Here is a 43,774-nt window from a genome sequence, read left to right as displayed (position 1 = left end):
AACCATTTAATCCGCTTACCCGATGAATTCATCCATGTCATCGTCAAAATCCGGGCACTCGGTTTCTTCCGGGTTTCCATAGTAGGCGTTGTGGTGCTGCCAGGCACGGTGATAGCGCTTGGCCGCGAGGGTATGGGCGCGCTTCTGGCGGATAAAGGCATCTTCAGCGGCCGTTCCATCCATGCCGTGCATGGCCGCAAGGCCTGCCAGCTCATGCTCCATGGCCTGCTCTTCGGCACAGCTGCCGGACGACAGATACAGCATCACCGCCAGCTGGTCCGGCTCGCTGGTCACCCGGCCGAACGACATCAGCAACGGCGCCGTGGCCTCGCTCATGGCACAGCCCATGGCCAGGTCTTCAGATTCCATCAGGTAGGGCACGGTGTGGTTCCGGGAAAACCCCTGCATTACATCGCCGGTGGTCTTGTAGATCATGTGGTTCACCACGCCACAGCCACTCAGGGCGACGCTGGCCGCAACCGCTGCAGCAAAGCCGCGCAGGCGTTTGCCACAGGCCAGGGAGGTCCGGAAGTCTTTCATAACATTCGTGTCCTTTTTTATTTTTTCGAACATATCGTTACACGCCGGGTTTGCACATTGGCCCCGAAGCCACTATAGATTGCTTCAACCGCCGGCACGGTCGGCGGTCTGGAGCAAAAAACAACAAACAGAACCAAGAACAGGAGTTTTCGATGCGTAAACCTGAACTAGCTGCCGCGATTGCCGACCAGACCGGCCTTACCCGCGAAAAAGCCAGCGACGTTATCAGCGCCTTTACCAGCCAGATTTCCGCCGCCGCAGCCAAGGGTGATGACGTTACCCTGATCGGCTTCGGCACTTTCAATGTCCGCAAGCGGGAAGCCCGCACCGGCCGCAACCCGCAGACCGGAGCCAGCATTGAAATTCCGGCCAGCAAGACCGTTGGCTTCAAGGCCGGCAAAGCCCTGAAAGACGCCATCCGCTGACCGGCAAGGCCCGCAGCTATGCGGGCCTGTTACCTTCCCTGCCCTGGCTGATCAGGACGCACATTCCGAACGGGCACCGTCTACCCGGCACCGGATCGCCTTCATCAACTTGATCGCACGCTCGTCATACACTCCGTCTTCCAGCAGCGATAAGCGAACCTGGCGCAGCATCTTGTCGTACTCGGCTACGTCTTTTGCCGGCGGGTGCATCCATACGTTATCCGGAATACCGGACTCGGCTTCGGCGATGATCGCGTAGGCTTCATCCAGCCGCTTGATGGCCTGGTCCCGCACCATCTGGCCCGCTTCATCCGGGAACCGGTCCCGGTGGATGATCACCTGGAAGTTCATATACGCCAGCGCATACTTGAACACGCCGCCCTTTTCACCCACGCCCTTGTACAGTTCCAGGGGCTGGTAAGCCACGGCCGGGGCATAGGCCAGGTCGACGCTGCCGTTATTGAATTTGCCGGCAAAGTTGGCGGAGTTCGAGCCCACCACGGAAGCACCTACGTGGCGCACCATGCGCACAGACGCGGAGTCATAGTCCAGGGTGGCGATTCGCTTGCCCTGCAGCTTCTCTACTGAATCGACGTTGCGGTCACGGGTGTGCAGGTAAATGGCACCACCGGGGAACACGCCAGCCACTTCGTAGGGACCATCCACCAGGAAGGGGCGCGCCTTGGGCTGGCTCAGGGTGTTGTACAGCAGGCGCATTTCCTCTTCGCCCGGCACGGCACCCATAGCTTCAAGGCTGCCGGTGAACTTGTTGAACTCCCGGGCGCGGGTGCCGGTGAGCAGCACGGCATCGCACTGGCCGGCCTTGAAATCCTCGGCCGCTACCTTTTCATCGGTGTAGGCGCGCAGGTCAAGCTTGATGCCCTGTTGCAGGGCAACCGGCTGAAACTCCTTGGTAATGGCAAACAGGGGGCCATTGGCACCCACCGGGTCAAACACACAGAAGCTGCGTTCGATAATCTCGGACTGGGCATGGGCAAGGGCGGGAACAACAAGGCTGGCGCTCAGGGCAGCAGCAGCCACCACCCGGCGGGAAAGACTGGATAACTTCACGGGTTCACTCCTGATTATTATTCTCTGGCGCGCGCTGCAGTCAGGCAGCCGCAGCTCGTGTCCTGGGACAACCATAAGGGGTCACCCCATAGGATACGTTGGCTCGGGTGCCTGTTATCAAGGGTTTTTCAGCAACAGGAAGGATTCTGTGACAGTGTCGACAGAGGCCGGACAACCTCTGCCGCACTTTCAGGACAGGCGGGTCAGGCAGGGGCAGCCCAGGCTGTTCTACCGGCCACCAGCGTGAGCCGGACCCGGCCAGGCAATTCGCGGTCCAGTACCGGCGCGTGCCGGCCGGCGGAGACCAGGGTCTGCACTGACGGCTGCCAGGACTGCTCCGGCGCGAACACGCACAGGTCTGCCGCCTCACCTTCCGCCAGCCGCGCGTTTCGACCCAGCACCGAGGCCGGGCCGGCGGTCAGTGCGTTCAGCAGCCGGGCGCGCTCCAGCTCGCCCCGAGCGACCAGTTCCAGGCCCAGCGACAGCACGCTTTCAATGCTGGACAGTCCCGGCTCGGTAGCCGGCAGCGGTGCCTGCTTGGCAGCGCTGTCGTGGGGCTGGTGCTGGCTGACAATGGCATCGATCACGCCATCCCGAACACCGGCCACCAGCGCCTGCCGGTCGGCTTCGGAGCGCAGCGGCGGGCGCACGTGGAAACGGCTGTCAAAACCGGCCAGGGCCTCTTCAGTGAAACACAGCTGGTGCATGGCCACGTCGGCCGTGACCTGAATCCCGCGCTTGCGGGCATCCGCCAGCATTTGCACACTCCGGCCCGAGGACATCTGGCTCAGGTGCAGTTTCACACCGGTTTCTTCCGCCAGCAGCAGCATTTCCATCACCGCCGCGGTTTCCGCCACTTCCGGAATACCCAACAGACCCAGGCGGGTAGCCACCTGGCCATCGTGGGAATAACCGTCAGCCGCCAGGGCCTGGTTTTCCGGGCTGAACATCACGGTCAGGCCGAAGGTCTGGGCATAGGCCATGCAACGGCGCAGGATCCGGGCATTGCGCACACCCCGGGAACCATTGCCCACCGCCACACAACCGGCATTCTTCAGGCCCGCCATGTCACTCAGCATTTCACCGTCGAGGCCCCGGGTGATGGCGCCCACCGGCAGTACCCGGACCGAGCCGCGGGAGTCAGCGCCTTCGCGGATCAGGTGGGTTACCGCACTGGAGTCGTTAACCGGCGAGGTTTCCGGCGAGGCACACACGGTGGTGAAGCCACCATGGGCCGCGGCCCGGGTTTCCGAGGCGATGTTGCCCTTCTGGCCATTGCCCGGCTCCCGCAGGTTGCAGCACAGATCAATAAAGCCCGGCGCGATTACGCAGCCACTGGCATCAAACTCCCGGTCCGCGCTGGCACTTACCGCAGCGCTGCCGAGGGCCTCGATCCTGCCATTGCGAACCAGCAGGCCGGGGTTGTCAGTTTCGGTGCCGGAACCGTCGAACAGGGTGCCACCGGTAATTTTCAGACTGTCATTCTGCTGGTGGCTCATGCCCGGGCTCCCTCGTGATCACTGTGTTTCTGCTGTCGTTCGGCCACCTGGCCGCCCATGGCCATGGACATCACCGCCATGCGGATGGCGATACCGTTGGTCACCTGGTTGAGGATGACCGATTGCGGGCCGTCGGCCACCGCTGATTCAATCTCGACGCCCCGGTTGATGGGCCCCGGGTGCATCACAATGCAGTCCGGCTTTGCCAGTGCAAGCTTGTCCTGGTTCAGTCCGTACAGCCGGTAGAACTCCCGCTCGCTGGGCAGCAGCGCCCCTTCCATACGTTCTTTCTGCAGCCGCAGCATGATCACCACGTCCAGGTCTTGCATGCCCCGGGCCATGTCGTATTCCACGGTGCAGCCCAGGTCTTCCACGTCTCTGGGCAGCAGGGTGCCCGGCGCAATCACCCGCACTTCCCCGGCGCCCAGTACGTTCAGGGCACGGATCTGGGAACGGGCCACCCGGGAGTGCAGCACATCGCCAACGATGGCCACTTTCAGGCCTTCGAAGCTGCCCTTGTGCTGGCGAATGGTCAGCATGTCGAGCATGGCCTGGGTCGGATGGGCATGGCGGCCGTCGCCGGCGTTGATGATGGCCACGCCCGGGGTCACGCTTTCGGCAATAAAGTGCGGCGCGCCGCTCTGGGAATGGCGCACCACAAACATGTCGCTGGCCATGGCTTCCAGGTTGAGCAGGGTGTCAGACAGGGACTCGCCCTTGGAGGTGGCAGAGGTATTGATATCCAGGTTCAGCACGTCGGCGGACAACCGCTTGGCCGCCAGCTCGAAGGTGCTGCGAGTGCGGGTACTGGATTCGAAAAACAGGTTAACCACCGTGCGGCCCCGCAGCAGGGGTACTTTCTTGATCCGCCGCTCGCCTACTTCGATGAACGAGTCGGCGGTGTCGAGGATGTCCGTAAGCAGTTCGCGGCCCAGGCCATCCAGGGTGAGGAAATGCCGCAACTGACCGTCCCGGGTCAGCTGCAAGTGGTTCGGGGAGGGGTCGTTCGCGGTCATGGCTCGCCTGTTGTCTGGTGGGGAGTATTACTGCCCGGTTTCCTGGAATTCAATGCGCAGCGGATCAGGGCCGCGCAGTTTTACTCGCTGATGGGCGTCCAGCGCAAGTGCCTTGCCGGTGACATCCGGCTGCACCGGCAATTCCCGGGCGCCCAGGTCAATCAGTGTGGCCAGTATGATACTTGCCGGACGGCCGTAATCGAAGATCTCGTTCATGGCTGCCCGTATGGTGCGGCCACTCATGATCACGTCATCAATCAGGATGATGTCGCGGCCTTCGGTATCGAACGGCAGGCTGGAAGGCGCTACCTTGGGGTTCAGGCCAATGCGGCTGAAATCGTCCCGGTAGAAGGAAATATCCAGCTCGCCGTAGGGATCGGCCAGGCCCAGGCGCTTGCTCATCACATCCGCCAGCCACACGCCGCCGGTACGGATGCCGATCAGCGCCGGGTTGTCGACGCCACGCTCTGCCAGAATCCGGCGCAGGCCGGTTTCCAGTTCATCCAGCAGCTGGTTGATATCAAGCAATGCGGTCATTGATGCCTCGTCAGTCAGGTTTGCCGGTCTGCTCCCGGCACCAGGTTTCCAGAATCAGTACGGCGGCCCGGTCGTCCACGCCGTGGCGACCGAAATCCCGGCTGCCGCCGGCGGCCATCACATCGCCCTTGGCTTCGAAACTGGTCAGCCGCTCATCGACCATCTCTACCGGCACATGGTAGCGGCCGTGTAGGCGCTTGCCGAACTTGCGGGCCCGGGCACACATGTCGTTCTCGGTGTCGTCCATATTCAAAGGCAGGCCCACCACCACGATATCCGGCTGCCATTCCGCCAGCAGTTTCTCGACCTGCTGCCAGTCCGGAATGCCGTCACGGGCCGGGATCATGGCCAGCGGCTGGCCGGTGCCAAGCAGCTCCTGGCCGCTTGCTACACCAATGCGACGGGTGCCGAAGTCGAACGCCAGGATTCTGCGGTTACCGGTCTCAGGCATGGCCCACCGAATCGCTGAGCTGGTTCAGGTCTATGCCGATCAGTTTCAACACCGCCTCGTAACGTTTTTCCACCGGGGTGCGGAACAGGATGTCGGTGCTGGCCGGGCAGGTCAGCCAGGCATTGCTGCCCAGCTCTTCCTCCAGCTGGCCTTCACCCCAGCCGGAATAACCCAGCGCCACCAGAAACTCTTCCGGCCCTTCGTTGCGGCCGATGCCTTCCAGGATGTCCCGGGAGGTGGTCAGCAGTACGTCGTCGGTTACCGTGGCGGTGTTCTGCCAGTGCTGCCCGGGAGAGTGCAGTACAAAGCCTCGCTCCGGCTGCACCGGGCCACCGGTAAATACCGGCAGGTCCAGCTCGCCACCGTGCATATCGAGCTGTTCAAGGATTTCACCCAGGTGAATGCCCAGAGGCTGGTTGATCATCAGCCCGAGCGCACCCTCGGAGGAATGCTCGCACAGGTAGATCACGCCCCCGTGAAAATTGGGATCGGCCAGCCACGGCGACGCCACCAGGAAATGGTGCCGCAAACTTGCCTTGGTTTCCGTGCCGGTTGTCATCCGGATGTCAGCCCCCGCCTCTGGAACGACCAGGTTCGTATGATTTCCAGTTCGTCGACCTGCTCGCGCATGTCTTCCGGGAAGGGCGCAAACGGCGCTGCCATGCGCACAATCCGGATGGCGGCATCATCGAGTACCGTGCTGCCGGACGACTGGAGAATCGCCACTTGCTTGATTGTGCCATCTTTGCGCAGAGAAACCAGCATCCTCAGGTCACCATACAGGCCGGAACGGCGCGCTTCGTTCGGATAGTTCATGTTGCCGACCCGGGTCACCTTGCTGACCCAGTTCTGCACGTACCAGGCGTTATCCGACTTGAGCGTGGACGCCGCCGTTACCCGCATGACCCTGGGGCGCCGCGCATAGGCCTGCTGCTGGGCGTCAAAGCGGGCTTCCAGGCTGGCAATTTCCAGGCTGCGCTCCATCAGGCTTTTGCGCTCGGCCCGGTGCAGCGGCTCCGGATCTTCCCGGGTTTCCGGCTGCCGGACCTGCTGGCGGGCCTTGCTTTCGGTCTGCACCACGGCCCGCTCTTCCTGCGGATTGGGCTCTGCCGTGGTTGCCGGCTCCGGCTGGATTTCGGCCACCTCGGGCTGGCTGACCTCCGCCGGCTGCGGCGAGGTCATTTCCATAGCCTCTTCTTCGGTACCACTGCCCTTCTGGCTGGTCTGGGCCAGGAAGTCGGCCTTGTCCGGCGCTTCCTCGTCGTCAAACTGCGACAGGGTGATTTCCATGGTCTGGGCAGAGCTGCGGGGCGGTTCCGGGGCGAAGGTAATGCCCAGCACGACGATGGCGTGAACCGCCAGCGCCATGAACAGGGTGAAGGAAAACCGGTCGAAATCGCTTACCTGAACTGCCATTACCTATCCTGATTCTGTGCCCGCATTACCGGTGCTGTTCAGCCCTGTGACAACCGGCGCTCCACGGCGTCCAGCAACATACCGGCAATATCGATGCCGAAGGCAGCGTCAAGTTCCCGGATGCAGGTGGGGCTGGTTACGTTGATTTCGGTGAGGTAGTCGCCAATCACATCCAGGCCCACAAACATCAGGCCCTTGGCCTTGATCACCGGTGCCACCCGGGTACAGATTTCACGATCCCTGGCGGTCAGTTCACGGCCCTCACCCCGGCCGCCGGCGGCCAGGTTGCCGCGATTCTCGCCTTGCGAAGGAATGCGCGCAAGGGCGTAGGGCACCGGCTCGCCGTCAATCAGCAGGATGCGCTTGTCACCGTCGGTGATTTCCGGAATGAATTTCTGGGCCATGGCCTGGTGCGCGCCATAGTTGGTCAGGGTTTCGATGATCACACCCAGGTTGGCGTCGTTTTCTTTAACGCGGAAGATCGAGCGACCACCCATGCCGTCTACCGGCTTCATGATGATGTCGCCGTGCTCGGCATAGAAATCCCGGAAACGCTGGGAGGAACGGGTCACGATCAGCGGCGGTGTCAGGTCTTCAAACTGGGTGGCAAACAGCTTCTCGTTGCAATCCCGCAACGTGGCGGCCGGATTGACCACCAGGGCACCCTGCTGTTCCGCCGCTTCCAGTATATAGGTGGCCATCAGGAACTCCCGGTCGACCGGGGGATCCTTGCGCATCAGGATCACATCCAGGTCGCCCAGTGCCGTGTCTTCAGCGGCACCGTAGCTGAACCAGTTTTCCGGATCGTTATGCACCGTCAGCTTGCGGGTATGGGCACGGGCCTGGCCACCGGCCAGATACATATCCGGCAATTCCATGTACTCGATTTCCCAGCCCCGTTTCTGGGCCGCCAGCAACATGGCCAGTGAGCTGTCTTTCTTGAAATGGATATCCTCGATCGGATCCATCACGATCCCGAGCCGGATTGTCATAGAGTCTCCTGGAAAGTCGGTTGGGGAGCGGGAAGTTGCTCCGTCAAAAACACGAACCGGTATACAGAGCAAACCGGTGCAAGGTGCTATGCTGAAACCCTAGATGGTATTGTACCCGAGCCATAAATGCATCCGGATAAATCGCCACATCAATCCGTGACGCAGCGGGCAGAAGTACATTTGGTCACAAACTAATGCTTTTTATCCGGCCATCGATATTCTATAAATGTGCGGGGTTTATAGATCAACCTTAATGTTTGTGTTAAAACCCCGTTCGAAAATAACGACAGTCGCTAGAGCGCAAGGCAGTTGGACAATGGATGACAACTTCGAGAACTTGAAGATCATGGTGATCGACGACAGCAAGACCATTCGTCGCACCGCAGAAACCCTTCTGAAGAAAGTCGGTTGTGAGGTCATCACTGCCACTGACGGCTTTGACGCTCTGGCCAAGATTGCCGATTCCCAGCCGGACATCATCTTTGTTGACATCATGATGCCCCGCCTGGACGGCTACCAGACCTGCGCACTGATCAAGAACAATTCCTCTTTCAAGAAGACGCCGGTAATCATGCTTTCGAGCAAGGACGGCCTGTTCGACAAGGCTAAAGGCCGCATCGTAGGCTCCGACCAGTATCTGACCAAACCCTTCAGCAAGGATGAGCTGCTCAACACCATCCGCCACTACATGCCGCAGGCGGAACAGTAAAACCTGCTGAACCCCCAGAACCATCGAGGAAACCATGGCCCGCATTCTGATTGTTGACGATTCGCCAACCGAAGTTAAGAAAATCTCCACCATCCTGGAAAAGCACAAGCACGAAGTGCTGACCGCCGACAACGGCGCCGACGGCGTAGCCAAGGCCCGCGCGGAAACTCCGGACCTGGTGCTGATGGACGTGGTCATGCCCGGCCTGAACGGCTTCCAGGCGACACGCCAGCTGACCCGCGCACCGGAAACCGCATCTATTCCTGTTGTGATCGTAACCACCAAGGATCAGGAAACTGACCGGGTGTGGGGAACCCGCCAGGGTGCCAAGGGTTACCTGGTCAAGCCAGTTAACGAAGACGACCTGATCAAGACAATCAACAGCCTGATTGCCTGATCCCTGACTTTGGAGTTCGCATGTCCGCCCAGGCCGCCCCTTTTGCTGTTCTGACGGATATCGCCCGGCGCAGCCGTTCCATGGCGGCCGGCCTGCCGGAGCAGGAAGAAGCCGTTGAACTGTGGAACGGTATCGGCTTCATCCTGGCCGGCGAGCACTACGTTGCCCCGATGGGGGAAGTCACAGAAATACTGCACGTGCCCCGGTTTACCCACATTCCGGGGGTCCGCCCGTTCCTGCTGGGTGCCGCCAACGTCCGGGGCCGGTTACTGCCGCTGGTTGACCTTGCCAACTTCTTCGACATCCCCCGCTCTTCACGGAATGCCCGTGAACGGCGGGTGCTGGTGGTTGAGCAGGGCGATGTGTTCAGTGGCCTGGTGGTCGACACCGTGCTGGGTATGCAGTATTTCGCAAAAGACAGTTTCAGGGCCAGCACCAACGGTGTGCCCGAAAATGTTCAGCCGTTTGTGAGCGGCGGCTACGAACGTAACGACGAAATCTGGAAAGTATTCTCTGCCGCCACCCTGGTGGAAGACGAACGCTTTCTTGATGTTGCACAGTGGTAAGGGTGATGGCACTGGCAGGCACATCACCCTGTCCATCTGAAGCCCGCTACACCAAAATTGCCATTTCCAGAAGAAAGAGGCCGGGAGCCAGAAAATGAAAAACAGAGCCGGAAGACTCAGTACCGGACAGGGCGGCAACAAACTCGTTGCCGGCCTGATCGCAGCGCTGATTGCACTTACCGGCCTGATCGCAGCGCTGATTGCACTTACCGTCCTGCTCGTTGTGGTGCTGTTCATCATCAACAAGGACAGCCAGAACGATCAGCAATACATTGCCAACACTGCAGAAATGCGGGTGCTTTCCCAGGAGATTGCGAAGAACGCGACCGAGGCTGCCGGTGGTACCGCCGAAGCGTTCGACCAGTTGCGTCGCTCCCGGGACGAGTTCCAGCAACTCTGGACCAGTGTTACCGAAGGCAATCCGGAAACCGGCCTTCCGGCCAGTGAACTGGCACAACAGAGCGGTGTACAGCAGCACTGGAACAGTGTTCGCGAAAACGCTGACAGCATCCTGTCTACCCGGGAAGCGGTACTGGGCCTGCACGAAGTAGCCCGCACCCTGAACGAAACCATCCCGCAGCTGCAGGTGGAATACGACGATATCGTTCAGATCCTGCTGGATAACGGCGCACCCGCCGAGCAGATCTCCCTGGCCCAGCGCCAGTCCCTGCTGGCCGAGCGTATTGTCCGCTCCGTTAACAACGTACTGTCCGGTGACGAAGACGCGGTTATCGCCGCCGACCGTTTCGGCCGCGACGCCAGCCTGTTCGGCCGGGTACTCGAAGGCCAGCTCAACGGTAACCCGGCCATGGGTATCAGCCGGGTAGCCGATGAAGACGCCATCTACGGCCTGGAAGCGGTTGACGAGCTGTTCGAATTCGTTTCCCAGAACGTTGACGCGATTCTTGAAGCCTCTCCCGACCTCTTCAAGGTTCGTACCGCTGCCAGCGACATCTTCCAGAACTCCGAAATCCTGCTGGCCGAGCTGTCGGTACTGGCTGACGGCTTTGGCTCCCAGTCCGGCTCCCGCCTGGTCAGCCCGACCCTGGCCTTCTTCATCCTGGCGGCCATGGTAGCGATTGTAGTGTTCATCGGCCTGGCCCTGTACCGCGATGCCCAGTCCCGACTGGCCACCACCCAGGAACAGAACGAGCAGAACCAGAACGCGATCCTGCGACTGCTGGACGAACTGGCCGACCTGGCCGATGGTGACCTGACCACCGAGGCCACGGTAACCGAGGACTTCACCGGTGCCATCGCCGACTCCATCAACTACGCGATCGACCAGATGCGCGGGCTGGTACAGGCCATCCGGGGCACCGCTGTACGGGTAGCCGGTGCGGCCCAGGAAACCCAGGCCACAGCCATGCACCTGGCAGATGCTTCCGAGCACCAGGCCCAGGAAATCGCCGGCGCCTCTGCCGCGGTTAACGAGATGGCGGTGTCCATCGACCAGGTATCTTCCAACGCCGCGGAATCCTCAGCGGTTGCGGAGCGGTCGGTTGCGATCGCGAAGAAAGGCGCGGAAGTGGTACAGAACACCATCCGCGGCATGGACAACATCCGGGAGCAGATCCAGGAGACCTCCAAGCGGATCAAGCGTCTGGGTGAATCCTCCCAGGAAATCGGTGACATCGTATCCCTGATCAACGACATCGCCGACCAGACCAACATCCTGTCCCTGAACGCAGCAATCCAGGCCTCCATGGCCGGTGATGCGGGCCGGGGCTTCGCGGTGGTTGCGGACGAAGTTCAGCGCCTTGCGGAACGTTCCTCTGCGGCAACCAAGCAGATTGAAGCGCTGGTTAAGACGATCCAGTCTGACACCAACGAAGCGGTTATCTCCATGGAACACACCACCGCCGAGGTGGTCCGTGGTGCCCGTCTGGCCCAGGACGCGGGTATCGCCCTCGAGGAAATCGAGAACGTATCCATGTCCCTGGCGGAGCTGATCCAGAACATCTCCAACGCGGCACGCCAGCAATCGTCCTCTGCGGCGCACATTTCCAACACGATGAACGTTATCCAGGAAATCACCTCGCAGACCTCCTCCGGTACCAACGCCACGGCGAAGTCTATCGGTAACCTGGCTGAAATGGCGTCCGAGCTGCGGTCCTCCGTTGCCGGCTTCACCCTGCCGGATGAAGACCAGGCCGACCAGGAACAAGAGCAGGACAACGATATCCCGGTGGTCAGCTGATCACCGGACCGGGGCAGATAACGGTTTATGGCTCAGATGCATAACCAGCTGTCAGCCGCCGAAGGGATCTGGGCACTGCGCCGGCTTCCGGATATGGACGAGGCGCAGTTCAACCAGTGGCAGACCCTGCTGGAACACCGTACCGGCATGACCCTGACGGCCGACCGCCGCTCCTTCCTGGAAACCAACCTGGGAATCCGGATGCGGGAAATCGGCTGCAGCAGCTACCAGGCCTACTACGAGAAAATCGTATCCGGCCCGGATGCCATCAGGGAATGGGCCACACTGGTGGACCGCCTGACCGTGCAGGAAACCCGGTTTTTCCGGGACGCCGATGCCTTCAGGCTGGTGGCCGATTACGTACTGACCCGGCCCCGGGAGCAACTGAGAAAGCGTGCACTGGAAGCCTGGAGTGTGGGCTGCTCCACCGGCGAGGAGCCCTACACCCTGGCGATGATTCTGAACGAATGCATGAACCAGCTGGCTCTGCAGCCCCTGTTCGGGGTAACCGGTTCGGACATCAGCCAGCCGGCCATCGAGAAGGCCAGGCAGGGCCAGTACAGCGCCCGCAAGTTGCTGGGTATGGATGAGGACCTGAAAGCCAGGTACTTCCGCCCTGCCGAAAGGAACACCGTAGAAATCGTGAACAGCATCCGTGAACGGGTGTGTTTTACCAGGCTCAACGTAATGGATCTGGGCAAGGCACCCATGCACGGCATGAACATTATCTTCTGCCAGAACCTGCTGATTTATTTCCGCCGCTGGCGTCGGCGGGACATTGTGAAAAGGCTAGCAGAGCGTCTGGCACCGGGGGGCTTACTGGTGCTTGGCCAGGGTGAACTGACCGATTGGCAGCCACCGGGCCTGCAGAGGGTTCCCTCGGAACATGTACTGGCGTGGATCAAGCGCCAGCCCGACGAAGAATAACCGGAGTGGTTATGGGCAATCACCATGACAGTATCGCCCTCGACTGGGTTCGGGGCGAAATACAGGACACGCTGACTCAAGGCCAGCATGCACTGGAAGCGTACGTCGAGAATCGCGACGACACCGCACGCCTGCGCTTCTGCCTGAACTACCTCCACCAGGTACACGGTACCCTGCAAATGGTGGAACTCTACGGTGCAGCCCTGCTCACCGAAGAGATGGAGAAACTGACCCAGGCCATTCTGAACGAATCCGTCACCAGCGTTGACGATGCCGTTGAAGTACTGATGCAGGCCATCCTGCAGCTGCCGCAATACCTGGAACACCTGGACAGCAGCCAGGACGATTTCCCGATGGTGCTGCTGCCCCTGCTGAACGACCTCCGGGCTGCCCGGGGCGATTCACTGCTGTCTGATACCTCACTGTTCAAGCCTGACCTGACCCCCTCACAGCTGCAGGTCAGCGCCGCTGATTCAGAACGCCTGCAAGATCCCAAGGTTCTCGGCCACCTGCGCAAACTGCGGCAGATGTACCAGTTTGCCCTGGCCGGCGTAGTGCGCGAGGAAAGCCTCTCAGCCCACTTCAACTACATGCAGAAGGTGCTCCAGCGCCTGATCCGCCTGTGCCAGAAAACCCCGAGGGGTGAACTCTACAAAGCCGCCAGCGGCTTTATCGAAACACTCCAGGGCGGTGCCAACCCGGTCAACACTGCGGTCAAATCCCTGTTGCGGGAGCTGGATGCGGAAATCCGCAGGCTCACCGACGAACACAGCAGCATCCTGCAACAGCCGGTGCCCGAAGCCCTGTTCAAGCACCTGCTGTACTACGTCGCCCGCGCCCGTGACCTGGACATGCCCCAGGTCAGCGCCCTGCGCCAGGCCTACCAGCTGGATGATGCCCTGCCCTCGGACAGCGATGTCGACGCCGCCCGCACCCGGGTTTCCGGCCCGGGCCGGGACGCCATCCATTCGGTGGTGAGTGCCCTGAACGAAGAACTGGCTCGCCTGAAAGACCAGCTGGACCTGTTTGTCCGGGCCGAGCTGCGCCAGAACGATGAACTGGAAGAACTGCTGCCGGGTATGCGCCAGGTAGCCAACACCCTGGCGGTGATTGGTCTGGGCATTCCGCGCAAAGTGGTTACTGACCAGATCGAACTGGTGGAAAAGCTCAGCACCCAGAGCGACACCGTCGACGACGGCACCCTGATGGATATCGCCGGCGCCCTGCTCTACGTCGAGGCCAGCCTGGCCGGACTGGACAGCGATCGCCACGAACCGGCAGCCACCGGCGACAACGAGTTCCACCTTGGCTCCCAGGAACTGGGCGAGGCTAACGAAGCGCTGATCCGGGAATCCCGCAACACCCTGGAACAGGTCAAATCCTCGATTGTGAACTTTATCGCTTCCCAGTGGGATACCCGGGAAGTAGAACACGTTCCTGAGTTGCTGCACAGCATCCGCGGCGGCCTGTCGCTGTTGCCGCTGGAGCGTGTAGCCGACATGCTGGCCTCCGCCGAACGCTACGTAACCGACGTTCTGCTCAACGGCAAACAGGTACCGGACTGGAAACAGCTCGACACCCTGGCCGATGCGGTAACCAGCATTGAATACTACCTGGAGCGCCTGGCCGACGGCATCACCGAGAACGACGCTATCCTGCGCGTTGCCGAAGACAGCCTGGCCAGCCTCGGCTTCCCGGTCGGCCAGGAACCCACCTGGCAGCAAGCCGAAGAGGAACTCCAGCCGGACGAACTGCCGGTACTGGATACCGGGGCGGCCGTCGAAGAGCCGGCCCAGGAAGCCAAGACCTCCGACCAGGACCTGGTTGACGACGAAATCCTCGGCATCTTCGTGGAAGAAGCCGAGGAAGTGCTGCAGACCATCCACGAGCATTACCCCCGTCTGCGCCAGAATTACGACGACCGCGATGCCCTGACCGAAGTACGCCGGGCGTTCCACACCCTCAAGGGCAGTGGCCGCATGGTGGGAGCCACCTCCATTGGCGAGCTGGCCTGGTCTGTGGAAAACCTGCTGAACCGGGTGATCGACCAGACCATCAAGCTCAATGACGACACCTTCGCCCTGATCGACGAGGTCAACGCACGCATTCCGTCCCTGATCCAGGAATTCCGCCGGGGTGATTATACCGGCGATGTTGATGGCCTGATCAGCCGGGCCGAAGCCCTGGCCACCACCCGCCGCACCGAAACCGGTACCGCAGAAACGGAAGCAACCGAGACCGTCACCGAGGCCCCCGCCGCGGTTCTGGACCCCGAAGCGGAACCGGAACTGGCCCAGCCGGAGAGCACTGGCGAAACAGAGGCGGATGCCGACGACCTGATCGACGACGAAATCCTCGAGATCTTCGTTGAAGAAGCCGGCGAAGTTCTGGATACCATTCGCGAATACCTGCCGATGCTGCTGCGCCAGCACGACGATCGCAGTGCCCTGACCGAAGTACGCCGGGCCTTCCACACCCTCAAAGGCAGCGGCCGCATGGTTGGCGCCAGTGTGATCGGCGAACTGGCCTGGTCTGTAGAAAACATGCTGAACCGGGTCATTGATGGCAGCATCTTCATGACCGAAGACGTGGCCAGCCTGCTGCAGGATGTCACCGATGCCGTGCCCGGCCTGGTTTCCGACTTCGAGAACCGCCGCCCGGCAGCGTTGGATACCTCGGCCCTGGAAGCCCGCGCCAATGCCCTGGCCAACGGAGAGATCCCGGACGCCAGCACCATGCCAACAGCCGACTCGGAACCCGAATCACTGGCTGAGCCTGAAACCGTTGGCGTCCAGGACACCGACAGCGCTGCTGAAGCCGCTGGCTACGACGACGATGAAGACGCCGTTGACCCGATCCTGCTGGAAATTTTCGAGAACGAAACCGAAACCCACCTGCAGACCATCAACGACTACCTGGCAACCGCCGGCGACAAGGCCACCGTCAGCTACACCGACGATCTGTCCCGGGCCCTGCACACCCTCAAGGGCAGCGCGAACACGGCTGGCATTGCCCCCATCGCCGCCGTCATCACCCCGCTGGAACGCTTTGTTAAGGAATCCCGTGCCCAGAATAAGCGGGCAGACCGTGATGTACTGGAACTGATTGCCGATGCCAAGGAGTTCCTGACCCGCGGCCTGGCCCAGCTCCGGGATAATCCGCAGGCAGACCTCGAAGGTACCGAAGACTACCTGGCCCGCCTGGAGCAGGTGTACCAGCGTACCCTGCAGTCCTCTGACCCGGCCGATGAACTGCAACCGGATACCCGGGCACCGTCCCAGCTGGTACAGCTGTTCCTGAACGAGGGCCTGGACATTGTGCTGGATGCCGAGAGCATCCTGGATGAATGGTCCCGCCATCCGGACCAGCGCCAGTCTGTGGAGACCCTGCAGAAAGAGCTGGAACAACTGGCTGCCGGCGCGGCGGAAGCCGGCCTGGTGGATGTTACCGAGCTGGCCGCTGCACTGAACCAGGCCTACAGCACGGTATCCGAAAAGCAGCTGGAGCCGGACGATACCTTCTTCGGCACCCTGCGCGCCGGCCATGAGCAACTGATCAACCTGATGGACCAGGTCGCTGCCGGCCTGGCCACAGAGAGCAATGACGACCTGATCGACGAACTCTACGCCCTCGCGAACCGGGCAGACGAGAGCGAGCTGGAGCAGGAATTCGAGCAGCAGTTCTCCGGCGATCTCGACGAAATCGACCTGAGCCTGGAATTCGACGAACTCGGGCAGCCCGATGAGCAGTCGGAACCCGAGTCTCCCGGCGAAGGCTGGCTGAGCGAAGAACCTGCGCTCGAAACTGCAGCTTCCACCGACGAAGACAACGAACTGGACGACGAGCTGGCTGCCATCTTCCTGGAAGAAGCGCGGGACCTGGTCGACAGCACCGCAACCTCGTTGCAGACCTGGAGCGAAGACACCGGCAACCTGGATACCCTGCACCTGTTGCAGCGCGACCTTCACACCCTCAAGGGCGGCGCCCGCCTGGCCGGCATTGCGCCCGTCGGCGACCTGTCCCACGAACTGGAAACCCTGTTCGAAGGCCTGACCGAGCAGCGTTTTGCCGTCAGCAATTCGTTGTCTGACCTGCTGTTCCGGTGCCATGACCGGTTGGCCAACATGGTCGACACCCTGGAAGCCGGCAACCAGCCCGAAGCAGCCCCGGACCTGATTGCCGATATCCACGCCTGGATCGACGGCGCCCGGGATGGCGGAGCCAGCACCGAACCGGCAACCGACTTTGATGACGACATTCTGGCCCAGGCCGAAGCCGAGTTCGATGCGGACAGCGAAGAGGAAGCCACAGACAGCGCCGATGAGGATGCCCTGGCTGGCCTGTCGGACCTTGACCCGGAACTGACCGGCATCTTCCTGGAAGAAGCCTACGACCTGATCAACTCCACCGGCAGTGCCCTGCACACCTGGAGCGAAGATCCGTCGAACCAGGCCGTGGCCGCAGAACTGCAGCGCGATGTACACACCCTGAAGGGTGGCGCACGGATGGCCGGCGTCGACGCCATTGGCGACCTGACCCACGTTCTGGAAGACCTGTTCGAGAAGGTGGCCGAAGGCCAGCTGGCCGCCAGCAACGACATGACCGACCTGCTGTTTGCCTGCCATGACCGCCTGGCACAAATGGTGGAACAGGTTGCCACCCAGAAGCCCTGCCCGCCGGCCAACGACCTGGTTCAGCAGGTAGAAGCGATTCTCCGCGGTGAAACACCGGCACCGGCCAGCGAAGGGCAGGAACCGGCACAAGACCTTACCGAAGACACAGCGGATGACACCGGCTGGATGCCAGACACCGGGCTTGAGGCTGACGAAGACCTCACCGAAGCCTTCGAAGCCATGGGCGGTGACGACCTGGCCGGCATCTTCCTGGATGAAGGCCTGGAAATCCACGAAGCCATTACCGAGTGCCTGGACCAGTGGCGCGAAGATCCAGACGAACTGACCGTTCTGACCCGCCTGCAGCAGGAGCTGCACACCCTCAAGGGTGGTGCCCGGTTGTCCGATATCGACCCGGTGGCCGACCTTGCCGAAGCCTGGTCTGACAGCTTTGAACCCCTGCTCTCCGGCGGCAACAACCAACAGGCGTTGCTGGCGCTCAGTGATCAGGGTGCCGCCAGCCTCAAGGGCATGCTCGACAGCCTGGAAGACGGCCATAAACCGGCCGCCGCCAGCGATCTGATCGAAGCCTTCCGCAGTATTCAGGCCGAACCGGCTGAACAGGGCGAACAAGCGACAGCCACGGCAGAACCGGCCGCTGACGAAGCCGATGCGGTTGACCCGGAAGTGCTGGAAATCCTCCTGGAAGAAGCCGGCGAGATCATGGACCAGCTTGAGCAGGTGCTCGATGACTGGCGCAAAGACCCGAACAACCACCAGTACAACCAGGAAGCCCAGCGGGCCCTGCATACCCTCAAAGGTGGCGCCCGCCTGTCCCAGCTGAGCGTGCTGGGCGACAAGGCCCATGCCTTCGAGACCCGGTTGATCGACCTGGGCGGCAATGCACCGGGCGACAGCCAGTGGCAGGAGATCACCCAGGACCACGACGCCGTCATCGAGCTGGTCTCCGACGTTCGCCGGCGCTTTGCCGACGGTAGCCCGGTGGTCCAGCCGGAGCAGCCCGCGGAAGACGCACCCGAACACGAGCAGCCCGAACCGCAGGCCGCCGAGCAGGAAACCTCGGTGCCCGAAGCCCCGAAATCGACAGCGCCCGCCAAGCCGGCCAAGGCCCGCAACAAAGCAGCGGAAGCCCAGCGTGCCGCCCAGGAAACCATCCGGGTATCGGCACCGTTGCTGGACGAGCTGGTTAACCTGGCCGGTGAAACCAGTATTACCCGTGGCCGCCTGGAACAGCAGACCAGCGACTTCGGCCACACCCTTGAGGAAATGGCCGCTACCATCGAGCGTCTGCGCGAACAGTTGCGCCGGATGGATATCGAAACCGAAGCCCAGATCCTGTTCCGTGCCGAACAGGAACACGGCCCGGATTACGGCGACGACTTCGACCCGCTGGAAATGGACCGCTACTCCTCGATCCAGCAGCTGTCACGGGCACTGAGCGAATCGTCTTCTGACCTTGCAGACCTGCGTGAAACCCTGTCTGACCGGGTACGGGATACCGAAACCCTGCTGGTGCAGCAGTCCCGGATCAACACGGAACTCCAGGAAGGTCTGATGAAGACCCGGATGATTCCGTTTGCCTCCATGGTGCCGAGACTGCGCCGGATTGTGCGCCAGATCAGCAACGAACTGGGCAAGAAGGTCAACTTCGACGTGCGCAACGCCGAGGGTGAAATGGACCGCAACATTCTTGAGCGCATGATTGCGCCGCTGGAACACATGCTGCGGAACGCCCTCGACCACGGCATTGAAAGCCCCGAAGACCGGGCCCGTGCCGGCAAGCCGGAAACCGGTGAAGTCGTGCTCTCGCTGACCCGTGAAGGCGGCGACGTGGTACTGCGTATGATCGACGACGGCAAAGGCATTCCCGCCGAAGTGATCCGTGACAAGGCCATTCGCCAGGGCCTGTTGCGGGCCGACGAAGACCTTACCGAACGGGAAGTCCTGCAGTTCATCCTGCAGCCCGGCTTCTCTACCGCCCAGCAGGTGACCCAGATTTCCGGCCGGGGCGTGGGTATGGACGTGGTGTCCAGCGAGATCAAGCAGCTCGGCGGCAGCCTGGATATCGATTCGGCCCTGGGGCGTGGCACTACCTTCACGGTGCGCCTGCCATTCACGGTATCGGTTAACCGGGCCCTGATGGTCGCCACCGGCGAAGACTTCTACGCCATCCCGCTCAACACCATTGAAGGCATCGTGCGGGTCAGCACCTACGAGCTGGAAGAGTACTACAAGCCGGATGCACCGCTGTACGAATACGCCGGCCAGGAATATCGCCTGCAGTACCTGGGTAGCCTGCTGAACAGTGACCACCAGCCCAAGCTGCAAGGCCAGGCCCTGCCGCTGCCGGTGATCCTGGTGCGGGGTGCCGAGCAGCCACTGGCCCTGCAGGTTGACCACCTGATGGGCAGCCGGGAAATCGTGGTTAAGTCTCTCGGCCCGCAGTTCAGCTCGGTTCGAGGGGTTTCCGGTGCCACCATTCTGGGTGACGGTAACGTAGTGGTGATTCTTGACCTGCCGGCCATGCTCCGTTCCGACATCCTGTCTGAGCGCCAGCGCCTGGCTAACCTGGACAAGGCCCGCGAAGCCGGCCGCTACGAAGACCAGACCACCACGGTTATGGTGGTGGACGACTCGGTTACCGTACGGAAGGTTACTTCCCGACTGCTGGAACGCAACGGCATGGAGGTTATCCTCGCGAAGGACGGCCTGGATGCGGTGGCCCAGCTGCAGGACCATCGTCCGGACATTATCCTGCTGGATATCGAAATGCCCCGGATGGACGGTTTCGAAGTGGCCAGCTTTGTGCGCCACGACGAGAACCTGAAAGAGACGCCCATCTGTATGATCACCTCCCGGACCGGCGAGAAACACCGGGAACGGGCACTGGCCATCGGCGTCAACGAATATCTGGGCAAGCCGTTCCAGGAAGCCGAGCTGCTTGAAACCATCAAACGACTGACCGGGAACGGGTAATGACCGGCCATGACGGCCGGCCCGGCATCGGCATTGTGTCCGATGTGGTGTTGCAGCGGCACCGGTTGCAGGTGGCTGCCGGCAAGTTCGGACTTGAGGTCAGCTTTTCCGGCGGCCCCGACCGCCTGATGGATTATCCGGGGTTTCCCGATGCCGCCCTGTGGCTGGTAACCCTGGAAGACGAAGCCGACCACCCGGCGCTGTTCGAACACCTGCTGGAGCACACCGATGCCCCGGTTCTGTTCGGGATGGACCAGGCTCCAAAGCCCGGCACCAAGGACTATGTGCGCTGGGAAAGGCGTTTGCTCAACAAGCTGGAAAAGCAGCTGGGGCACCTGGAGAAACTGGACTCCGCCAACGACATCGAAGAGCTGGAAGTCCACGCCCGGCCATCACCCGAGGCACCACAACTGCCCCAGTGGATAACCCCGGCGGCTCCGGGTTCGGTAGCCGAGGAGATCTGGGTTCTGGGCGCTTCGCTGGGCGGTCCCGCTGCGGTGAAAACCTTTCTGGACCACCTGCCGGCCGGCCTGCCGGTCGGCTTTGTCTACGCCCAGCATATAGATGACAACTTTACCGGCGTGCTGACCCGGGTACTGGGCCGCCACGCCCACTACCAGCTGAAGCGGGCAGAGGAAGGCTACAAGGTTCGCAACGGCGATGTGGTACTGATGCCGGTAGAACAGGAGTGGTCGTTCGCAGACGACGGCAGCCTGACCGCCACCGGCAAGCCCTGGCCCGGCCCCTATGGCCCGTCTATCGACCAGGTGCTGCTGAACGTGGCTGACCACTTCCGCGAGCACTGCCACGCGATTCTGTTCTCCGGGATGGGCAACGACGGCGCCATCGCCGCACCGCTGCTGAAGAAACGGGGCAGCCGGATCTGGGTCCAGGACAGTGCCAGCTGTGGCAACAGTTCGATGCCCGAGTCTGTCGCTGCCACCGGCTGCGCCAGCTTCTGCGGCACACCGGACCAGCTCGCCGGCGAACTGATCAAAACCATTGAGAACCATTGCCTGCTCAAGGGCCGGCAAAAACGGGATTCTGCCTGAGGACACACAATGAACGAAAACAGCCAAACGCTTCCCTGCGTCATGATCCCTGTCTGTGACCGGCACCTGCTTCTGCCCAACGTGTCCATCGCCGAGGTAGTGGATTTCAACAGCACAGACGCCGGCGCCAACACCCCGGACTGGCTGGTGGGTTTTCTGGACTGGCGCGGACTGACCCTGCCGGTCATCTCCTACGATGCCGCCAATGGCGGATCGCTCACGGTTCCGGGCGATAACCGGGGCCGTATCATTGTGCTCAATACCATTGGCCCGGACCACAACAAGGCGCCGTTCATGGCCCTGGTAACCCAGGGCATTCCGAGCCAGGCCCGCCTGGATGAAAGCCAGCTGCGCAAGCTGGACGGAGAGCCCGGCCCCGCCGACCTGATGCTGGTAGACGTAGAAGGCGAAGCGGCCTGGATTCCCAACCTGGAATACCTGGAATCCCTGGCGGTGCAGGCCCGGAACTGATTCCATCCCGGGCCATGGCAGCCGATCCTGCAAATGTTATAATGTTGCAAACTTTGCAGGACACGGACCATGCCCGAACGCGCGCTCCCCTACCGCCCCCACAACCATGATGCCTGCGTCAGCCATGCCCTGGCCGACGCCCGCACCATTTGCCGGCAACAGAATGCCCGCCTGACGGCCATCCGTGAGCGGGTGCTGGAACTGATCTGGCAGTCCCACAAACCGCTGGGCGCCTACGATATCCTAGCCCGGCTGGGCGAAGAGGGCCACAACGCCGCGCCACCGACCGTGTACCGGGCCCTGGATTTCCTGCAGCAGTACGGACTGGTACACAGGATTGCCTCCCTGAACGCCTTTATCGGCTGCCCCCATGCCGGCGAACATCATCGTGGCACCTTCCTGATCTGCCGCCAGTGCGGCAATGTGCTGGAACTGGATGCGCCGACGGTCAGCGAATCGATTGAAGCCGCAGCTCGGGCCGAAGGTTTCCGGCCCGACGACATCACCCTGGAAATTTCCGGCCTGTGCCCCCGTTGCCAGGGAGCAGAAGTCCATGACTGAGGCGCTGGCAAACCTGGAGGGCGTTACCGTTCAGTTTGATGACCGGCTGGTGGTCAACCGCGTCAGCCTGACCGTACACCGGGGCGACATCATCACCATCATCGGCCCCAACGGAGCCGGCAAAACCACCCTGATCAAAACCGTACTCGGCCTGCAGCGGGCCACCAGCGGCAAGGTATCACGGGCCCCGGGGCTGGTAACTGGCTATGTACCCCAGCACCTGACCCTGGAAGCCACCCTGCCCCTGAGCGTGCGCCGTTTCATGCTGCTCAGCGGCAAGCCGCTGGCAGAGTGCGAGGCTGCGCTGGCCCGGACCGGGGTAAGCCATTTGCTGGAGGCCTCGGTGCATCACCTGTCTGGCGGCGAAAAACAGCGCTTACTGCTGGCCCGCGCGCTGGTGCGCAAACCGGACCTGCTGGTGCTGGACGAACCCGCCCAGGGCGTGGACATCAACGGCCAGGCCGCACTGTACGAACTGATCCGGGAGCTGCGGGACGAACTGCACTGCGGCGTCATCATGATCTCCCACGATTTGCACCTGGTGATGGCTGCCACCGACAAGGTGATCTGCCTGAACCAGCACGTCTGCTGCAGCGGCTATCCGGCGGATATTTCCCACGATCCGGCCTTTATCGAAACCTTCGGCCACCAGGTGGCGGAATCGCTGGCGGTGTATCACCACCACCACAACCACCAACATAACCTGCACGGCGACGTTGTTGCCGGCACCGGCCATCAGGGAGCCTGTAACCATGAGCATCATTGATGCGGTGCTGGGCGATTTCTTCTGGCGAGCCCTGATCGGCGGACTGGGGGTGGCACTGGTGGCCGGGCCACTGGGCTGTTTTGTGGTCTGGCGCCGGCTGGCCTATTTTGGCGACACCCTGGCCCACTCCGCCCTGCTGGGCATTGCCCTGAGCTTTCTGATCAGCGTTCCGCTCAACCTGGCAGTGATCATCACCTGCGTAGTGATCGCCCTGGCGCTGGTGCTGTTGTCCCGTACCCGGGCCCTGTCTACCGACACCCTGCTGGGCATCCTGGCGCACTCGGCCCTGGCCATCGGCCTGGTTACCCTCAGCTTTATGCCGGAAGTACGGGTAGACCTCACCGGCCTGCTGTTTGGTGACCTGCTGGCCATGAGCCGCCAGGACCTGCTGTGGATCTACGGCGGCGCGGCGGTGGTGCTGACCCTGCTGGCCGTGCTCTGGCGCGGTTTGCTGATGAGTACCATCCACGAAGAACTGGCGCGGGTGGAAGGTGTTCCGGTGGAGCGCCTGCGGCTGGCACTGATGCTGATGTTCTCGCTGGTGATTGCGATCGCCATGAAGATAGTCGGTGTGCTGCTGATTACCGCCCTGCTGGTGATCCCGGCGGCAACCGCCCGGCGACTGGCGAAAAACCCCGAGCATATGATGGTACTGGCCGTGGTGTTTGGCTTCATTGCGGTTGCCGGCGGGTTAAGTATGTCCTGGTACCTGGACTCCCCCGCCGGCCCGTCGGTGGTGGTTACCGCCTTCCTGAGCTTCCTGCTGGTTTACGGAGCGGCCCGCAAGAACAGCCACTGAGCCACTCGCCGGTCAAAGCGGCTGGAGCCGGTCCATCAGGCGGCCGGTTTCCAGCAGTTCAAGGAACTCGTCACCCAGCCGGTCGCTCTCGGCGATGGCCTTGCGCCAGTCCCGTTCACGACCGTCGTCATCGCCCAGGTATTTCTCGAAATCCTTGCGGTCCGGCAGTTTGCGGTTCGGCAGGCTGTCCAGATACTCCCGGGACGGTGACACCAGCAGCACATCCTGCAGCCGGGTGGCGTCACCACGGCGCCAGGGCAGGGTCTTGTCGAACCAGCCAGGCACCACCTTGTCGGTAAAGTGCGGGTAGAGAATCACCCCGGGCTGCTCGTAGGGCAGGTCCAGGTGGTAATCCAGCAGCCCGCCATCCCGATACACCCCCTCCGGCGCACCCGGAATATTGCGGACACCGGACATCACCAGCGGAATGGAAGCGGAGGCCAGCAACGCCGGCAGCAGGTTTTCCCGGGTCAGCGGTACTTCGTGGCTGGGAAAATCCACCAGTTTAGACACCGGTGCCCGTACCCGGCCATCGTGCAGAATGCCCCGTTCCATATAACGGCCCAGGTGCCGGCGGCTTACCATATTGGCACTGATGGCACTCATCAGCCCCAGGCCTAGCCGGCCCCGGGTGTCGTGCTCCAGAAAACCCCGGCTGCGCACCACCACCACATTCAGGCGGTACCAGGGATGATTGAGCAGGTAGTCCTCACGACCACCCAGCAACTCCTCCAGGAACAGGATGCTCTTGCGGGTCACTTCCGCCGCACTGACGCCCTTGGCAAAGCGCTGGCTGGTGTAAAGCTCCGCCAGCTTTGCCAGCTGGGCCCGGGGGTCATCAGAGGAGGCCACCGCCGCAAAGCGCCAGCTACCGATCGACGAGCCGATCAGCGCCCGTTCCTGTTCCACACGGGGCAGCCAGTCGCCAAAGATGGCTTTATCCAGGCCGCTGAGGCCCAGGGCTTTCGGGCCACCGGCAGCACCGGGAATAACGTGTACGTCTTCCGGCCCCAGCGGCTTTTGCTGCAACCGGTTCAGTGCCCGCCGTCCAACGCGAATGGTCAACGCCGGCTGTTTGATATGTATTGCCGTCATTCTGTTGTTCCTCTGGAAGTGCGGGGAGTTTAACGAACCCGGGCTGCAGCAGCCAAGAAAACCGGCTTTTTCCTTGGCACGCCGGATCTGCGTGCTAGACTCGATCGAAAACCTTCCAAGGAAGCAGGACTGCAGCAGGAGCAAGCGGTGAATCAATCTGCCCCGCCGGGGACGGCAACCACCAACCCTACCCTGGCGGTACTGGGTTTTCGACGGCAGCTGGTGTACCACCTGCATTTCTGGGCCTTTATTGCCGTTGCCCCGCTGGTGATGGTGCAGTGGCAGCACGGCAATTTGTTGCTGTCTGCCCTGCTGGTCTTCTTCTGCGCCAATGCCGCACTGGTTCTGCTGTTTTTGCGGTTTCGCAACACCTACTTTCTGAAAGGCCGGCTGTTCCCCCTGCTGGCTGTCGTCTGCGCCGCCTACTCCACGGCCATCAACGGCCACGCCGGCCTGTACTGGGCCTATCCGGCGGCTATCGCCCTGTTCTTCCTGCTCCCCCTCAAGGAAGCTATCGTCTGCAACGTCATTTTTGTCGCAGTTATGGCGGTGGTGTCGTTCCTGCAGTTCCCCGAGGCGGACTTCTGGCGCATTACCTTTTCACTCGGGCTCAGCTGCCTGTTTGCCATGATCTTTGCCTGGCTGGTGGGGCGTCTGCAGCAGGAACTGACCCGGCTGGCCACCACCGATCCACTGACCGGCTGCCTGAACCGCTCGCAACTGGCCGATGTGCTGAACAGCCAGATCCAGATGCGGGAGCGCTATGAGCGGGTGTCCAGCCTGGTGCTGATCGACCTGGACTATTTCAAGAACATCAACGACCAGTGGGGCCACCTGGCCGGCGACCGGGTACTGAAGGAAATGGCCGGCAGGGTGCGCAAACGGTTGCGACAGAACGACCAGCTGTTCCGCATCGGCGGCGAAGAATTCATGGTTGTGCTGCCGGAAACCCGACAGAAAGACGCCCATACCCTGGCCCAGCAATTACTGACCAGTATCAGCGCCCGGCCATTTCTGGACGACATCCGGGTAACCGCCAGCGCCAGCATTGCCGAAGTCGAACGGGGTGAAACCTGGTCTGTGTGGCTCAACCGCGCCGACCAGGCGCTGTATGAAGCCAAGGCCCGGGGCCGCAACCAGGTGGTGCTGGCGCCAGCCAGCCGACAGCCCCCGATGCCGCCGGAGCGATGGCAGCGGTCACCGGCACCGTTGCAACCGGTCAGCTCAGGGCCCGCTGCTTCCGGAACGCCCGATACGCCGTAAACACATCCCAGGGCTGCTCGAAGTGGGGGTAATGGCCCACATTTCTCAGGGTGACCACATCTGCATCGGTAATCAGTTCCCGGTAACGCCTAACCATACCGGCACCGGACACCGGATCCGCCGTGCCCGAGATCAGCCGCATCGGCTGGCGGGCATTCTGCAGTGCGCCCACCCAGCGGTTACGGTGGCACCGCCGCTCCTCCATAAAGTGAATCAGCTCATGCAGGATGCCGCGACCGTTGTTGTAGGTCAGCAGGTGCCAGAATTCGTCCATTTCCTGCTGGCCCGGAGGGTTGCGGGAGCCAAACAGCCGGCAGAAGTTGCGCTCGAACATGCTGCGGGTCAGGCCCCGGCTGATCAGTCCGCCTAAAGGGCTGCCCAGTACGCGCTGGATTAACAGGGGGTTGTGTACTTCCGGGAAGATGCCGCCATTCAACAGGCACAGGCTGTCGACGGTAAAACCAAGGCCGCCTTCCTGGTCCCGGGCCAGCAGTTCCTGGGCCACGGTGGAACCGTAATCGTGGGCCAGCAGGTGAATGCCGGGCAAGCCGAGGCCTTCCACCCAGCCCTGAATCAGATCCGCCTGGTCTTCAATGCTGTAGCGGTAGTTGCGGGGTTTGTCGGAAAACCCGAAACCCAGCATATCCACGGTCAGCAGGTTGTAGTGCCGGGCCAGCATCGGCCACACCCGGCTCCAGTCCCAGCTGGCGGTCGGAAAACCGTGCAGCAACACCAGCGGCTCGCCCTGGCCGGCCATGCGGCTGAATATAGCGTGGCCGCCGTAGCTGAACCATTTGCCGGCCTGCTGCCAGCCATCCAGGGTCGATATGTCCTGTTTACCGGCGGCGGAAACGCCAGCCCCGGTCGTAAGCTGTTCCATGGCAGATCCCTGACACATTCCAAGCCTGTCACTTTAGATGAAAGCGCCAGCAACGGCCATAGCCCGGCCGGCAGCGCACTGGTCTGTTCCGGCCGGGGTATCGTAAAGCATGGAGATACGACCCGAATTCCCTTAAGCTTTGGCCCTTGTTAGGCACAGACTACCGGAAACCATTATGACTCTACCCCTCGATGACCTGGCCGGTCATTATTACTCCATCCTTGACGGCCTGGGCGAGAACCCCGAACGCGAAGGACTGAAAGACACCCCCATGCGTGCCGCCAAGGCCATGCAGTTCCTGACCCGGGGCTACCAGCAGGACCTTCAGGACCTGGTGAACAACGCCGTGTTCGAATCTGCCATGGACGAAATGGTGGTGGTGCAGGACATCGAGCTGTACAGCATGTGTGAGCACCACATGCTGCCCTTCATCGGCAAGTGCCACATCGCCTACCTGCCCCAGGGCAAGGTGCTGGGCCTGTCCAAGTTCGCCCGCATTGTGGATATGTACGCCCGCCGGCTACAGATCCAGGAAAACCTGACCCGCCAGATTGCCGAAGCCGTGGAAAGCGTCACCGGCGCCAAGGGCGTGGCGGTGGTGATCGAAGCCCAGCACATGTGCATGATGATGCGCGGTGTCGAGAAGCAGAACTCCCGTATGAAGACCTCAATGATGCTGGGGCAGTTCCGCAAATCCCAGGCAACCCGTACCGAGTTTCTGAACCTGATCAGCAGTAACCACTGACAGCACGTACGACAGGAGAACCCATGGCAAACGTAACCGGCGACCACCTGGCCCGTGTCCGCATCAAAAACCTGCTGCTGCGCGCCTACATCGGCATCAAGGATGAAGAGATCAACAACCAGCAGGATGTGGTGATCAACGTTTGCCTGACCTACGATGCCTCCGAGGCCATCGAACAGAACGAGATCTCCGCCGCACTCAATTACCGCACCATCACCAAGCAGATCATCGGCCACGTGGATGGCAACCGGTTTGCCCTGCTGGAGCGGCTGACCCACGAAGTGTTGGCTATTGTGATGGAACACAAGGCGGTAAACTGGGCCAGTGTCGAGATCGACAAGCCCCATGCGCTACGCTATGCGGAGTCGGTTTCTGTTTGCCTTGAAGCCCGTCGTGAAACCCACAAGGAACTCTGAATGTCCCGTAACAGCCCTGAACAGATTCGCGAAATTCTCGAGACCGTCCGCACCATTGCCCTGGTGGGCGCCAGCGAGAAAACCAACCGCCCCTCCCATGAGGTGATGGAAAACCTGCAAGGCCACGGTTACCGGGTGATTCCGGTAAACCCGAGACTGGCCGGCCAGGAAATTCTCGGCGAGACCGTGTATGCCGACCTGGCCTCCTTGCCCGAGCCAGTCGACATGGCAGACCTGTTCCTGGCTCCGGAGCGCACCGATGCGGTGATCGACCAGGCCATCGAACAGAAAATCCCGGTGCTCTGGCTGCAGATTGGCGTGATCAACAAAGACGGTGCTGCCCGGGCGGAAGCCGCAGGGCTTAAAGTGGTCATGGACCGCTGCCCGAAGCAGGAAATTCCGAAACTGGGCATTGCCACACCCGCATCCGGCCGCTGATTCCCGCTCGAATCAAGAGGCCTGTCACAGTTTGGGCGAACAACTGTTACCCGTTTGCCCAGCCTGTCATAACCTAGCCTGCAGCGATTGTATCCGCACCCCCTTCGGGGGGTGATCCGTGGTCCCATAATAATCATAAGATTGGCCGAGCCATGTGGTTGAGAAGTATGCCGGGCAATGACACAGCCTTGAAACCGATCGTGCGTGCTCTGATGAGCCCGGCGTTCCCTGTGCTAATTCTGATGGTATTCCTGGCCGTCGGCTTCTGGCTGCGCAGCGGGCTGATCGAGGAAGACAGCCGTCACGTCCGGATTATCTTCGGCAGTCTGTTCCTGCTCGGGCTGCTCACCAGCCTGACCACGGTGCTGGTCCAGGCCATCCTCCGGCGCAACCAGGCCCTGCTGAAAACCCGTAAAGAGCTGGAGCGGGAGATCGACCAGCGCAAAGCCGTGCAGAAAGACCTGGAACGGCTGGAATCCACCGACACCCTCACCGGCCTGGCCAACCGCCGCTTCTTTATGGAAGACCTGGCCCATACCCTCGGCATTGCCGACCGGCAGATGCGCCAGGCAGCGCTGATCCTGCTCGACCTTGACCGCTTCCAGATGCTCAACGATACCCTCGGCCACCAGTTTGGCGACGAACTGCTGATTAGCGTGTCGGAACGGCTGAACCGCCTCAGCGACGAGCTGGTACTGGTGGCCTATTCCGGCGGTGACGAGTTTATGGTGTGCCAGCAACAGGTCGACGATATCGATGATGTCATTCATCTGCTGGGGCAAATCAGCCAGTGCTTCCAGGAGCCGTTCGAGGTTCAGGGCGAGCGCCACAGCATTACCGCCACCATGGGCGTGGCCTTGTATCCCCAGAGCGGCCTGGATGCCGACACCCTGCTGCGCAACGCCGACATTGCCCTTTACCGGGCCAAGGAGCAGGGCCGCAACACCTATCAGTTCTATATGGAAGGCATGCAGGACCGGGAGGTGATGCGGCTGGAACTGGACAAGGATCTGAGCCAGGCCCTGGCCAATGACGAATTCGTTCTGTACTACCAGCCCCAGCTCGACCTGGACACCAACGAGGTGACCAGCGTCGAGGCGCTGATTCGCTGGCAGCACCCGCGCCGGGGCTTGCTGGCACCCTGTGAGTTCATTCCCCTGGCGGAGGAAAGCGGCCGTATTACCGAGATCGGCCGCTGGGTGGTACTGGCCGCCTGCCGCCAGCTGGCGCGCTGGAAAGGCACTCCCTGCGAGAACCTCCGGATTGCCGTCAACCTGTCCGGCCGGGAGCTGGACGATGAGTCCCTGGTGGCCCATATCCGGGACACACTGCTGGCCGAGCAGGTGGATCCGGCCATGCTGGAGGTAGAGCTGACCGAGGAGATTTTCATCCAGAATATCGAGCACAACCTCAATCAGCTGCGCCAGTTGCACGAGCTGGGTGTGCACCTGGCCATTGATGATTTCGGGGTGGGCTATTCGTCGCTGGGCTACCTGCGGGATTTCCCGGTGGATATGCTGAAGATTGACCGGTCGTTTATCACCGAGGTGACCAGCCGCCACGATGATGCGGTGATTACCCGGGCGGTGATCAACCTGGCCCACAACCTGGGCATCCGGGTGGTGGCCGAGGGTGTGGAGACCCGGGACCAGCTGAATTTCCTGCGCCGGCACCACTGCAACTTGGCCCAGGGTTTCCTGATCAATCATCCGGTGCCGCCGGAGGAGCTGGAGAGTTCCATCATGGTGGAAGCACCATTCGCCCGTGAGCCGGCCATTTCCCGATTGTAATTGCCTGCCGCTGGCTGCAAACTTCCGGTAAATTCTTTTCGGGTGGTTGTTATGTCTGCCAGGTATCTGACTCCGGAGCAGGATGCGAAGCTTCGCCGCTGGGAGCAGTGGAATCGTAATTATTTTGTCTTCGCGTTTGTGGTGTTGATTGTGGTGCTGGTGTTCAGCAGTCAGCTGGGGATTTCTTCCGGCGATGACTGGGGTTCTCTGGGGGTGTTGCTGGCGTTGCTGGTGGCGCCGATTGTTGTGCTTCAACTTCGGCTTCGGTGTCCGGCCTGTGGCGAGAAGATCGGCTGGCAGGCGAAGCTGATGGCGCCGGATCAGTGCAAGTCTTGTGGTGTGTTTCTTCGCTCTAAGAACTCCTCTTCCTGATTTCCTTTTCTGAAACCTTTGACCTGTGAGTTGGTCACAGGTTTTAGTCTATCCTTCAACCTAGCGAGTTTGCCGTGCTGGCACGGGGGTAGCCCTTCCGAAAACCGCTGCCAGTACATCCATGTACGCTTGTCTCCGCCATCCATGGCTACGAACATTTTCGGAAGGGCTACCCCCGCACCAGCACTCCGCTGACTTGATTCGTGGATTCAACACCCTGCTTCCTGAACGCTGGACGTTGCTTATGAAAGTCAAAGAAATCGCCACCGCCGCCGGGGTTAACCCGGATACCGTCCGGTTCTATACCCGGGAAGGTCTGCTGCGCCCGGTGCGGAATCCGGATAACAACTACCAGCTTTATGATGCCGAGGATCTGCGGCGGTTGCGGTTTGCCCGGAAGGCGCGGCAGCTGGGTTTTTCGTTGCCGGAGATCCGGCAGATTCTGGAGCAGGCGGATGACCATCATTCACCCTGCCCCATGGTGCGGGATGTGTTTACGCAGCGGCTGGCGGAGGTTGAGCGGGAGATTGCGGAGTTGCAGTTGTTGCGCAAGCGGATGGTGTCAGCACTTTCGGCATGGCAGGAGATGCCGGATGGGACGCCGGACGGGCATACGATTTGTCGGTTGATCGAGCATTGGGATGATCCTTCTGCCGGGTCTTGCTGTGGGAGTAGTGAGTGATGAGTGAAGCACCGGTTCTTAGAACCGCTCTGTCGATTTCCGGGGCGTCTTGTCAGGGGTGTGCGAAGAAGATTCGTAATGCCCTGGAGCCGCTGGCCGGTAGTACCGAGTTGGTTGAGGTGAATCTCGAGGCGCAGACGGTGGCCCTGCCTGAGGATGTGGATGTGGCCGAGGCGGCGCGGATTGTGACGGAGACCGGGTATCCGGCAGAGCCATTGCCTGAGCCGGAGGCGGAGTCCGGCAGCTGTTGTGCGTCGAAGAAAGCCACGTCCTGCTGTAGCAGCAAGGCGCAGGAAGAAACCCACAAGCCGGATCAGCCAGCAGCGGTGGCGGCGACCGATGCGGACGCCGGCGCCGATGGCGATGCGGTGGTGTTGGCGGTGACCGGGGCGACCTGTGCGTCTTGTGTGAATTCTATCGAGAAAGCCCTGATGTCGGTGCCCGGGGTAACCCATGCCCATATGAACCTGGCGGACAATACCGCCACCGCCAACGGAGATGCGGATTCGCAGGCGCTGGTTAATGCTGTGGAGAGTGCCGGCTATGGCGCCCGGGTGATTGAGGACCCGGATGCGGCAGACGATCGCAAGCAGGAAGAGGACAAGAAGCAGTACAAGGTGCTGCTGGTGAAGATGGCCATCAGTCTGGGGCTGGGCCTTGGGCTGATGATCTGGGGCATGGGCTTCGGGTCGATGATGGTGACCGAGGCCAATCAGCTTACCTGGATCAATCTGGGTATTCTCACCCTGGGGGTGATGGTTGCCACTGGCGGGCATTTCTATACCGGGGCCTGGAAGGCGTTCAAACACCATAACGCCAATATGGACACGCTGATTGCCCTGGGTACCGGTACCGCCTGGCTGTATTCGATGGTGGTGGCCAGTGTGCCGGAGGCGCTGCCGGAGATGGCGCGGCATGTGTATTTTGAGGCCTCGGCGATGATTATCGGCCTGATCAACCTGGGCCAGGCGCTGGAGCTGCGGGCCAAGGGCAAGACCTCGGAGGCGGTGCGCCGGCTGCTGGATTTGCGGGCAAAGACGGCCCGGGTGATCCGCGATGGCCAGGAGCAGGACATTCCGGTGGAAGACGTGCAGAAAGGCGATCACATCCGGGTGCGTCCGGGCGAGAAGCTACCGGTAGACGGGGTGATTGCCGAGGGCTCCACCCGTATCGATGAAAGCATGCTGACCGGTGAGCCCATGCCGGTGAGCAAGGGCGAAGGCGATGAGGTCTCCGCCGGTACCCTGAACACCCACGGCTCCATTATCTATGAAGCCACCCGGGTAGGCAGCGAGACCGCGCTGGCGCAGATCATCAAGCTGGTGAAGAAGGCCCAGGGCTCGAAGCCTGCCATTGGCCGGCTGGCGGACAGGATTTCTTCCGTGTTTGTGCCTTCGGTGATGCTGATTGCCGTGGTATCGGCGCTGGTATGGTACAACGTCGGGCCGGAGCCGGCGGTGGTGCATATGATGGTGGCTGCCACCACGGTGCTGATCATCGCCTGCCCCTGTGCGTTAGGCCTGGCCACGCCCATGTCGGTGATGGTGGGGGTCGGCAAGGCCGCGGAATACGGCGCGCTGATTCGCCAGGGCGATGCCCTGCAGACCGCCGGCAAGATTGACCTGGTGATTCTGGACAAGACCGGCACCATCACCGAAGGCCATCCGGCGGTGACCCGGGTGCATGCGGTTGATGGCGATGAAAACCGGTTGCTGGCGCTGGCCGCCGGACTGGAGCAGCATTCCGAGCACCCTTTAGCGGAGGCGATTCTGGCGCGTGCCAAAGAAGATGAGGTCTCCGTGGAAGCCGTCACCGGCTTTGAAGCGTTGAACGGTAAAGGTGTTCAAGGTGAATTTAACGGCGAAACAGTGCGCCTGGGTAACCGGCGCTGGCTGGAAGCCGAAGGGCTGGCTGTGGACGCTCTGGAAGACGCCGCCCAAACCATTACCCAGGAAGCCGGCACGCCGCTGTTCCTGGCAGTGGGCCAGCAAGTGTTGGGGGTCATCGGCGTGGCCGATGCTATCAAACCGGATTCCGAAGCCGCTATCCGGCGACTGCACGACGCCGGTATCAAGGTGATGATGGTGACCGGTGATGTCGACGCCACCGCCAAGGCCATTGCCGCCAAGGCCGGCATCGATGACTACCGGGCCGAGGTGCTGCCCGAGGACAAGGCCGAGGTAGTGAGCGAAATGCGAGGCAAAGGCTACACCGTGGCCATGGTCGGCGATGGCATCAACGATGCCCCGGCACTGGCGGCGGCCGATGTCGGCTTTGCCATCGGCACCGGTACCGATGTAGCCATTGAAAGCGCATCGATCACCCTGATGCGCGGCTCCCTGCACGGGGTACCGGACGCTATCGAGATCTCCCGGGCGACGGTGAAGAACATTCACCAGAACCTGTTCGGCGCCTTCATCTATAACTCCTTGGGTATTCCGGTGGCTGCGGGCCTGCTCTACCCTGTCTGGGGCATCCTGATGAGTCCGATCCTGGCCGGCGCCGCCATGTCACTGTCGTCGGTCACCGTGGTGACCAACGCCAACCGGCTGCGGTTGTTCAAGACCAGCCACAAACCGGCACACTCGTCTGAAAAAAGGGAGCAGAACTGATGGCAGCGTTTCTGGTCAATGCCACAGGAGTCGCCCTGATGGCCGCCATTGTCTGGTGGTTCTGGCTGCCCGGCTCTGGCAGAAAATCTGGCAATAACTAAGAACACCAACACTGAGGTAACCGCCATGAAAAAACACACCCTGGCCCTTGGCCTGATTGCTGCAATGGGTTTTTCCACAACCGCCCTGGCTGGCGGTGCCGCCCAGAGCATCCATGTATACAAATCGCCCACCTGTGGCTGCTGCGGCGACTGGATCGACCATCTGGAAGAGAACGGCTTCGAGGTAACCGCCACCAACAGTAACGACATGGGCAAGATCAAGGCCGAAGCCGGGCTGATTCCGGGCCTGGGCAGTTGCCACACCGCCTTTGTGGACGGCTATGTGATTGAAGGCCATGTACCGGCAGACGATATCAAGCGCCTGCTTGCCGAGGCACCCAAAGCTACCGGCCTGAGCGTGCCCGGCATGCCGGCAGGCTCTCCGGGTATGGAAATGGGCGACCGGAAAGATCACTACAAGGTGATTCTGTTCAATGAACAGGGCCAGACCCGGATCTTTAATCAACACAACTGATGGTTCGCCCTTCGGGGCTGTGTCGGGCGCAGGTTGCACACCTGCGCCCGAAATCTGCCTATTTTTTCTACACGACAGCCCCGCACTGTTCTATGATGGAACATGGATTCAGAACAATACTGGCAAGGAAACATTTGAGCCTCAAAACCCGCATTCTCGGGCTGGCTGCGCTGTTAATCGTCGCGGCAGGTACCGCTTCCTGGCTGGCCTACCGGGCGTTATCGGAAGACATTATTGAGCGCTGGGGCCAGCAGGTGGCCGAGATCCAGGTGCGCTACGACAGCGCCCGGCTGCTGCAGTCCCTGGAACGGGAAATCGGGCTGGCCCGGCAGATGGCCAGTTCCTCGGCCCTGATTCAGTGGGCCCGGTCACCGGAAGACCCGAAACTGAAAGCCCAGGCCATCCGTCAGATGGAGAGCTTCCGCAGCAACTTCCGCGATAACAGCTACTTTGTGGCGCTGCGTGGTAACGGCCATTACTACTACAACAACGCTGACAACGACTACGCCGGCAACCAGTATCGTTATACCCTGAATCCGGACAAGCCCGACGACACCTGGTTTTTCCAGCTGATCGAGGAAGGCCGGGATTTTCACCTGAACGTCAATCCCGACACCGAGCTGGGCGTTACCAAGCTCTGGATCGATGCACTCATGCGTGACGAAGACAACAACATCGTCGGCATGGTCGGCACCGGCCTGAACCTGGACGACTTTCTGCAAGACATAGTCAATATCGGCCAGGAAGGCATCACCACCCTGTTCGTGGACTACAACGGTGCCATCCAGCTCTACCGGGATCGCAACTACATCGACTTTGCCACCATCATCAAACCGGAAGGCCAGAAGAACACCGTAGACCTGCTGTTCGAAGACCCCCAGGACAAACAGCAAATTCTCGGCATGCTGCAGCTTCTAAAACAGCGCAATGGCGAATACGGCGCGGTAGAAAGCGGATTCGTTACGGTGGACGGTCGCAAACACCTCGCCGGCGTAGCCTTTTTGCCCGCCATCGGCTGGTTCGAGATTACCCTGCTCGACCTGGATGCGCTGATTCCCCGAAGCTATCTCTGGCCGCTGATATCGGTGTTCCTGGTCAGCCTTCTGGTGACACTGGTGCTGTTCCACCTGATCATCCAGTCCCGTATCCTGCGGCCGGTGGTCAGCCTTGAGGAAGCCGTGCACCGGTTAGGGGACGGCCGCTTTGACCTGCCCTACCTGCCCAAGCCAGACAACGAGATTGGCCGCCTGGTAGACCATTTCGAGAAGATGTCCCATTCCCTGCGGGATACCACCCGCGATCTTGAGCAGAAGGTGGCGCAACGCACCGAGGAACTGCAGCGCCTGGCCCGGGTTGATGCCCTGACCGGCCTGAAAAACCGCCGGGGGCTCGACGAAGCCATGAATGAGGAGATTCAACGCGCTGAGAGGGAGCAAAAAGGCTTCGGCTTGCTATGGCTGGACATTGATCACTTCAAGGCCATCAACGACAGCCAGGGCCACCAGGCCGGTGACCAGATCCTGTGTCGGGTTGCACTCTGGCTGAAAGCAGCTGTTCGGCCTTATGACCACCCCGGGCGCTGGGGCGGTGACGAGTTCGTGGTACTGTTGTCACCGTGCGATGCCACCACACTGGAGCAGATTGCCTGCCGTATTCGCGCCGGTGTCGAGCGGGAAAGCAAGCGTAGCGGAACACCGGTTACCATCAGCGTGGGCGGCTATTACTGCCAGCCTGGTGAAGATTTCGATACCCTGCTGCGCACTGCCGACCGGGCCCTGTACGAAGCCAAGAAAAAAGGCCGGAACCGGGTCTGCATCCTCTCGCCGACGGGCGAAGCCTTTCATCCGGCCTGACAGATCTGACTCCCTCTGGCAGAACCGTTATACTCCGCTGCATCACACATTTTTAGCCAGGTTATTTCTCCATGCTCAATGCCGACGCTCTCAATCAGTTGCGCCAGCTGAAAACCGATATCAAGCAGAACAAGGTGGTCTTCCCGGGTACCGTCAAGCCCACCAACGGGCGCTTCGGCTTTGTGGCCCTGGACGAAGGGCGGGACGTGTTCCTGCCGCCCGAGGAAATGCAGAAGGTGCTGCCCGGCGACCGGGTAAACGTTACCGAACAGGAAGTGGAAAAGGGCAAAACCCAGGGCGTGGTGGACGAGCTTCTGGAATCGCACCTGACCACCTTCGTGGGCCGTTACCTGATCAAGGGCAAGGGCCACTTTGTGGCGCCGGAAACCCCGGGCATCAACCGCTGGATCTTCATTCCGCCGAAAGAGCGCATGAACGCCCAGCCGGACGACTTCATCTACTGCCAGGTTCATCGCCACCCGTTCAAGGACGGCAAGGGCCAGGCCAAGGTACTTCGGGTTATCGGCAAAGCCGGTGAGCCGGGCATCGAACGGGCCTTCACCCTGGCCAACTTCGACCTGGCCGACGCCTGGCCGGACGAAGTGCAGAAGCAGGCCGATGCCCTGGGCGAAGAGTCTGTTTCCGCCCATACCGATGGCCGCGAAGACCGCACCGCACAGCCCTATGTCACCATCGACAGCCCGGGCACCCAGGACATGGACGATGCCCTGATGGCCACACCCAACGCCACCGGCTGGACTCTGTCCATTGCCATTGCCGACCCGACGGCGATGATTGAACCGGGCAGCCCGGCCGAGGAAGAAGCCTTCAACCGGGCCACGGCAATCTACTTCCCGGGCGAGCCGCTGCCCATGCTGCCAGACACCATCAGCACCCGCCTGTGCTCACTGATGCCGGATGTACCCCGGCTGGCGCTGGTGTGCGACCTGCAGGTGAACAACGATGGCAGCCTGGGTGACTACAGCTTTCACCAGGCCACGATCTGCTCCAAGGGTAAGCTCAGCTACGAGCTTGTCTCGCACCTGATTGAAGGCCGGGAAGACGACGATATCAAGGCTCTGCCAGACGCCGTGGCCAACAGCCTGGACCAGCTGCACCAGGCCGCCACCGCCCTGCGTAAATGGCGCGCCGAACACGCACTGCTGAGCAACGACCGGCCGGAATTCCGCCTGCGGCTGGACGAGAACAAGCGCATCCGGCTGATCGAGCCTGCGGTCCAGAACGAAGCACACCGGCTGGTGGAAGAGTGCATGGTGGCGGCCAACCGCTGCGCCGCTGACTTCCTGAACCAGCAGGGGCAAGGGCTGTTTATCCAGCACCCGGGCCTGCGGGACGATCGGGCCGACAACATCCGCAAGCTGCTGGAAGGCTACGCGCCGCACCTGGCTGAGCACGATGCCAGCACCGCCGAGGGCTTCAAGGCCCTGATGAAACACACCGAGCAACTGGAAGCGGAAGTACCGGTTAAATCCATTCTGTCCCGCCAGCTGGCCCGGGCGGAGCTGGGTTTTGAAGCCGCGCCCCACCAGGGTATGGGGCTGGCCGCCTACACCACCTTTACCTCACCGCTGCGCAAGTTCTCGGATTTCTATGTACACCGGTTGATCAAGGCCGCGCTCTGGGATTGCCCCATCAAGGCCCTGAACAGCCAGCAGCTGGAAGCCCTGCAGAGCACCCAGTTCCGGGCCCGCCAGGCCGCCAATACCCTGGAAACCTGGCTGAAGGCCGACTACGCCAAGACCCTGCCAGAAGACCCTATGGAGGGCACCATCAGCCGCACCATGCCCTCCGGTTTCTTTGTGCGGCTGGATTGCAACGGCCTGGAAGGGTTTGTCAGCTGCAAGGACCTGGACGGCAAGTTCAGCTTTGACCCGGTCACCCTGCGCCTGGTGCACAACAAGAACGGCCGTATCTTCCAGCTGGAACAGCGGGTAACCGTGAGCTTTACCGGGGTGGACGACGAGCGCCGGCAGATCAACTTCAAGCTGCTGAACGCAGAAGAAATCCCCACCGGTACAGACAAAGAGGGCGGCTGACGCCGCCCTCGTACTTACTTCTCCAGCATTCTGGACAGGCGCTCATCCTTGGCGCGCCAGAGTTCGCCCAGCCAGTCTTTCATATTCCGGCGATGCTCGGCATCGCTGGAATAGTCCCGCCCTTTCAGGTGCTCGGGAATGCTCCGGGTACTGATATCCAGCTGGATCTCCGGCACCCGGCCACACAGGAAGTCCCAGAAGGTGGGCGCTCCGGCCGGATAGGCGATGGTGACATCCACCAGCGTGTCGATGGAATCGCCCATGGCATCCAGCACAAACGCCGCTCCGCCGGCCTTCGGCACCAGCAGGTGCTGGTAGGGTGATTTCTGTTTATCGTGCTTGGCCTGAGTAAAGCGCGTGCCTTCAACAAAGTTCATCACGCTGACCGGGGTATAACGGAACTTCTCGCAGGCCTTGCGGGTAGCAATCAGGTCGTCACCGCGCTTTTCCGGATGCTTGATCAGGTACTCCCGGCTGTAGCGCTTCATGAACGGGAAGTCCAGGCCCCACCAGGCCAAGCCGATCACCGGCACCCAGATCAGCTGCTGTTTGAGAAAGAACTTCAAAAACGGCGCCTTGCGGTTGAATACCCGCTGCATGGCCAGGATATCCACCCAGCTCTGATGATTGCTCAGCACCAGATACCAGCTTTCACGCTTGAGGTTTTCCGCCCCGGTCACCTGCCAGCGGGTACCCTGGGTCAGTTTCATCCAGCCGGTATTGCAGGCCACCCAGGATTCCGACACCCAGATAATGGCCTTGGTGCACAGCACCCGGAAGCCCTTGTGGGGCACGATCAGCTTCAGGATGGCGGGAATGTACAGCAGCAGGCACCAGAACAGGGTGTTGATGCCCAGCAGTATGGAATTGAGAATGCCGATCAGGGGCGCAGGCAGAAAGCTCAGCATGGTAATCCTGTTATAGGTTATTGGTTCCGAAGGCCTGCATCATAGCAATCGCCGGGGCACTTGGGCAGTGGCCCGAAGTGACCATTGTGCCGGTCATCTGTGACGGATTTGCCATGGTGCCGGCACCACTGCCGCCCTATCCTTACCCCATTCCCTGAACAGCAGTCGATGATGGAAGGCCCATGCCCAGTGTTCTGAAAACGGTCCGCAATACCGCCTCCGGTCTCACCCGGCAGGGTGCACTCTACGCCGGCAATGCCTTTGACCGGGTATTCCGCGCCGCCAGCCTGGTACAGGCCGGGCAAACCCCGTTCAAAACCCTGCACAGCGACGGCCTGGTGAGCCTGCGTTATTACCCGCCGCTGCAGGAGGACTTCATCGAGCTGGACGGCATGGTGATTCCGGTAGAACGGAAAACCCACCGCACCCCGATTGTGATCATCCCGCCCCTGGCGGTGAACATGCTGATCTACGATTTGTTCCCCCAGCGCAGCCTGGTGCGGTTCCTGCGGGCCAAGGGCTTCGAGGTGTACCTGATTGACTGGGGCATCCCGAAACGGGAGCACACCCACTACAACATGCACACCTATGTGGCGGAGTTGCTGCCGGCCTACCTGAACCGGGTGCGCGAGCACAGTGGCGAGCAGGAGTTGTCGCTGCATGGCTGGAGCATGGGCGGCATGTTTACCCTGTTCTATTCCGCTTTAAGCAAAGACCAACATATCCGCAACGCCATCGTGCTGGGCCTGCCCATCGACAGCCATGCTTCGGGCGCCATTGGCTGGATGTACCAGCGCATTGCCGATGTGGCGGAGGTGGTGCGCAAGCGTACCGGTTTCAAGCTGCATGACCTGAAACCCCACTGGTTCTACACCCCTGGCTGGGCCAATACCATCGGCTTCAAGCTGACCAATCCGGTAGGCAGTGTGATGGGTTACTGGGAGCTGCTGGTGCGCCTGGGTGACCGGGAGTTTGTGACTAACCATGCCACGACGTCGGCTTTCCTGGACCGGATGGTGGCCTACCCGGGCGGGGTGATTCAGGACACGGTGGTGCGGGTGTGGATTGATAACCAGCTGGCGAAGGGGCAAATTCAGATTGGTGAGGATTTTGCGCGGCTGGAGAATGTGAATGCCAACTTACTGGCGATTGCCGGCCAGGAGGATACGTTGGCGACGCCGGGGGCGGCAAAGCGGGTGATGGACCATGTCAGCTCTGCGGACAAGACGTTCCGGGTGGCACCGGGTGGGCATATGGGGATCCTGGCTGGGAGCAAGGCGCCGCGGGCTTCGTGGTTGGAGCTTGCGGAGTGGCTTGCTGTTCGGTCTGACTGAGGCTTTTGGCTTTTGGTGATGGCCGGCAGGTAGCAGGGGGTAGGCCTTCCAAAAACCGCTCCTTGCGGCACATCCTTGTGGCGCTTCTGCTCCGCCATCCATGGCTCCGCACATTTTTGGAAAGTCTCCCCCCTGCTACCTGCCTCCGCTGACATCTTTAGAGCCTTCCTGCTCTTCTTACTACCTATGGTTCTGGTCTTGCAACGATGACTTGGGGGCTTTCCTGCCCTACACTTCCATCCATGAAATCCATTGATATATTGAACCTAGACTTGCGGTCTCTGGTGACCTTTCTGGCTGTGCTGGACGAGGGGAGTGTTTCCCGGGCGGCGGTTCGGCTTGGGGTCAGTCAGTCGGCGGTGAGTCATACCCTGGACCGGCTTCGGCAGGCGTTCGGGGATCCGCTGTTTGTGAAGTCCGGGCGGGGGATTGTGCCTACGGACTATGCCTTGCGCACCGGGCCTCATATCCGGCAGTTGCTGGACGATGTGCGCACGCTGCCTTCCGGGCCGCCGTTTGATCCGGCGACGGCGGAGTTTACGTTTACCGTTGCCGCCAACGACTATCAGCGGGATTTGTTGCTGCCGGGGTTGGCCGGGATTCTGCGGGAGCAGGCGCCGGGGATTCATTTGCAGGTGATTCCCTCCGGCATTCCCAATGCCGATCTGCTGCGCAAGGACGCCTGCGACCTGGTAATCAGTCCGTTCGCGCCGGAGGCCACAGACATCATGCAGCGCGGGCTGATGGCGGACCGGATGGTGGTGTTTTACGACCAGAACGAACGACAAGCGCCGGCGGATCTGAAGGAGTACATGGCCGCGGACCACATCACCGTGCTGTTCGCCACCGGCGAAAAGCCAGGGCTCGACAGCACCATGGAAGCCCGCGGCATGAACCGGCACAGCGCGGTGACGGTGTCCAACTTCTCCGGGCTACCGGCGTTCCTCAAAGGCACCACCCTCCTGGCCTCCGCCCCCGAACGCATGAGCAACGGCCTGATGCGGGACTTCGAGTACGTGCCGCTGCCGTTCCAGTACAACCCGTTTACCCTGCTCATGCTCTGGCACCGCCGCCACCAGACCGACCCCGCTCACCGCTGGGTTCGTAACCAGGTGAATTCGGTGGCCGCCACCATGAATGGCTTGCACGCTTAATTAATCGATTTCATTCATATATTGCATGAAAGCTCAGGCCATTATTTTTCCCGACTGATCGCCCTAGACTTCCGCTTCACATGTCGCTTGTCAGGTTGGGGGACGGCTTTCCAAAACCTTGCGTAGCCAGGGATGGCGGAGCAGAGCGTACAGGGATGTATTCACAGCGTGTTTTGGAAAGCCGTCCCCCAACCTGACACTCCACCGAAATCAGGAATAAATGTGCTCGCACTAACAAGTATCTGGACAACCATTCTGCTGGCGGCTGCCGTGGCTCTCGCGCCCATGGCGATTGATATGTATCTGCCGGCACTGCCCCAGATCGGAGCCGATTTCAGCGCCGGCACCGATCAGGTCCAGCTTACCCTGAGCATTTACCTGATTGGCTTTGCCCTCGCCCAGCTCGTCTGCGGTCCACTGGCCGACCGCTTTGGCCGCAAGCCTGTGATGATCGGCGGCATGCTGCTGTTCGCCCTCGCCAGTATCGGCTGCGCCCTGGCCAGCAACATCGAAACCCTGCAACTGTTCCGTTTCCTCCAAGCCCTCGGCGGCTCCGCCGGCCCGGTACTGGCACGCGCCATCGTGCGGGACGTTTACACTCCCAGAGACGCCACAAAAATCCTCGCCCTGCTCGCCGGCATGATGGCCCTGGCGCCGGCCATCGCGCCGACGCTCGGGGGCTTTATCGTTGCCTTTATGGACTGGCACTGGATCTTCATCGTCATGGCCGCCTACGCCCTGGTTATGGTTGCCGTCATTGCCTTTGGCATCCCGGAACCCCTGCGCCCCGAACACCGCCAACCGTTCCGCCTGTGCAGCCTGCTGCGTAACTACCGCCGCATCGGCACCGACATGACCTTTATCGGCTATACCCTAACCAGCGCTGCTATATACGGCGGCCTGTTCGCCTTCCTGTCCGGCTCCGCCTTCGTGCTGATCGACGTACTCGGCGTAGCACCGGAACACTTCGGCCTGTACACCGCCATCACTGCCGGTGGCTACCTGCTTGGCAACATGGCCTCCATCCGCCTGGCCAGCCGTTTCCAGCCGGACCAGATCCTGCTCTACGGCCTGATCATCACCGTCGGCTCCGGAGCCACCATGGCCCTGCTGGCTTACCAGCAGGTATACAGTCCATGGGCCGTCATCCTGCCCCAGGCCGTGTTCATGGCCGGAACCGGCATGGTGCTGCCTCAAACCATGGCCGGCGCCCTGGCTAACCACCCTACAATGGCCGGCTCCGCCTCGGCCCTGCTCGGCTTCACCCAGATGACCAGCGCCGCCGGAGCCGGTGCCATGGTAGGCGTACTGCACGACGGCACGCCCTTGGTCATGGCCACACTCATCGCCGGCTTCGCCGCCCTCGGCTTACTCGGCTACCTGCTGATGGTGCAACGTTACCCCGCACAGAGCTTTGAAGCCCAAGCTGCTGCAGAGTAGTTATTGAAAGCGTTCCCGGAATAATGTGGCTTGGTTGGGGGACGGCGTTTCGAAAATTTGCGGAGCCATGGATGGCGGAGCAGAAGCGCCACATGGATGTGCCGCAAGGAGCGGTTTTCGGAACACCGACCCACACCTGCGACAACACCCAACC

Annotated in this window: 37 protein-coding genes and 1 pseudogene; 26 read left to right on the top strand and 12 right to left on the bottom strand. The window is 61.4% G+C overall.

The genetic code is table 11. The annotated features are described in order from the left end of the window. Positions 1 to 15 precede the first annotated feature (15 nt). Positions 16 to 540 carry a hypothetical protein gene (locus Q668_RS14615; RefSeq protein WP_227498371.1) on the bottom strand — a complete coding sequence of 175 codons (525 nt, stop codon included), beginning with the start codon at positions 538 to 540 and terminating at the stop codon, positions 16 to 18. 152 nt (positions 541 to 692) lie between these two features. Here Q668_RS14615 and Q668_RS14610 point away from each other — a divergent pair, with 152 nt between their 5' ends. Further along, positions 693 to 965: an HU family DNA-binding protein gene (locus Q668_RS14610; RefSeq protein WP_022990371.1), complete on the top strand. Its 273-nt coding sequence runs from the start codon at positions 693 to 695 to the stop codon at positions 963 to 965. Positions 966 to 1,016: 51 nt separating this feature from the next. On the opposite strand, the gene Q668_RS14605 is transcribed toward Q668_RS14610, so the two are convergent. The 8 genes from Q668_RS14605 to gshB all read right to left on the bottom strand — a co-directional run bounded on the left by Q668_RS14605 (position 1,017) and on the right by gshB (position 7,947). Then, the gene (locus tag Q668_RS14605; protein ID WP_022990370.1) at positions 1,017 to 2,036 is read right to left on the bottom strand and encodes a putative solute-binding protein; all 1,020 of its coding nucleotides are present in this window, start codon (positions 2,034 to 2,036) and stop codon (positions 1,017 to 1,019) included. A 203-nt stretch (positions 2,037 to 2,239) separates the two neighbouring features. Continuing rightward, on the bottom strand, positions 2,240 to 3,535 hold the full coding sequence (locus tag Q668_RS14600) for a dihydroorotase (protein WP_022990369.1): 1,296 nt from the start codon (positions 3,533 to 3,535) through the stop codon (positions 2,240 to 2,242). Beyond that, positions 3,532 to 4,551: an aspartate carbamoyltransferase catalytic subunit gene (locus Q668_RS14595; RefSeq protein ID WP_022990368.1), complete on the bottom strand. Its 1,020-nt coding sequence runs from the start codon at positions 4,549 to 4,551 to the stop codon at positions 3,532 to 3,534. The genes Q668_RS14600 and Q668_RS14595 overlap by 4 nt, the downstream gene beginning before the upstream one ends. Before the next feature lie 27 nt (positions 4,552 to 4,578). Further along, positions 4,579 to 5,088, bottom strand: a complete 510-nt coding sequence (gene pyrR / locus Q668_RS14590) for a bifunctional pyr operon transcriptional regulator/uracil phosphoribosyltransferase PyrR (protein ID WP_022990367.1) — start codon at positions 5,086 to 5,088, stop codon at positions 4,579 to 4,581. Positions 5,089 to 5,098: 10 nt separating this feature from the next. Then, the gene (gene ruvX, locus Q668_RS14585; RefSeq protein WP_022990366.1) at positions 5,099 to 5,539 is read right to left on the bottom strand and encodes a Holliday junction resolvase RuvX; all 441 of its coding nucleotides are present in this window, start codon (positions 5,537 to 5,539) and stop codon (positions 5,099 to 5,101) included. After that, the gene (locus tag Q668_RS14580) at positions 5,532 to 6,098 is read right to left on the bottom strand and encodes a YqgE/AlgH family protein (RefSeq protein ID WP_022990365.1); all 567 of its coding nucleotides are present in this window, start codon (positions 6,096 to 6,098) and stop codon (positions 5,532 to 5,534) included. The genes ruvX and Q668_RS14580 overlap by 8 nt, the downstream gene beginning before the upstream one ends. Next, positions 6,095 to 6,955 (bottom strand): energy transducer TonB, encoded by an 861-nt coding sequence (locus tag Q668_RS14575; RefSeq protein WP_022990364.1) that lies wholly within the window; start codon positions 6,953 to 6,955, stop codon positions 6,095 to 6,097. Before Q668_RS14575 ends, Q668_RS14580 begins: the two co-directional genes overlap by 4 nt. A gap of 38 nt (positions 6,956 to 6,993) precedes the next feature. Further along, the gene (gshB, locus tag Q668_RS14570) at positions 6,994 to 7,947 is read right to left on the bottom strand and encodes a glutathione synthase (protein ID WP_022990363.1); all 954 of its coding nucleotides are present in this window, start codon (positions 7,945 to 7,947) and stop codon (positions 6,994 to 6,996) included. Positions 7,948 to 8,263: 316 nt separating this feature from the next. On the opposite strand from gshB, the gene pilG reads away from it, so the two are divergent. The 11 genes from pilG (at position 8,264) to Q668_RS14515 (ending at position 24,005) form a co-directional block, all read left to right on the top strand. Continuing rightward, on the top strand, positions 8,264 to 8,656 hold the full coding sequence (gene pilG / locus Q668_RS14565; protein ID WP_022990362.1) for a twitching motility response regulator PilG: 393 nt from the start codon (positions 8,264 to 8,266) through the stop codon (positions 8,654 to 8,656). A 34-nt stretch (positions 8,657 to 8,690) separates the two neighbouring features. Beyond that, on the top strand, positions 8,691 to 9,053 hold the full coding sequence (pilH, locus tag Q668_RS14560; RefSeq protein WP_011787171.1) for a twitching motility response regulator PilH: 363 nt from the start codon (positions 8,691 to 8,693) through the stop codon (positions 9,051 to 9,053). A 20-nt stretch (positions 9,054 to 9,073) separates the two neighbouring features. Further along, on the top strand, positions 9,074 to 9,619 hold the full coding sequence (locus Q668_RS14555; protein ID WP_022990361.1) for a chemotaxis protein CheW: 546 nt from the start codon (positions 9,074 to 9,076) through the stop codon (positions 9,617 to 9,619). A gap of 94 nt (positions 9,620 to 9,713) precedes the next feature. Beyond that, positions 9,714 to 11,819 (top strand): methyl-accepting chemotaxis protein, encoded by a 2,106-nt coding sequence (locus tag Q668_RS14550; RefSeq protein ID WP_022990360.1) that lies wholly within the window; start codon positions 9,714 to 9,716, stop codon positions 11,817 to 11,819. Positions 11,820 to 11,846: 27 nt separating this feature from the next. Beyond that, positions 11,847 to 12,746, top strand: coding sequence for a CheR family methyltransferase (locus Q668_RS14545; protein ID WP_022990359.1), 900 nt, complete (start codon positions 11,847 to 11,849; stop codon positions 12,744 to 12,746). An 11-nt stretch (positions 12,747 to 12,757) separates the two neighbouring features. Next, complete coding sequence (locus Q668_RS14540) at positions 12,758 to 20,356, top strand: Hpt domain-containing protein (protein WP_022990358.1); 7,599 nt, start codon at positions 12,758 to 12,760, stop codon at positions 20,354 to 20,356. Further along, entirely contained in the window at positions 20,356 to 21,408 is a 1,053-nt protein-coding gene (locus Q668_RS14535; protein ID WP_022990357.1) for a chemotaxis protein CheB, read from the top strand. Before Q668_RS14540 ends, Q668_RS14535 begins: the two co-directional genes overlap by 1 nt. Before the next feature lie 9 nt (positions 21,409 to 21,417). After that, positions 21,418 to 21,879 (top strand): chemotaxis protein CheW, encoded by a 462-nt coding sequence (locus Q668_RS14530; RefSeq protein ID WP_022990356.1) that lies wholly within the window; start codon positions 21,418 to 21,420, stop codon positions 21,877 to 21,879. A 69-nt stretch (positions 21,880 to 21,948) separates the two neighbouring features. Continuing rightward, positions 21,949 to 22,440 (top strand): Fur family transcriptional regulator, encoded by a 492-nt coding sequence (locus Q668_RS14525; protein ID WP_022990355.1) that lies wholly within the window; start codon positions 21,949 to 21,951, stop codon positions 22,438 to 22,440. Then, the gene (gene znuC / locus Q668_RS14520) at positions 22,433 to 23,206 is read left to right on the top strand and encodes a zinc ABC transporter ATP-binding protein ZnuC (RefSeq protein ID WP_022990354.1); all 774 of its coding nucleotides are present in this window, start codon (positions 22,433 to 22,435) and stop codon (positions 23,204 to 23,206) included. Before Q668_RS14525 ends, znuC begins: the two co-directional genes overlap by 8 nt. 7 nt (positions 23,207 to 23,213) lie before the next feature. Next, entirely contained in the window at positions 23,214 to 24,005 is a 792-nt protein-coding gene (locus tag Q668_RS14515; RefSeq protein ID WP_413771527.1) for an iron chelate uptake ABC transporter family permease subunit, read from the top strand. 12 nt (positions 24,006 to 24,017) lie between these two features. On the opposite strand, the gene Q668_RS14510 is transcribed toward Q668_RS14515, so the two are convergent. Continuing rightward, the gene (locus Q668_RS14510; RefSeq protein ID WP_022990352.1) at positions 24,018 to 25,100 is read right to left on the bottom strand and encodes a patatin-like phospholipase family protein; all 1,083 of its coding nucleotides are present in this window, start codon (positions 25,098 to 25,100) and stop codon (positions 24,018 to 24,020) included. Positions 25,101 to 25,247: 147 nt separating this feature from the next. On the opposite strand from Q668_RS14510, the gene Q668_RS14505 reads away from it, so the two are divergent. Next, positions 25,248 to 26,363, top strand: coding sequence for a GGDEF domain-containing protein (locus Q668_RS14505; RefSeq protein WP_022990351.1), 1,116 nt, complete (start codon positions 25,248 to 25,250; stop codon positions 26,361 to 26,363). On the opposite strand, the gene Q668_RS14500 is transcribed toward Q668_RS14505, so the two are convergent. Beyond that, positions 26,320 to 27,243, bottom strand: coding sequence for an alpha/beta fold hydrolase (locus Q668_RS14500; RefSeq protein WP_022990350.1), 924 nt, complete (start codon positions 27,241 to 27,243; stop codon positions 26,320 to 26,322). The two genes, Q668_RS14505 and Q668_RS14500, sit on opposite strands and share 44 nt — an antisense overlap. 175 nt (positions 27,244 to 27,418) lie before the next feature. Between Q668_RS14500 and folE the strand changes: the two genes are divergently transcribed. From folE to Q668_RS14450, 10 genes and pseudogenes are all read left to right on the top strand, one after another. Next, entirely contained in the window at positions 27,419 to 27,988 is a 570-nt protein-coding gene (gene folE / locus Q668_RS14495) for a GTP cyclohydrolase I FolE (protein WP_022990349.1), read from the top strand. Positions 27,989 to 28,011: 23 nt separating this feature from the next. Then, positions 28,012 to 28,404 carry a dihydroneopterin triphosphate 2'-epimerase gene (gene folX, locus Q668_RS14490; RefSeq protein ID WP_022990348.1) on the top strand — a complete coding sequence of 131 codons (393 nt, stop codon included), beginning with the start codon at positions 28,012 to 28,014 and terminating at the stop codon, positions 28,402 to 28,404. Beyond that, positions 28,405 to 28,842: a CoA-binding protein gene (locus Q668_RS14485; RefSeq protein ID WP_022990347.1), complete on the top strand. Its 438-nt coding sequence runs from the start codon at positions 28,405 to 28,407 to the stop codon at positions 28,840 to 28,842. A gap of 323 nt (positions 28,843 to 29,165) precedes the next feature. Next, positions 29,166 to 30,632: pseudogene (locus tag Q668_RS14480) on the top strand (putative bifunctional diguanylate cyclase/phosphodiesterase); the annotation flags it as partial. Positions 30,633 to 30,683: 51 nt separating this feature from the next. Then, positions 30,684 to 31,004 carry a hypothetical protein gene (locus Q668_RS14475; protein ID WP_022990345.1) on the top strand — a complete coding sequence of 107 codons (321 nt, stop codon included), beginning with the start codon at positions 30,684 to 30,686 and terminating at the stop codon, positions 31,002 to 31,004. A gap of 244 nt (positions 31,005 to 31,248) precedes the next feature. Next, positions 31,249 to 31,686, top strand: coding sequence for a MerR family transcriptional regulator (locus Q668_RS14470; RefSeq protein WP_022990344.1), 438 nt, complete (start codon positions 31,249 to 31,251; stop codon positions 31,684 to 31,686). Further along, a complete protein-coding gene (locus Q668_RS14465; RefSeq protein WP_036220171.1) occupies positions 31,686 to 34,298 on the top strand; it encodes a heavy metal translocating P-type ATPase in 2,613 nt (870 codons plus the stop codon). The genes Q668_RS14470 and Q668_RS14465 overlap by 1 nt, the downstream gene beginning before the upstream one ends. Positions 34,299 to 34,424: 126 nt before the next feature. Continuing rightward, entirely contained in the window at positions 34,425 to 34,874 is a 450-nt protein-coding gene (locus Q668_RS14460) for a DUF411 domain-containing protein (RefSeq protein ID WP_036220175.1), read from the top strand. A gap of 134 nt (positions 34,875 to 35,008) precedes the next feature. Further along, positions 35,009 to 36,727: a diguanylate cyclase domain-containing protein gene (locus Q668_RS14455; protein WP_022990341.1), complete on the top strand. Its 1,719-nt coding sequence runs from the start codon at positions 35,009 to 35,011 to the stop codon at positions 36,725 to 36,727. Between the two features lie 71 nt (positions 36,728 to 36,798). After that, the gene (locus tag Q668_RS14450) at positions 36,799 to 38,784 is read left to right on the top strand and encodes a ribonuclease R family protein (protein ID WP_022990340.1); all 1,986 of its coding nucleotides are present in this window, start codon (positions 36,799 to 36,801) and stop codon (positions 38,782 to 38,784) included. A 14-nt stretch (positions 38,785 to 38,798) separates the two neighbouring features. On the opposite strand, the gene Q668_RS14445 is transcribed toward Q668_RS14450, so the two are convergent. Further along, a complete protein-coding gene (locus Q668_RS14445; RefSeq protein WP_022990339.1) occupies positions 38,799 to 39,692 on the bottom strand; it encodes an acyltransferase in 894 nt (297 codons plus the stop codon). A 182-nt stretch (positions 39,693 to 39,874) separates the two neighbouring features. On the opposite strand from Q668_RS14445, the gene Q668_RS14440 reads away from it, so the two are divergent. From Q668_RS14440 to Q668_RS14430, 3 genes are all read left to right on the top strand, one after another. After that, positions 39,875 to 41,026, top strand: coding sequence for an alpha/beta fold hydrolase (locus Q668_RS14440; protein ID WP_022990338.1), 1,152 nt, complete (start codon positions 39,875 to 39,877; stop codon positions 41,024 to 41,026). A 242-nt stretch (positions 41,027 to 41,268) separates the two neighbouring features. Continuing rightward, positions 41,269 to 42,180 (top strand): LysR family transcriptional regulator, encoded by a 912-nt coding sequence (locus Q668_RS14435; RefSeq protein WP_022990337.1) that lies wholly within the window; start codon positions 41,269 to 41,271, stop codon positions 42,178 to 42,180. Between the two features lie 222 nt (positions 42,181 to 42,402). Next, complete coding sequence (locus Q668_RS14430; RefSeq protein ID WP_022990336.1) at positions 42,403 to 43,620, top strand: multidrug effflux MFS transporter; 1,218 nt, start codon at positions 42,403 to 42,405, stop codon at positions 43,618 to 43,620. Positions 43,621 to 43,774 lie beyond the last annotated feature (154 nt).

The organism is Marinobacter sp. ES-1 (genome assembly GCF_000475255.1).
Classification (GTDB): domain Bacteria; phylum Pseudomonadota; class Gammaproteobacteria; order Pseudomonadales; family Oleiphilaceae; genus Marinobacter; species Marinobacter vinifirmus.
Note: the sequence above shows the minus strand (reverse complement) of the source record. Positions and strands in the feature narration are given on the sequence as shown.

Coding starts and splice junctions, on each gene's coding strand:
- Q668_RS14610 (WP_022990371.1), top strand. CDS start 693: ATGCGTAAACCTGAACTAGCTGCCGCGATTGCCGACCAGACCGGCCTT.
- Q668_RS14595 (WP_022990368.1), bottom strand. CDS start 4,551: ATGACCGCGAACGACCCCTCCCCGAACCACTTGCAGCTGACCCGGGAC.
- Q668_RS14615 (WP_227498371.1), bottom strand. CDS start 540: ATGAAAGACTTCCGGACCTCCCTGGCCTGTGGCAAACGCCTGCGCGGC.
- Q668_RS14580 (WP_022990365.1), bottom strand. CDS start 6,098: ATGACAACCGGCACGGAAACCAAGGCAAGTTTGCGGCACCATTTCCTG.
- Q668_RS14445 (WP_022990339.1), bottom strand. CDS start 39,692: ATGCTGAGCTTTCTGCCTGCGCCCCTGATCGGCATTCTCAATTCCATA.
- Q668_RS14540 (WP_022990358.1), top strand. CDS start 12,758: ATGGGCAATCACCATGACAGTATCGCCCTCGACTGGGTTCGGGGCGAA.
- pyrR (WP_022990367.1), bottom strand. CDS start 5,088: ATGACCGCATTGCTTGATATCAACCAGCTGCTGGATGAACTGGAAACC.
- Q668_RS14575 (WP_022990364.1), bottom strand. CDS start 6,955: ATGGCAGTTCAGGTAAGCGATTTCGACCGGTTTTCCTTCACCCTGTTC.
- Q668_RS14600 (WP_022990369.1), bottom strand. CDS start 3,535: ATGAGCCACCAGCAGAATGACAGTCTGAAAATTACCGGTGGCACCCTG.
- Q668_RS14550 (WP_022990360.1), top strand. CDS start 9,714: ATGAAAAACAGAGCCGGAAGACTCAGTACCGGACAGGGCGGCAACAAA.
- gshB (WP_022990363.1), bottom strand. CDS start 7,947: ATGACAATCCGGCTCGGGATCGTGATGGATCCGATCGAGGATATCCAT.
- pilG (WP_022990362.1), top strand. CDS start 8,264: ATGGATGACAACTTCGAGAACTTGAAGATCATGGTGATCGACGACAGC.
- Q668_RS14440 (WP_022990338.1), top strand. CDS start 39,875: ATGCCCAGTGTTCTGAAAACGGTCCGCAATACCGCCTCCGGTCTCACC.
- Q668_RS14500 (WP_022990350.1), bottom strand. CDS start 27,243: ATGGAACAGCTTACGACCGGGGCTGGCGTTTCCGCCGCCGGTAAACAG.
- folE (WP_022990349.1), top strand. CDS start 27,419: ATGACTCTACCCCTCGATGACCTGGCCGGTCATTATTACTCCATCCTT.
- pilH (WP_011787171.1), top strand. CDS start 8,691: ATGGCCCGCATTCTGATTGTTGACGATTCGCCAACCGAAGTTAAGAAA.
- Q668_RS14450 (WP_022990340.1), top strand. CDS start 36,799: ATGCTCAATGCCGACGCTCTCAATCAGTTGCGCCAGCTGAAAACCGAT.
- Q668_RS14545 (WP_022990359.1), top strand. CDS start 11,847: ATGGCTCAGATGCATAACCAGCTGTCAGCCGCCGAAGGGATCTGGGCA.
- Q668_RS14460 (WP_036220175.1), top strand. CDS start 34,425: ATGAAAAAACACACCCTGGCCCTTGGCCTGATTGCTGCAATGGGTTTT.
- Q668_RS14465 (WP_036220171.1), top strand. CDS start 31,686: ATGAGTGAAGCACCGGTTCTTAGAACCGCTCTGTCGATTTCCGGGGCG.
- Q668_RS14435 (WP_022990337.1), top strand. CDS start 41,269: ATGAAATCCATTGATATATTGAACCTAGACTTGCGGTCTCTGGTGACC.
- Q668_RS14535 (WP_022990357.1), top strand. CDS start 20,356: ATGACCGGCCATGACGGCCGGCCCGGCATCGGCATTGTGTCCGATGTG.
- Q668_RS14485 (WP_022990347.1), top strand. CDS start 28,405: ATGTCCCGTAACAGCCCTGAACAGATTCGCGAAATTCTCGAGACCGTC.
- Q668_RS14530 (WP_022990356.1), top strand. CDS start 21,418: ATGAACGAAAACAGCCAAACGCTTCCCTGCGTCATGATCCCTGTCTGT.
- folX (WP_022990348.1), top strand. CDS start 28,012: ATGGCAAACGTAACCGGCGACCACCTGGCCCGTGTCCGCATCAAAAAC.
- Q668_RS14525 (WP_022990355.1), top strand. CDS start 21,949: ATGCCCGAACGCGCGCTCCCCTACCGCCCCCACAACCATGATGCCTGC.
- Q668_RS14475 (WP_022990345.1), top strand. CDS start 30,684: ATGTCTGCCAGGTATCTGACTCCGGAGCAGGATGCGAAGCTTCGCCGC.
- Q668_RS14510 (WP_022990352.1), bottom strand. CDS start 25,100: ATGACGGCAATACATATCAAACAGCCGGCGTTGACCATTCGCGTTGGA.
- znuC (WP_022990354.1), top strand. CDS start 22,433: ATGACTGAGGCGCTGGCAAACCTGGAGGGCGTTACCGTTCAGTTTGAT.
- Q668_RS14470 (WP_022990344.1), top strand. CDS start 31,249: ATGAAAGTCAAAGAAATCGCCACCGCCGCCGGGGTTAACCCGGATACC.
- Q668_RS14555 (WP_022990361.1), top strand. CDS start 9,074: ATGTCCGCCCAGGCCGCCCCTTTTGCTGTTCTGACGGATATCGCCCGG.
- ruvX (WP_022990366.1), bottom strand. CDS start 5,539: ATGCCTGAGACCGGTAACCGCAGAATCCTGGCGTTCGACTTCGGCACC.